The organism is Vibrio sp. 10N.239.311.G01, from assembly GCF_041465805.1.
GTDB lineage: Bacteria > Pseudomonadota > Gammaproteobacteria > Enterobacterales > Vibrionaceae > Vibrio > Vibrio crassostreae_C.
Window position 1 is genome coordinate 1 of the sequence record NZ_JBFSRM010000034.1, and the last position, 46,255, is coordinate 46,255.

Genomic DNA, 46,255 nt, shown 5'->3' on the forward strand with positions numbered 1-46,255 from the left:
CCCCCACATCAAGGCAATTTCCTAGGCATTACTCACCCGTCCGCCGCTCGACGCCCATTAACGCACCCGAAGGATTGTTAGTGTCGTTTCCGCTCGACTTGCATGTGTTAGGCCTGCCGCCAGCGTTCAATCTGAGCCATGATCAAACTCTTCAATTTAAGATTTTGTCGGCTCAATGAATACTGACTTCAAAACTACAAAAAGTAATTCTAAAGCTATTATCTTTCCAACAGAAAGATAATGAATTGACTGTGCCAAATACCTTCTTTCTACAAGAGAAAGTAGTTATTCGTATTGGTCACTCAGTTCATTGAAACCAAATTTGATTCCGAGGAATCTGTTTTACTTCTCTTTAAAAAAGGGAAGATAAAACGTTTTGATATTCATCAACGAGTGCCCACACAGATTGATAGGTTTAAATTGTTAAAGAGCTTCTCTTCGTTGTGACTTACATCACTTCGGAAGAGGCGGCCATTCTAGCGATTTAATTCTCAGTGTCAAACACTTATTTGGAATTAATTCCTACTTTCTAAAAGTAGAAGCGAATCATCGCTTAAAGCTAGTTGCCTTACTAACATTTCTCGCTGAAGCCTTGTGGCGTCTGCCGTGTCAGTGAGGCGGCATTATAGAGATGTTCATCACATTGGCAAGTGTTTATTAAAGAAAGATGCAAAAATAACGATTACATGGCGAATAAACACTCAAAGCCTTATTTGTGCAAGTTTAACTACAGAGTACTTACAAAATAACCACAGACTTATCCACAATTGATCTAATTTTCATCCTAGAAAACAAAAAAGCTGCCTCATGGCAGCTTTTTAAATGGCAACGAGTCTAAATCCCAGAACCATATTGCTCTCCATCATCTTCATGGAGACCACATTCGCGTTTCAACCCATTAAAACGAGTTTCCTCTTCAGTCATACCCGGTTCCCACTTCTTAGTTGTATGTGTATCTCCAACAGAAAGGTAACCCTGCTCTCGAAGCGGGTGATAACCGAGACCATGCTCTTCTAGGTAATAGTGAACATCTTTATTCGTCCAATCGATTACCGGCAAAAATTTAAACACACCATTTTGGATAGATAAGATTGGCAAATTTGCACGCGATTGAGATTGCTCTCTTCTTAAACCGGAAAACCATGTCCCAGCCTCGAGCTCATCCAACGCTCTTCTCATCGGTTCAACTTTATTAAGCTTGTTGTACTTCTCTATCCCTTCTATACCTTGATCCCAAAGTTTTCCATATTGCGCTTCTTGCCAATTAGGGCTCTGTTGGGCGCGAAAGACTTGAAGGTTTAGAGTCAACTTCTGACTTAACTCATCAATAAAGCGATAGGTCTCCGGAAATAGATACCCTGTGTCAGTCAAAATAACCGGAATATCTGGTTTTGCTTGGGTCACTAGGTGCAACATCAATGCTGCTTGGATTCCGAAACTAGAAGACACAACATGTGTCCCTTCTAAATTATCTAAAGCCCACTTAACTCTTTCTAATGCGGTTAGCTGCTCTAACTCTGCGTTGATTTGTCCAAGACGAAGTATTTGCTCCGTCTTAGTCAATGCGAGTAGCTCTGCTAACTTCAATTTTGAAGCGACAGAATTATGCATGCAGATCCCTCTTGGAAATGATCACCTCTTCGATGATGCCAGCTCGGATTGTAAAATCACCGAACCCTTCTTTGTCGTTGCGTTCTGTAGCCCAACGTCCCACCAGCGCATCAATCTCTTCTAAGATCTGAGCTGATGTGATGTTCTCTTTATACATCTTAGGGATACGAGTTCCGGCCTTGTTGCCACCTAGGTGCATGTTGTAACGCCCCGGAGCCTTACCCACTAAACCAAGTTCAGCCAACATTGCACGACCACAACCGTTTGGACAACCTGTGATTCGAAGGATGATGTTATCTTCTTCTGGTAATCCATGTTTTTTCAGAATGTCTTCAACATCCGTTACAAACTCAGGAAGAAAGCGCTCAGCTTCTGCCATTGCTAAAGGACATGTTGGGAAAGCCACACACGCCATTGAGTTTTTACGTTGCTCTGAAACAGCATCATCCATCAAGCCATATTGACGCGCCAGTTTTTCAATCTTGGCCTTTTGACTCGTCGACACACCCGCAACAATTAGGTTTTGGTTTGCAGTCATGCGGAAGTCACCTTTGTGGATCTTCGCTATTTCAGCAACACCTGTTTTCAGAGCTTTACCCGGAAAATCAAGTAAACGACCATTCTCGATGAATAACGCCAAGTGGTGCTTACCATCAATGCCTTCCGCCCAACCAATGCGATCACCACGGCCAGTAAACTCATAAGGACGGCTTTCAGAAAATTCTACGCCTGCACGCTTTTCTACTTCTGCTTTGAATACATCAATACCAACACGGTCTAGTGTGTATTTGGTTTTTGCATTCTTACGGTTTGAACGGTTACCCCAGTCACGCTGAGTCGTTACCACCGCCGCTGCTACATCTAACGTTTTATCTAATGGCACAAAACCAAAGTCGTCAGCTTTACGTGCATAAGTAGAGGTATCACCATGTGTCATAGCAAGACCGCCACCGACTAACACATTAAAGCCCACCAGCTTTCCGTCTTCAGCAATAGCAACAAAGTTAAGATCGTTAGCATGGACGTCCACATCATTTTGCGGAGGAATGACAACCGTCGTCTTGAACTTACGCGGTAGGTAGTTGCTACCAAGGATAGGTTCTTCATCCGTTGTTTCTAGTTTTTCACCATCTAACCAGATTTCTGCATAAGCACGAGTCTTCGGTAATAGATGTTCACTGATCTTTTTCGCCCACTCGTAAGCTTCTTGATGAAGTTCAGATTCAACCGGGTTTGTCGTACATAGAACATTTCGGTTTACATCACCCGCTGTCGCAATTGAATCAATGCCAATGCTATTTAGCGTTTGGTGCATCAACTTAATGTTCGGCTTCAAGACACCGTGGAACTGAAACGTTTGACGAGTTGTTAGACGAATTGAACCGTAAGAGGTACTTTCGTCTGCGAACTTATCAATCGCCAACCACTGCTTAGGGGTAATGATGCCACCAGGCATACGAGCACGAAGCATGACGTTATGTAACGGTTCGAGCTTTTGTTTGGTACGTTCGTTACGAATATCACGGTCGTCTTGTTGATACATACCGTGAAAGCGGATCAACTGAAAGTTATCAGCAGTAAAACCGCCCGTAATTCTATCTTGGAGATCTTGTTCAATCGTACCGCGAAGATTTTTACTTTCACGCTTAAGACGTTCATTGTCAGCCAAAGGTCCCAGTACTTGACCTAGCACTTCTTGCTCTATTACTTGCTTGCTCATTAGTACACATCCCTTTGGTAACGTTTCGCTTTACGTAAATCATTAATATATTGTTCAGCTTGCTCGCGGCTCTGATTGCCATGTTTTTCCGCAATTGTAACTAACGCTTCATGAACATCTTTCGCCATTCGAGTCGCATCGCCACATACATAGAGGTACGCGCCCTCTTGAAGCCATTGCCAAACCTGAGCTGCTTGTTCGATTAAGCGATCTTGAACATAAACCTTTTCTTTTTGGTCACGACTGAAGGCAACATCAAGCTTGGTTAGCGCACCAGACTTAAGGTACTTCTGCCATTCAACTTGATATAAGAAATCTTGAGTGAAAGTTCGGTCACCAAAGAACAGCCAGCTCTTACCTTGAGCGTCATTGTTTTCACGCTCTTGAACAAAACTGCGGAACGGTGCGATACCGGTACCTGGGCCGACCATGATGATTGGTGTATTGTCGTCTTGTGGTAATTTGAAGTTATTGTTGTTCTCAACAAACACCTTCACTTCACCACCCTCTTCAAGACGTTGAGCTAAGAAGCTAGAAGCTCCGCCTAAACGAGACTCTTCGCCTTTTTGGTATTCAACCAAACCAACCGTCAAGTGAACTTCTTCATCTACTTCTGCTTGGCTTGATGCAATAGAATAGAGACGCGGTGTCAGCTTACGTAACAGGCCAATTAACTCATCAGCCGATAGCTTAGTTTTCTTCTCAGCTAAAACATCGACAACTTGAGTATTACCCGCGTATTCACGAAGCTTGTCTTTATCTTCCACCAGCTTGATTAACTTCTTGCTGCCCGATAACTCAGCAAACTTAGTCACAAGTTGAGGGTTTGAAGTGGTAATCTCAAATTTACTCACTAGCGCACTATGGATAGATAGATTCTCACCATCGACATCGACACTTTCGATACCCGATAACCCAACCTTAGAAAGAATCTGATTTGCGAGTTCTGAACTGTTTTCATACCATACGCCTAGCGCATCGCCGGGTTGGTAGGTAATGCCCGACTCATCAAGATCAATCTCGATATGACGAACATCTTTACCCGAGTCACGACCCGTGATCTTTTGACTGGTTAATAGTGTCGCGGTGTATGGGTTTTGTTTGGTGTATTGCGAATGACCGGCGGCCGCTTGACCGACTGGTAATTGAACCACATCGGCTTCAGTGCCTGTCGATAGCGTCTCTTTTACTTGCTCTAATGCTTTAGCGCGCCATTCCGTTGCTGATTCTTCGTAATCAACATCACAATCAAGACGGTCGACAAACGATTTAGCACCAAGCTTAGCGAGGAAGCTATCGAAGTCTTTAGCCGTTTGGCAGAAGAACTCATAGCTTGAGTCACCTAAACCAATCACACCGTATTGTAGGTTTGATAATTTTGGCGCTTTCTTCGATTGAAGGAATTCATGCAACTCAATCGCGTTATCAGGGGCTTCGCCCTCACCATTGGTTGAAGCGACGAAAATGACGTGTGTCTCTTTGGCTAGGTTCTTACCTTTATAATCACTCGCATCGAAAAGCTCGACGGCGATACCTAAGGCTTTTGCTTCTGCCTCTAGCGATTCAGCGACGCCTTTAGCATTACCGGTTTGAGAAGCGAAGATAATGCTGAGCTTACCCGCTGGCTTAGCCGCTACTGCAGCGGCCGCTTGAGCGATTGGCGCAGCAGCACCGACAGGCTGAGCTTGGCTCACTCCCCAAAGGTAACCACTGACCCATGCCAGTTGCTGTGAAGACAGTTCAGAAACAGTTTGCTGAAGATGACCCAATTGTTGGTCATTAAGTGGTGCTGCTAGCCCAGGTAACTCATTAGCCCCAGACTGTGCATTATTATTTTGTGAAGACTCTTTCTTATTTAAAGACATGGTCACGACATCCCTAATCATTGCGTGACGATAGATTAACCACTCCTTTTAATAACAAGAAAGAATAGAAAAGTATGTTTTATAACTTTTTGGAAGTAAAAACCGATTGAAACGCAAATTGACTTACTGGTTTTCAATACGCACTTGCTGAAAGCCAACCGCCATTGCCGATTTAGATGCTAGGTCTAAATCCGCGTAATGGCACTCTTCACCATGAACATCAGTAAGCAGAACAAAGCCACCTCCCATATGGCGAAACTCCACAACCCAAGACCCTTCTTGAATTGAGGGCTCTATGATCGCTTCAACTAACAGATTTTCTCTATATAAATTTCGTAATTCATTGAGTGTCATATTCCATTCCTTGCTTTGACCTCACTACATAGACCTTATAAGAATAGACGCAAATTGGCTCTCTGTATTAAGGATGGTCGAAAGTGATGAATGTGCTAACTAATTCCAGAAAGATATAATCAATAGATATAAAAAAACGCCACTTAATAAAGTGGCGTTCTTAAAATTCGTTCTAAATTTGCTTTATATGGCCTAGAAGCGCACTTCAGCACCAGCAAACCAACCATCGACCATGACAAAGCTCTTGCCTAGTTCTGAGCTAAAGAACTCATCCGAATCTAAATCGATAACACGGTAACCACCACGCAGGGCAATTTCAGATTCTGATACTGGAATTCGGTACTGAACACCCGCCATCAAGTCAGTGCTCTTAATACCACTGCTATCACCGAACTCCATCGTACCAATGATATCGAAGTTAGTGTCCGGCACATTGATCTCTGCGTTACCGTAGAAGCTCCACGTGAACTCATCAAACGTCGATGTTTTCGCACCTGTTGCTTTTGGTTCAATGTAATTCGAGTTTGAGTATTGAGTAAACGTCACACCCGCATCGAAGTTCATCTGCTTGTGATCTAACAACGTGTAATAGAAGGTGTAGTCGTACTTATCGAAAGCCAATGAATCTGCATCAACAGAAGTATAGCGAAAGCTAGCGTTTGGTAGCATCGGGGCATTATGCTCAAATGCGAAATACAACGAAGGTGAGTTAGAATCGTCATCTTGTCTAACTTCGTTTAGCTTTGTACTTCCCCACCACATATCGGCACCGACTTTAGCCGTGTAAGAAAACTCTTCTTCAGCAGACACTGCTGAACTTAAAGATAGCATTCCCACTAAAGCAATTAATGGCATTTTATTCATTTGAGATAGCTCCAATTCCATATCGTAGTGCTAATTGTATGCACATTCATAGATTATTGGGGAAAATTCTACCACACATCTTAAATTCTAAAACGATAAACCGCTGACGAGTAAAGATTTGACGGCACGATGACCTTAGTAACGTCTCTGGTTAGAACTGTGTACAAAATTTTTGAAAAACCACACACCGATTGCAATCACGATCAACCAAGGCAGTAACTTAAACACGACGCCCATCATACCTAAGACCAACATGACTAATAACGCCACTCCGGTTGCAGCCAATACCGTCATAAACGTAATACCAGTGACAAGTAGAGTCGCAACGAAAATAAGAACAAATATTAATTCAAACATAATGGTCTCCCTAATGAGTTAATGACCTATCTTTCCTACTTTCTAACATTGCAGCTTCCATACCAAGTATGCCAACCCTATAAAATCCTTATTTATCAGATAAATAAAAAGCCACACATCTTCATGCGTGGCTTTTCGGAAACTTATAGTGGTAAATTTAACCTCTAGTGGCGAATTTAACCTTAAGTTTTTAACTTAGAGGGAGCTTAAACATTTAGCTCTTTAGGGATCTTAGCCAATGCTGTTTGCATCACTTCAATACCTGCACCTTTCTTATGTGCGTTTTCACTGATGTAGCGACGCCATTGTCTTGCACCAGGCATGCTTTGAAACAAACCAAGCATGTGACGAGATATGTGACCTAAGCTTGCGCCATTTGAAAGTTCACGCTCGATGTACGGGTACATCTCTTCGACAACCTGTGAGCGCTTCTTAATTGGTGTGTCTAAACCAAAGATCTGTTGATCAACTTCAGCCAAAATAAATGGGCTATGGTAAGCCTCACGACCAATCATCACACCATCAAGGTGTTGCAAGTGCTCCTTAGTTTGCTCAAGAGTAGTAATGCCACCATTCACGGCAATCACCAGATCAGAGAAATCTTTCTTGATTTGGTATGCACGATCATAATCTAGCGGTGGGATCTCACGGTTCTCTTTCGGGCTAAGGCCACTCAACCACGCTTTACGCGCGTGAATAGTAAATTGCTCACAGCCACCTTTTTCAGAAACCGTCGAAACAAACTTAGTTAGAAACTCATAAGAGTCTTGGTCATCGATACCGATACGCGTTTTCACGGTAATTGGAATATCAGTGACTTCTTTCATCGCTGAAACACAATCTGCCACCAACTCGGGCTCAGCCATCAAGCATGCACCAAATCGACCATTCTGAACTCGGTCTGAAGGGCAACCTACGTTAAGATTCACTTCATCGTAACCACGCTCACCAGCAAGCTTGGCACAAGCCGCAAGATCAACCGGGTTTGAACCACCGAGTTGAAGTGCAAGAGGATGTTCTTGCTCGTTATATTCTAGGAAGTCGCCCTTACCATGTAAGATCGCGCCCGTTGTTACCATTTCCGTGTACAGAAGAGTCTGCTGAGAAAGCAAACGGTGAAAGTAACGACAGTGGCGGTCAGTCCAATCGAGCATGGGTGCAACAGAAAGTCGGTTACTAGCGTATTTACTGGTTTTATTAGTGTTTGTCATGATTCAGTCTCAATTAATACTGTACAAACATACAGTGAATTACCTAGAATTAAACGGAATTACTTCCTGTAGTACCCCTCAAGTACCCCTTTAGGAGTTGGACAATGGCAAGTTATACCATCGAGACCAGAAAGCTAAAAAGCGGTGAACCAAGGTTCAAGGTAACAATCATCGTTAAAAAGAATTCGCGCATTATACACAGGGAAAGCAAAACTCTAAAAAAGAAAGCACTCGCTAAAGCTTTCGGTAAAAAAAGGGTAGCTGAACTAGAAGCTCAAGGGGTACTCAATCAGCCAAAAACAGTCCCCCTTTCGGTACTCCTCGATTTGTTCATGGCTGAGCGTGATCTCTGGGACAATACAGGCCGCACAAAACGCTACGTTATTAAAATGCTTAGGGATTGCGACATCGCCCAAGTTGAGAGTAATCAGCTACGAACTAGCGACTTAATCGAGCACTGTAAAAACAGAAGAGGCGCAGGAGCCAAACCAGCAACGATTTATCATGATATTGCTTACCTACGTTCTGTAATGAAAAAGTCTAAGCCTGTCTTCAACATCGACACCAATCACCAAGTATTTGATGAAGCCGTACCCGTTCTTATTGATATGGGGTTAGTCGGTAAGAGTCAGAAACGAACACGTCGCCCAACTTCTGAAGAACTGAAACTCTTAAAGCTTGGATTAGAACAACGTGAATCTTTCCGGCCAAACGGCACAACTCGAATCCCATTCACTGACATTCTTGAATTCAGCATTCTGACTTGTATGCGAATTGGTGAAGTCTGCAAGCTGCGCTGGGAAGACCTCAATCAAGAGCATAAAACGATACTGGTTAGGGATAGGAAAGACCCAAGGAAGAAAGCTGGTAATCACATGATTGTTCCGTTGCTTGGTGAGTCCTTTGAGATCGCATTAAAACAACCAAAAGGTGAGCTCATTTTCCCGTACAACTCACGAAGTGTTAGCGCAGGCTTTCAGCGAGTGAGAAACGAATTAGGTATTGAGGATTTACGCTATCACGACTTAAGGCGAGAGGGTGCAAGTCGGTTGTTTGAAAAGGGCTACTCAATTGAAGAGGTAGCTCAGGTCACTGGGCATAGGAACTTAAACATTTTATGGCAAGTATATACTCAGTTAAATCCTAGCCTACTTCATCATAAATCGGATAACAGTTCGTTGTGAATGCATTGATTACATTATAGTATTGGCCAAATTTATATGCATCTACAGATATACTACCTGAAGGACTACCAACTATGGCAAGGCCACGAGTTTTCGTCAGCTCAACATACTACGACTTAAAGTATGTTCGTGCCGATCTTCAACGCTTCATTGAAGACCAAGGATACGATCCAGTCTTAAATGAAAAAGGACATATCCCTTATGGCTCTGATGAAAAACTAGAGAGCTATTGTTACAAAGAAATAGAACTCTGCGATATTGTTATCGGTATTGTTGGTGGGCGATATGGTTCTGATTCATATGAGAGTCAAGGCTACTCAGTGTCTAATGCCGAGCTTCAAAGTGCAATAAAGAAAGGAAAACAGTTATATGTTTTCATAGATCATCAGGTGATGACTGAATATAGAACCTACCAAGCAAATAAAGACAATGACTCAATTAACTATGCCTCAGTCGACGACCCAAAAGTTTTCAAGTTTATTGATGACCTATTTAATCTACCAAACAACAATCAAATCCAATCGTTTAACTCTGTAATGGATATAACTAGCCACTTAAAAGAACAGTGGGCAGGTTTGTTTCAAAGGCTTCTCAGTGAAGAAATCAGAAAGCGTGAACTCAATATCATCGATGAGATCAACAGTACATCGTCAACTTTGAAATCATTAGTGACTTACCTTACAGAAGAAAAAGAAAAAGGTAATACAACTATAGAAAACATTCTTTTGAATAATCACCCCGCTTTTGAAGAATTACGTAGAAAAATATCTTTAGGTCACAGGGTTTTCTTCCAAAATAAAAAAGAGCTCAGAGAGTTGCTTGATACATATGGCTACGCTGATTGTGATTTTTTTGATGATGGCACAATAGACTATATAAAAAATGGTTTAAACCTTACCGTCTCAGAAGACATTTTTGACGAACAACAAAACCTAAAGATTTTCACACCCGAGAACTGGAAGGATGAATACATTTCTATCAAGGACTGTCCACCACCACCACCGCCGCAACCTGTACCCAAAAGACCAAGAAGACCATTCGTACCTCAACAAAGGCAAACAAGGCCACCAGAAACTACAGATGACGATATTCCATTCTAGGAACCAATGAGTCAAAAAAGCAGCTAAACCCTCATTTTTGAGGGTTTTTACTTTCAAGTCGCGTCAAACGTTCATCCATCTTTTCCATCATTAAGCGCAGCCACTTAACATCCGTTTTGAGTGTAATGCCTACACCTACCCCGCTAGATAGAGCACTGACAACGGCAACAATTATTGTTTGATACTCAGCCATTTACTTGAACTCGTTACGTAGGGTTTCCCATAGGCCAAATACTATTGGAGCACTTGCGCCAATAATGCCACCGAATTGAACACCGTCTGCCGATACGCTCGCGGTGATAAGTTCAGGGTGACCAACTACCAAAGCAGCTCCCGCGCCAAGTAACGCTAAACCCTTTTTAGTGGAAGGAGCAGATCATTTTCTTCTGTTCACTTTCTATGACGCGGACTTAAATAACCAACTTTTCAAGTTCGATTCGGTGAGAGGCTTTTCCTTTACTGTGCTTTACCCATAAACGCTTTGGTTGGTATCCATTGGCACGGACCTCAACATCATAATTACCCTCTGGCAATCGCATACCGGCTTGGTACCTAGGCTTAATATTCATTATTCGAACCTTAAAACCCGGTTGGTTCTGTGCATTTGAATTGATGTACATAGGAAACTCCGTTTGGGCTTCATTATTGTTTTTAGCTGAACTCACCGGTTCGCTCTCAGCACGCTGAGTTAAATAACGAGCAAAAACACCATCCAACTCCGCTACCGAATGCTCCAAAGAGGTAGAAAACCCATCAGTAATACGCATACTTTTGTCTATTTGAGCGCCAAGTGGATGAATCAACGGTTGAGTATGTATCACCCAACGAACGGCATAAGAAGCCGACGGAGATAGTGTGTCACTGACTTGCTCTAAGAAAAAGCCAATCGTTGAGTCCGTTTGAGTGTACTTGGATGAAAATACATTCACAGGCACAACAAGAATAACGAATATGACGATAAACGAGCTGCCTATATTCAGAGCCTTGCTCTTCAAGTTCGGTGCTGGCCGTGGTTTATGGTAATTCATCAACACGATAAATTTTCCTGGCAGCTTAAACACCGTTAGGACAACGAGAAATAGCGATAGTCCCATTGATATTGGCGGCACAATGATAGAACGCAATGCCGCTTTGCCTTGTTCAGCATAAGGGCCATCATCAGCAAACTGAGCGCGTGACGCCTCAATATAACCTAGCCAATAATCTCTCTCACGCCTCACATTTGGAACAATAACCTGTTGGTAAAATTGCTTATTATTCCACGTCGCCATCATGGGCTCGACGTAATAACGTTCGCCCATACGATTCTTTATTTGTTGCTGAACTTCGGCTACTTTTTGAAAATCATTCCAAGATAAGTTCGGTTCAATGTCGTAACCCCGCTGCTTTGCCTCGGCATGCCAACGAGCTTTGGTGTCCTTCATAACTTTGTTTCTGACTGCATTTTTAAACACGCTAATTTGGTTTATTTGCCAATTGGAGTCTAAATGGATCCCCTTTCGATGAACTTGAGTACGAACCTTACTTGCTGTTGTAGAGTGGGAGCGAAACTCCGACATAGAGTCGATTCCCATAGGATAACCGGTCTCTTTTAAGAACTGTTTTTGCCACACTGCCAGTATTCGTGGTGTGTAATGAGCGACACTATTGGTATACGTTTTATCTTGAATGGCTTCTCCAGCTTGCCCTGTCGCCTGCTCAATACCGGCTTGGATAACTGATAAGCCTAGAGAACCGAATGCTTCCCCCCAAGATGTTTCACCTTTCGTTCGTCGAAAGGTTTTCTCTAACCAATAATCCATCGGTTGGTGGGGAATCGAGTTATCTTTTAATAAGCGTTCATAGCGATCTTCAATGCGGCTGATACAATTGGCTCTTGAGCTTCCTTTGCGTTTATAACAGCGTTCTTTATCATCAAATAGGTCAAAAATAGGTTGTGCAACTCTTTGTGCTCTCGCCTCTGCTCTCGTTAAATAGGCCTTACTCGCCTGTTGATAATCACGATACCCCGTCGCGACGGTCGACTCGACCTCTTCCCACGCTTGATTGGCCTTTTGATGGCGAGACTCTACCGTCTGATTATACGCCCCAACATGTTTTTGATATTGATGCCACGATTGCTGAACTTCACTCCGTAATACTTTATAGTTCGCATAGTGCTCATCGAAATTGGCGTTTGCTCGATTTTGAATATAACGATCCAAAATTTGAACTTTCTTATCATCAATATGACTTAAGAATGCATCATTGCTGTAAACCAACCCACCGATCAAAGCGAGAAAAGTCATTTCTGACGACTCGGTACTCGCCTCTGAGTTATAAGGGATCCCTTCGATATTAATCGCATTCATCGCTAAACTAGATCGCAGTACAGAGGAAAAGAAAGCCTCCTGTCTCTGCTTTGCACTACTCGGTTCAATCAACCATTTATCTATTACCGCCTTTTGACCAAAAAAAACCGTTGGCCAAACCAAAGCTGTAATCACGACCAACGATGAAATAGCGCGAAACTTCGTCGTGGTCAGCCATCCTTTAAGTAGAAAATCCGCAACAATTAAAGTCACCCCGATCCCTGAGATGGTTCGGCCAAATAGCTCCGTTTTATGTAATTGAGCATCACTAACATCGATTCCACCCGCAATTTCAACCAACTTGGCGTTGAAAGCGACTTCAGGAAAAAGATAAAGAAGTGAACAAAAAAACAACAAAACAGCCAACCATTTCGGCTTCTTATTATTTGTGGTTATTACGTCCTGGCTAGGAACTGGTTTCATCTTAACGCTTCCATAATTTGTCTATCCCTGTTCTCATCAAACATCATTTTTCTGTCGGCATCGAAATGCTGATCGCATCGTTACTTAAATTTAAATCTTCATCTTGAATATCAAACAGCACTGCTGGCTTCGCGCTCTGCGTTGTTTGCGTTCTTTTTTTCACACCTTTCACGCTAGCAGGCTTGGAATATGACACACTCCTAATGAGACCTCGGTTAGTGATGTAATGGCCATCTTTGAGGTAATCTATTTGTTCATAGAGTCGGTGAAAATCAGCGTCATTGGGTAGGCCAGCAACGGTTTCGCCTGCTAACGTTGTGGGTTGGTAGCCATTTGATTGAACGACAAGCTGTGGAGCAAGCTGCTGACAAATAGAGAACTTACTGGTATCCATGATCGCCTCATCTGGCAGAGGTCGACCTGCCTTAGCTAACGAGACCAATTGATCTTGGTGGTAATCCGTTCCGTTAATCGTATAAGTCACCACCTTCATGCCTTGCGCTTTCGCACGGCTATAAATTGTGGCGTATTGTTGGTAACTTCTTATATCAACATGTAAGCCACTATTGGGACCAAGTATTCGTTTCACCGTTTTCGCTGAATGTTTTGGCTTGTGCTTACGATAACGACTTTCCATTGCAAAAGCGCGATCGATATTTTTTTGATTTTCCTGATAATAATCATCAGAACCCATGCCTCGTTTTGCATCCCGCTTAAACTGAGCAACCGACGCCGAATGAGGCTCCCATGCATACCCAAGATAAACACTTGAATTGATTTCCCGCATTTTTTTCAGAACGTCCATATCCATTGATGAATAAAAATAGTTTCTATAGGGGAGACTTTGTCTGGCCATTTCGTCGAGTTTAAACAAATCTTCCATGGAGCCATCTGATGTTTTTATTTCAATATTAAGGGGTTGTTCAATCGTTGCGTAATGGTACCAATCATTCACGGCTTCATTGAAATAAGCGGGACGATACCCATCTAATGTTCCGTCAGGGCTCCTTCCACTCAGAGAGTTCCACTCACTACTCTTCATACGACTCACGCGATATCGCTTACCATCACTACGAGCGGTTGCTCTTCCTGTTTCTATGTCGTGATGTACAACCCAATCTTTATCACGCGTCAGCATCACATCAATTTCTGCTCCATCAAAACCACTTACCGCCGCCATTTGAATCGCATTACGAGAGTTTTCAGCATAATTAGAGCTGCCACGGTGGGCGATAACATCAATAGGGCACTGTCCTTTGATGTAAGAGATATCCCCTCCCATGGTTTGATAAAGATTGCGCGATTTTAACGCCAACTGCATATCACGAAACATTTCTCGCCCCTCTGCTGAGTTATGATTCGAGATTAGTTTTGCATCTGCAGGTAATCCAAGCCCTCGCTCCAAGGTTGGTTGTGGTGGTGTTACTTTATCTGTAGATGAACATCCCTGAATAAGAGCAATAGTAGTGACAAGCAGCCCTCTTGAAAGCGTGGTTACACGTGAAGGTGGTGAAAACATGAGATCCTTATCCGTTGGTAGCTTATATGTGACATAACTGGGTTTCACACGCTGAGCACGACAAAGTCGGCCTCCAAGCACGGAGACCGCAAAGTGCTAATATATGATGACTCCAACCATTGATTTCGATTGTTGATATGTTGTTGGAGTGGACGTATTTAATGGTTCAATTTGATTGAAAGCAAAGGCTCAAAAACTCATAAATACAAATCATGATTACATTATTTCATCAAATAATAATTGAATAAGCCCTTGTTCATCTGGGATGTCATACCCCTTTCGACATGGATAAGCCAAACCATCTGTGAAGTTCAAAAACGAAAAGCTATTGTCTATGCTTTCGCTCCCCTCTTCATCCTGCCATGGTTCAATAGTACTGTTCTGTTTAGTCACGATATAACCACACGAATTGACAGGCATCTCGGTCTTACGATTTAAGACTATCTTATGATTGGAATTATTGTAGTGATTTACTCGAATCTTACCGGCTAACGCTAGATATATCGCCCCTGCGGCGCCCAAAAGCAAAGTATGGCCGATAACTTTACCTGTCGCACTCGCTACGGCGATTCCAACATTAGCAGTCGCACTCGCGATGCTTTGACCTCGGTTTCCATAACGGTCTGTAGAATACACGTAATCCACGCTATGTTTTCTTTCAACGCGAGCACGTTGTCTGACAGGAGTATGGTTTATGTACTCTTGACCACCAAAAGCATCAAAGTTGTGTATTAATACCGGAACACAATGATAAATTTCTCCATTCCAGTTCACTACACGAGCCTTCATTTGCCATGGATAATACTCTTCATCTAAATATTTCTTACATAAAGCTGGTAACAAATGGCTAAGTAACGCTGTGTTGTGATCGCTCTGCGCCATGTTGTACAGTTCTTGCGTTATTGATCGGGCCTGCTCTTGATCTCCTGATCTTGCGGCAACGATAAAGAGAATGACCTCGCCCCAAAAAGTATCGTTGATCAAGTAGTCAACCGGCAAATTATCGATTTCGATTAAAGCTCGTGGAACATCTTCATCGGACAAAGCCTCCAATACTGCAGACAAGTGATGCACGCGATCTTGAGGCTTTGCAATAGGTTCGTAATATGCGTCCCATCGTTCAACAAAGGTCTTCCAACGCATTATTTTTTTAAACTCCTCAGTTACTCCTTCCGTGGTGAGTAACTTAGGTTCAATATATTTTGCAATGTGCTTTTTATGACCGTCTCGCTTTTTCATCGCCTTTGTGTAAATTTTGCTATCAGACTTGAATAAGTGCAGTGCTAAACCATAGCTTTCATACCATTCACCAAGGTTAAGATGACTACTTTCTAATGAAGCTTTAGCCAAAGCGTCAAAATGCTTTTTCATTTTATTCCCTTCCAATTTGACGACTTAAATAAAGATAAAGGCGATGACTAAAATAATAGCTGCGGCTATAGCCAGTTTGATGTATAGCTCATTTTTTTTAACTCTTGGTTCTTCCACTTCTTCAAGCTTATCCCTCATGGCCTTAAAGTCATCCAAACGTTGTTGATAACGTTTTTCTCTTTGATTATAGATGGACAACAGTTTCAGAAATGATTCTTTGTTTACTTGCTCCACAGCTTAACTCCAAGCATTTGAAATTAAAGACTAAAACTCCAATACACCATGACAAGCTCATGTTGACAGGAGGGGTCAATAGTCTTCTTCTAGTCTATATTAGGCATCGATTTTAGCGAATAAGGAACAATATGCGATAAGAAATGTGATTTAAAACAGCACATTATTGTAAGAAAAATTAATTGAGCTAAATTGAACTCAAATGAAGATGTCATATCAACTTTACCTCATACTTTTTTATAAACCTATTCACCAGATCTCTAATTCAACCTCATTAATCAGTTATGCCTTGAGTCACACTGTCATTTTGAGTTACCTTGTCTTATTCAAAGTCGTGGGTCACAATACGCTCTGTACCTGACTTTAATAGAAATCATTGGCTCCCAAAACGTAGTAACCTAGAAATAAGGTTTGATTAGGGATGTCCGATTGAATGGTGAAAAATTTGGACCACACATTAATAGAGCAAGTTGAAGGGATATGCGCATCGCGAGGCGTTAGATTAACACCTCAAAGAAAGCGAGTGTTTGAGCTCATCCTCTCTAATAAAAAAGCCTCCAGTGCTTATGAATTATTAGAGCAGTTGAAAGTCAGTGAACCGCAAGCCAAGCCACCTACAGTATATCGCGCTTTGGATTTCTTGTTGGAGCAAGGTTTCATTCACAGAGTTGAGTCAACCAATAGCTTCATATGCTGCTGCTCTTGCAATGCCAACAAACATTTCTCCCAACTACTGATCTGCGATAAATGTGGCACTGTGATAGAACTGCAGGACGATGCGCTTGTCACCCTACTCGCCAGTAACGCTGAGAAGCATGGCTTTCAATTGACGAATCATGTCATTGAATCGCATGGCATTTGCCAATCTTGCTCCTCCGAGATGAAAGAATAAGATTATAGAAGAACATTATGCGCGCTGAATTTGTAAACCCGTTTTTAGCTTCTTTGATGAACGTATTAAAAACGATGGCTTCTCTAGAATTGAAGCCACAAAAACCGAGAGTTAAGAAAGATGAAATCGCTCGTGGTGATGTATCCGGCCTAATTGGTATGGTGGGTACACAATCTCGTGGCTCTATGTCGATCACCTTTGATGAAGGTCTCGCTCTCGAAATCATGGAAAACATGCTTGGTGAACGACCAAACGGCCTCAACGAAGAAGTGACCGATATGGTGGGTGAAATCACTAACATGGTGACTGGCGGTGCGAAACGTATTCTTGCGGAAAGCGGTTTTGACTTCGATATGGCAACACCAATCGTGGTTTCCGGTAAAGGTCATACGATTCGTCACAAGTGTGATGGGGCAATCATCATCATGCCTTTCTCATCTCAATGGGGTAATGCTTTCATCGAGATCTGTTTCGAATAGAGACAATCGAGTAAATATAAAACGAAAGGCTGACGTACATACGTCAGCCTTTTTTATTGCCGTAAAATCAACGGACATAAAAAACGCCAACCGAAAGGTTGGCGTTTACAGTTATTACTTGGTGTTACTTAAACAGTCTTAAGCTTTAAGCGCTTTAAATGCATTGATTAGACCGTTTGTTGAGCTGTCGTGAGAGGTTACTTGAGCATCGTCAGCAAGCTCTGGAAGAATTTGGTTTGCTAGTTGCTTACCAAGCTCTACACCCCATTGGTCGAAGCTGAAGATGTTCCAGATTACGCCTTGAACGAAAATCTTGTGCTCGTACATCGCGATTAGGTTACCTAAAGAGCGAGGAGTGATTTGCTTAACAAGAATTGAGTTCGTTGGACGGTTACCTTCAAACACTTTGAAAGGCGCAAGTTCAGCTGCTTCTTCTGCTGTTTTGCCTGCCGCTAGGAATTCAGCTTCTACTGTCTCTTTTGTCTTACCGAAAGCAAGCGCTTCAGTTTGAGCAAAGAAGTTAGACATCAACTTCTGGTGGTGATCAGATGCTGGGTTGTGGCTGATAGCAGGAGCAATAAAGTCTGATGGGATCAGCTTAGTGCCTTGGTGAATCAGTTGGTAGAAAGCGTGCTGACCGTTTGTACCTGGTTCACCCCAGATGATAGGACCAGTTTGGTATTCTACTGGATTGCCGTCACGGTCAACAAATTTACCATTCGATTCCATGTTGCCTTGTTGGAAGTAAGCCGCAAAACGGTGCATATATTGATCGTAAGGTAGAATCGCTTCTGACTCAGCGCCGTGGAAGTTATTGTACCAAACGCCGATAAGCGCAAGGATAACAGGAATGTTGCTTTCAAATTCAGTTGAAGCAAAGTGGTTATCCATCTCATGAGCACCATCTAATAGCTCAACGAAGTTATCGAAGCCGATAGAAAGAGAGATAGACAGACCAATCGCAGACCATAGTGAGTAACGACCACCAACCCAGTCCCAGAATTCGAACATGTTGTCAGTATCAATACCAAACTCAGCGACCGCAGTTGCGTTAGTTGATAGTGCAGCGAAGTGTTTAGCAACGTGTGCGTTGTCACCCGCTTCAGCCAAGAACCAATCACGTGCAGAGTGCGCGTTCGTCATTGTTTCTTGAGTGGTAAATGTTTTAGATGCCACTAAGAATAGCGTTGTTTCTGGATTCAGAGGCTTAAGTGTCTCAACAATGTGAGTACCATCTACGTTCGAAACAAAGTGCATGTTTAGACGCGTTTTGTATGGCGTTAGTGCTTCAGTCACCATGTATGGACCAAGGTCTGAACCGCCGATACCGATGTTGACAACATCAGTGATCTCTTTACCGGTGTAACCTTTCCACTCACCAGAAACGATACGGTGTGTGAACAGTTCCATTTTTGCTAGTACTGCATTAACTGCTGGCATTACGTCTTTGCCATCAACCATTACTGGCTTATCGCTACGATTACGTAGAGCAGTGTGAAGTACTGAACGACCCTCAGTCTTGTTGATTGCATCACCGCTAAACATAGCTTCAATTGCAGACTTAACTTCAGTCTCATTTGCAAGAGCAAATAGGTGCTGCATCGTTTCAGCGTCGATAAGGTTCTTAGAGTAATCCACTAAGATGTCCGAACCGAAACGAGTAGAAAAGCTCTCGAAACGCTTTGCATCTTGAGCAAATAGTTCTTTCATATCCATATCTTGAGCAGACTCAAAATGTGCAGTTAGAGCTTTCCACGCTTGTGTTTGCGTTGGGTTGATATTTTTCAACATGGTATCTATCCCGATATTACTGTAGGTTTTATTCTAGACGTCACCTAAGTGATGAATAGAACCCCCGATTAGGCGAAAGTTTATATTTTTCTATGATGACCAGACCGCATCACCACTGAAAGATTCTTTGTAATTTTTTTTCACGACGTATTATGCCGTATATGAAGAGCGCCACCTTGAGATAAATCAGGATTCGATTTCCTGATAGAGAGATCGATGCTGACTCAGGCTCTAACATAATTAAATGTGAGCGATAGCTGATAAATTCAAGTTCAAAAGATAGCGTTAAACCACTTTTTTTCCAAACACATTATAAAGGATGGCGTATGTGGATTCAGAAGACTATACACCTAAATGCACGAAAGCGTGGATTTCATCTCATTACTGATGAAATTGAACAACAGATAAACGATATCAATTCTCTATCTGTTGGTTTATTACATCTTTTTCTTCAACATACTTCTGCCAGCCTCACACTCAATGAGAACGCCGATCCGACGGTTCGCCGCGACATGGAATCACACTTCAATAAGTTCGTACCCGAGCGAGCCGCTTATTACAGACACACCTATGAAGGTGATGATGACATGCCTGCCCACATTAAAGCATCGACACTTGGCACCAGTGTGACAATACCAATTAGCAATGGTCGTTTAGCTTTAGGAACATGGCAGGGTATTTACTTAGGAGAGCACCGAGATTGTGGTGGAAGCCGAACTGTGATTGCTACGATGCAAGGTGAGTAGACTGCTTGAAAACAAGATCTCCTTAATAAAAACAATATCTTGTTAATAAAAAAGAGTGGTGTGTTTCCACGACCACTCTTATAAAAATAGTATTTGGCCTACTGTAGGCCGAAAGGTTTAGAAGGGCTGGTTTATCATAACCCTAAAGGCCCCTTCGTCACCACCTCGCGCCAACTCAGCACGTACAACAATACCTTCCACTTGGAAACGCACCGCGCCACCTAAGCTCCATTTCATGTCCGAGTGCAGTGTTTTGATGTCGTACTCATCGGCAACGCGCCCTAATTCAGCAAACGCTACCCATTGCCACCAAGGCAAATCGTAGTAATTAATCAGCGGGATATCACCCAAAGGTTGCCAGTCAGGAATCACTCGGTACTCAGCAGAATAATGAACCGCAGAACGTCCGTGGTAACGACCTCCGGTATAACCTCGTAAGCGATATAAACCACCAAGTCGAGCTTGTTCAGTTTCCGGTGGACGAGCACAATCTTGCCCAGAGCAGTTATCCCAGGTTGGTGTATCAGCCGTATAGAAATCGAATGCTAAAACTTGTTGATCGAATAAGTCCCCTAAAGGACCTAAAGCAAAGTACTGGCTATTTTGGAAGGTCCACTTAAGCCACAAGTCATCGTTAGACCAACTCTCTGCGCCAGTGGTGAACTCAAGGTTAGTGTGAGAACCTCTGGTCGGGTTACGTGTGCTATCACGGTTATCCCAATCCAATGCCAGACTAAAGCCTGTCGCCTCTTCAGTGTTGTTTAAACCTTCTAGCTCACGAGCCGTATAAAAAGGCGTGAAGATAATCGAGCTGACACCCGATTCGACTGGCGAAGCAAAACTCACATCTTTGATTGGCTGAAAAGCCCCTAACAAGCCATGTTCTGCAACATTGCCCCAAGGTAGCAAATACTTAAATTCAAACTGATAGTTTTGCTCTAAGCCATCGGCAATGGTTTTATCATCAATAGATGAATCATTATCGCCTTGAGAACCAATGTAATACGGGTTGTCGTTGAAGCGCGCTTGATACATCTGAGTACTAAACAAGATATTCTCAGACAAGGCATAATTAAAGGCCGATAGAAAACCGACATAGCTGTCTTTGTCTGAATACAAAGCCATACCAAACAGAGCCGCTTGAGGTTGCCAAACGCCCTTTGCGACACCAGCAACCCCAAAGGTATTGCCCATGGTTTCAGTACTGAAATAGAAAGGAACAAAAGCGGAGTCTTTTTCTTCACTTAGAACAGAAGAAGAAAAGCTGACACCAGTTACTGCCATTGCAGACATTAACCAGTATCGAGAAGTTCGCTTGAACATATCTATTTTACGTATTCCATTGCCACGCGAGACGTCAGTTTAGTCACGAGCTCGTAAGCGATAGTGCCGATATGTTCAGCCACTTCTTCTGAGGGTAAGTCTTTACCCCAAAGCGTCGCCTCGTCACTCACTTTATCCGTAGCATCAGGACCAAGGTCAACTGTTAGCATGTCCATGGACACACGCCCTGCGATTGGTACTTTTCGTCCATTAACGAATACTGGGGTGCCGTTAGGTGCAGTGCGAGGATAACCATCACCGTAACCAATCGCGATAACACCAACCTTGGTATCACGTTCACTGGTCCAGTTTCCGCCATAACCCACACTTTCACCGGCTTTCACATCGCGAACGGCAATTAGGTGTGAGGTCAGGGTCATCACAGGCAAAAATCCAAGCTCTTGCGCTGATTTATCAACAAACGGAGAGACACCGTAAGATATGATTCCCGGACGAACCCAATCAAGGTGGCTGTCTGGCCAAGCGAGTAAACCCGCAGAGGCAGCAAGTGAACGCTCCCCTTCACAACCTTCAGTAAGCGACAAGAAAAGCTCTGTCTGTTCAACGGTGGTTGCTCTATCCAGTTCATCAGCACAACCGAAGTGGCTCATGTAACGTAGAGGTTTGGCAACATTCGCACATTGATGCAAACGCTCAACAAAGTTTTGGTATTGCTCAGGGCGAACACCTAATCGGTGCATACCACTGTCGACTTTTAGCCATACCACAACGGGTGTTTCCAAATCCGCATTCTCTAGCGCGCTTAATTGCTCTTCACAATGCACCACCGTTTGAATGTTATTGGTCACCAAGATTGGCAAATCGCCCGAAGAGTAAAATCCTTCCAGCAACAAAATAGGTTTAACAATGCCACCAGCACGAAGTTGTAACGCTTCTTCAATACGCGCCACACCAAAAGCATCAGAGCTTTTTGAATGCTTGGCTATATGCAGTAAGCCGTGTCCGTAGCCATTGGCTTTCACAACAGACATGACCTTGCACTGAGGAGCCTTCGACTTTATCTGGTTCAGGTTATGTTCGAGCGCGTTTAAGTCAATGCTCGCCGTCGCCGCTTTCATGTAAGTCATTAGCGATTACTCATCATCAAATGCAGGGCCTGCATAGTTATCAAATCGGGAGTGTTGGCCTTGGAACGTAAGACGAACCGAACCGATCGGACCGTTACGTTGCTTACCAAGGATGATCTCAGCAATGCCTTTCAAGGAACTATCTGGGTTATAAACCTCATCACGATAGATGAACATGATCAAATCGGCATCTTGCTCAATCGAACCTGATTCACGCAAATCCGAGTTTACTGGGCGCTTATCAGCACGTTGCTCTAGGGAACGGTTAAGCTGAGAAAGTGCCACAACCGGAACGTTGAGCTCTTTTGCTAACGCTTTCAATGAGCGAGAAATCTCGGCGATTTCAAGAGTACGGTTATCAGATAACGAAGGTACACGCATTAATTGAAGGTAATCTATCATGATCATAGAGATACCATCGTGTTCACGAGCGATACGTCGAGCACGAGAACGCACTTCTGTTGGCGTTAGACCCGAGCTGTCATCGATATACATATTCTTCTTATCCATCAGAATACCCATACTCGACGAGATACGAGCCCAATCTTCATCATCTAGCTGACCAGTACGAATCTTGGTTTGGTCTACGCGAGAAAGTGACGCAAGCATACGCATCATCAGCTGTTCGGCTGGCATCTCTAGCGAGAAGATTAAAACCGGTTTGTCTTGCTTCATCGCCGCGTTTTCACACAAGTTCATCGCAAATGTGGTTTTACCCATCGATGGACGAGCAGCAACAATAATTAAGTCAGAGCCTTGTAGACCTGCTGTTTTCTTGTTGAGGTCGTTGAAGCCAGTATCGACACCTGTCACACCATCTTGCGGCGTTTTGTATAGGATCTCGATACGTTCTAGCGTCTTCTCTAGAATGCTATCAACGTTTTGTGGACCTTCGTTTTCACTTGCACGGCCTTCGGCAATCGCGAAGACTTTACTTTCAGCAAGATCAACCAGCTCTTCCGAAGTACGACCTTGAGGGTCATAACCAGAATCAGCAATCTCATTCGCGACACCAATCAGGCTACGAACAAGTGCACGTTGCGCTACGATATCCGCATACGCATTGATGTTTGCGGCACTTGGTGTGTTTTTCGCTAAGTCAGCAAGGTAAGCAAAGCCACCCACTTCTTCAAGTTGCTCACGCAGCTCTAAATGTTCAGAGAGTGTAATAAGATCCAGAGGAGAACTTTCTTCAAGGATATCCTTTACCGCTTCAAAGATCAGACGGTGAGGACGGCTATAAAAGTCTTTGGCCACAACCTTTTCGGCAACTGTATCCCAGCGTTCGTTATCTAATAACAAACCGCCAATAACAGATTGCTCAGCTTCTAATGAATGTGGCGGGACCTTGATGGCGTCCACCTGATCGTTGGCTGATTTCTGACTTTTGGTATCCACTATGACTACACTCAATAACTAATAATGATCGTTCATTATACCCAAGAACATCCGTTTGTAATCCGATCCTATGAGTTTGTTTTATTCTTCAGGAAGAATTTACCTATTGCTGACGGAATTAACCAAGGGTAGCATTACGATCCTGCCATTCACTCACTGTATAACTAGAGGTATGCGTGTCCAAATTATTGGCTCTGAGCACTGGTCTTCTAAGCACTGGTCTCCTGAGCGCTCCGATGGCCTTAGCTGATGATGCTAAAGACTCTGTTGATGCAATCCTCGACTCTATAGTAGTTTCAGAACCTACTTCTGAGCCGATCGTCGTTGCACCGACACCTGAAGAAAAAGATATGGATATCGCACCGAGTGATACAAGTGATACAGAACTACCGAGCCCGCTAAAAACGGAAGTCGAATTTGGATATCAGTCGCATACTGGTAATTCGGATTCACGATCGCTTAACGCACGCCTGAACGGTGAGTATACAGCTGGTCGTCATAGAACCAGTGGCGAATGGAAATACTACAATCTCTATAAAGATGGTGAGGAAGATAAAAGGCAATCGACTTACTCGGCTCAGAGTGACTACAAGTTAAGTCCTAAAACCTACCTTTACGGCAGTTTCAAAGGAGTCGACTCGAGATACAGTGCTTACTTTAAGGACTACACAATTTCGAGTGGTCTGGGTTACCAGTTTTCGAATACCGAAGAGTTTGTGTTGGAAGTCGAAGTGGGACCAGGTTTTCGTTACCAAGAGCCAAACCTCGATGAGATCGACGATGATGACATCATCTTCCCAGAGATTGTTGAAGAGGCAATTTTCCGTGGCAACGTGAATACGTCATGGCAGGTGTTGAAGAATTTGCAGCTCAAGGCAGACGTGACGCTTGTCTCTGGTCACAGTAACCTAAAGTTTGATACTGAGTTAGAAGCCATCAACGATATTACTGACAATATCGCGCTGAAGATCGCTCACTCTCGCCAGTACCACGATAAAGTGCCTGAAGGCTTAAGCAAACAAGACTCTGTTCTATCGATCAACTTGCTCTTCCAGTTCTAATCTTAGGCCACCTCTAACCTTGAGAACAACTTGTTCAGCAATAACAGCTTATGGATCACCGTAAGCTTTTTACCTACTGTAGCCCTTCCTTGTACTTTCCTATATTCCAGACATAAAAAAACACCAGCCGAAGCTGGTGTTTAAAACTTTCAAAAGAAAGAATTCGTCTTGGTACTGAAATTACTCAGCTGCAACGATAGCGATTTTCGCAGTAGCAAAAACTTCAGAGTGAAGTTGGATGCTTACTTCGAATTCGCCGATGTTACGTAGAGCGCCTTCAGGTAGGCGTACTTCGCTCTTAGCTACTGCAACACCTGCCGCTGTAATAGCGTCAGCGATGTCACGAGTACCGATAGAACCGAATAGTTTACCTTCGTCACCAGCTTTAGAAGCGATTGTAACGCCTTCTAGAGTGTTAACGCTCTCTGCACGAGCTTCAGCAGCAGCTAGTTGCTCAGCAACTTTAGCTTCTAGTTCAGCACGACGAGTTTCGAACATAGCAACGTTGTCTTTAGTTGCCATAACTGCTTTACCCTGTGGGATAAGGAAGTTACGAGCGTAACCAGATTTAACGTTTACTTGGTCGCCAAGGCCACCTAGGTTACCGATCTTATCAAGTAGAATAACTTGCATTATCTTAGTCCTCTTAAACTATTATTAACTATTACCGATTACTGATGCTTGTCAGTGTACGGTAGTAGAGCTAGGTAACGAGAACGCTTGATAGCGCGAGCTAGTTGACGCTGGTACTTAGCGCTTGTACCAGTGATACGGCTAGGTACGATTTTACCAGCTTCAGTGATGTAGTTTTTAAGAGTTGCTACGTCTTTGTAGTCAATCTCTTGTACGCCTTCTGCAGTGAAACGGCAGAATTTACGACGACGGAAGAAACGAGCCATGGGCTATCTCCTGATCTTAAATTTAGTAAAGCGGTCTTTCACAATTATCGAAATAACTATCAATGACCTAAAACAAGTTGAGAATTTTTTAAGGCGTTAAGCCAAAAAAGAATTACTCAGCAGCTGCTTCTGGTTTAGCTTCTGTACGCTCTTCGCGACGAGGAGCACGCTCTGCACGCTCTTCTTTTTGCTTAAGCATAATAGATTGCTCAGTCACAGCGCCTTTAGTGCGCATGATCATGTTACGTAGAACTGCATCGTTGAAACGGAAAGCAGTTTCTAGCTCGTCAATCACTTCTTGACCAGCTTCAACGTTCATAAGAACGTAGTGAGCTTTGTGAAGCTTGTTGATTGGGTAAGCCATTTGACGACGACCCCAGTCTTCTAGACGGTGGATAGTACCGCCAGCTTCAGTGATAGAACCAGTGTAACGCTCGATCATGCCAGCAACTTGCTCGCTTTGATCAGGGTGAACCATGAATACGATTTCGTAATGACGCATTTGGTTGCTCCTTACGGATTATTAGCTTCCACGAGTGGCCCGGTCGTCCAGAGGAAGCAAGGAACTAAAGATAAATGACCGAGTTTTAAGGACGGCAAATGTTATAGAAAGAACCCGGTATTGGCAAGCGCTATTTGGTGAATAATGAAACAGTTTTTCTGTCGCCATCTAGCCATCCGACAAACCGATGGATTTTGCTATAACAGCCTAAAAAGAAACGCCCACCAGCAAGTGGTGAGCGCTAATAAATTCATAGACTTAAAGCAGCGTTAACGCATTACTGAGCTAAACGCTGTCTTACCGCTTCGAACAGGCAAATACCCGACGCCACAGAAACATTTAAGCTCGATACGCTACCTGCCATTGGAATCTTAATCAGATCATCGCAAGTTTCACGAGTTAAACGACGCATACCGTCACCTTCTGCACCCATAACTACCGCAAGAGGACCCGTTAGCTTCGCTTGATAGATATCATGCGTTGCTTCACCTGCCGTACCCACAAACCATACGCCCTGCTCTTGCAGTGCACGCATTGTGCGAGCTAGGTTGGTTACGCGCACGAGAGGAACCGTTTCAGCTGCGCCACACGCAACCTTGCTTACCGTTGCTGTTAACGGCGAAGAGCGATCTTTAGGTACGATAACAGCAGCGACACCTGCGGCATCCGCGTTACGTAGACAAGCGCCTAGGTTATGAGGGTCTGTTACGCCGTCTAGAACTAACAGCAAAGGCTGTTCGTGCTGCGCTAGGATATCGTCTAGGTGAGTTTCATTAAGCTGCTTAGCAGGCTTCACCTTAGCAATAAGACCTTGGTGATTCGCACCTTGTGCTTTTTCATCCAACGGCTTACGACCCATCTGTTGAATCGACACACCAAACTGTTGCAGTTGGTTCAGTAATGGAAGAAGACGCTCGTCTTGGCGACCTTTCAATACATACGCTTCGATAAAACGTGCAGGATCTTTTTCTAGTACGGCTTTCACCGCGTGAATACCGTAAATAAATTCGTTACTCATTGTCTCAAGTTACTCTTATTGCTCAGAGAAGAATGACATCAATGCCGATGCATCCCTCTCTGTGTTGTTCATTTCGAGAGTAGCGTCTTACGCCTGATACTCTCGCATTAAATTAAATCAGTTAGGCGCTAAACCTGATTAGCAGAGCGCCTTATTTAGCCTTAAGATCTATCAGTCTTAAGAGTTATCAGCCTTTGGCTTACGGCTTGCAGCACGCTTTTTCTTAGCGCGAGCTTTAGCAGCACCGGTTTTATTCGCTGGCTTTTTCTTCTTAGCAGGGCCTTCGCTGCTTCCGTCAGGTCGCTTAGTTGGCTCAACCATAGGCTTCGCTGATACACCTGGCTTATTACTCTTCACTGCTGAGCGCTTCTTGCTTTTCGCCTTTTTCATCGCTTCGGCTGCACGCTTCTTGGCTGTTTTGCCTTTGCCACGCGGCTGACGATCAGTGTCTTCTAAGTCAAAGTCGATTTGGCGAGTTTCTAAATTAACCGCAGAAACCTTCACTTTAACCGAATCACCCAAGCGGTAGATATTACCTGAGCTTTCACCCACTAGACGCTGACCAACAGCATCAAATTGGTAGTAATCATTCGCTAGCGCTGAGATGTGTACCAAGCCATCAATGTGCAGTTCAGTTAGACGAACAAAGAAGCCAAAACCAGTCACGTTGGCAATCACACCATCCATCACCTCACCGACATGGTCTTGCATGTATTCACACTTCAACCAGTCGTTTACTTCACGCGTTGCGTCATCAGCACGACGTTCAGTCATTGAACACTGCTCGCCGTAGAAGTCCATATCATCGAAAGTGTAGTGGTAACCACCAGTTGGCGTCCAACGTTCGCTGTTACGACCTTCTTCTTTCGCAATAAGGTACTTAATCGCACGGTGCAATAGCAAATCTGGGTAACGACGAATTGGCGAGGTAAAGTGAGCATAGCGTTTAAGAGCTAAACCAAAGTGACCCGCGTTATCCGCGTTGTATACCGCTTGCTTCATTGAGCGTAGCAGCATGGTTTGGATTAATTCACGATCTTCACGTTCATTAATCTGTTGCATCAGTTGTGCATAGTCTACTGGTGATGGCGACAGACCACCTTCCAGTGTTAAACCTAATTCACTTAAAAAGCTCTTGAAGCCCATTAAGCGCTCTTCGCCCGGAGTTTCGTGAACACGGTACAGCGCAGGCTCTTTCGCTTTTTCTACGTAAGATGCCGATGCGATATTCGCAAGAATCATACATTCTTCGATGATCTTGTGTGCATCGTTACGAATTACTGGCTCAATACGGTCAATCTTACGATCCGCATTGAAGATAAACTTAGTTTCTACCGTTTCAAATTCAATCGCACCACGTTCGTCACGCGTTTTCTTAAGCACCTTATACATCTTATGAAGCTCTTCAAGATGTGGTACTTCAGGTTCGTAACGCTCACGTAATTCTTCATTGCCATCTAAGATCGCGCCTACTTTGTTATAAGTAAGACGAGCATGAGAATTCATTACCGCTTCGTAGTGCTTGTAGCCTGACAGTTTACCTTTGTCTGAGATAGTCATCTCACACACCATACATAAACGGTCTACCTGAGGGTTCAATGAACACAAACCATTTGAAAGCACTTCTGGCAGCATTGGCACGACTTGTGACGGGAAGTATACCGAGTTACCACGGTTAATCGCTTCTTTGTCTAGCGCTGTATCTGGGCGAACGTAGTAACTTACGTCAGCAATCGCTACCCATAGACGCCAGCCGCCGCCTTTCTTCGCTTCACAGTAAACCGCATCATCGAAGTCACGCGCATCTTCACCATCAATGGTAACCAATGGCAGTTTACGCAGGTCTACACGTCCTTCTTTTGCTTCTTCAGGAACATGCTCACCTAGGTTTTCGATTTGCTTATCTACCGCTTCAGGCCACTCTTGTGGGATCTGGTGAGTACGGATCGCAATCTGCGTTTCCATACCCGGCGCCATGTTTTCACCAAGAACTTCGGTTACTTTCCCCATCATGTTACGAGAACGACCACCGCGATCCGTAATTTCAATCACAACCACATTACCCATTCGAGCACCGCCTTTATGCTCAGTAGGGATCTGGATGTCGTGACTAATACGCGAATCATCAGCAACAACGTAAGAATGGCCGTACTCTAGGAAGAAGCGACCAACAAGTGGCGTTTTACGCTCTTCAAGCACACGAACCAAGCGACCTTCACGACGGCCACGCTTACTGTTGTCAGTAGGCTGAACCAATACGTAATCACCGTGCATGATGGTTTTCATCTGATGATGCGGCAGCACGATATCATTGTCTTTACCCACACTGCCGTCTGGGCGAACCCAACCATGACCGTCTTTATGACCAATCACATAGCCTTTGATCAGTTCCATCTTCTCAGGCAATGCGTAGCACTGACGACGAGTAAAGATAAGCTGTCCATCACGCTCCATTGCACGCAAACGACGACGCAGCCCTTCATATTGTTCCTCTCCAGCAAGACCCAAAGCTTCGAATAGATCGTTGCGGTTCATCGGAATATTCGCGTCTGTTAGAAACGAAATAATGAACTCTCGGCTTGGTACTGGGTTATCGTAATTTTTCGACTCTCGGTCGGCAAAAGGATCAACAGTGGTTGTCGCTGTCGTATTTTCTGACGTTGGTGTGTTTTTTGACATAGGCGGGCCTGCTTAAGCAAGGAAGGTATATACCCCTAGTATATCTGATGCTAGGGGTAAGCTACAGATATGCTTTAGAAAACACTCAAATAACCTCAGATTGATACATATCTTCACTTTGTGAAACATCGCTTCATAGACGTGGATTATCATCAAAATTTCAAGCAAACGATAAAACAAACGTTTGCGCCATGAATGAAATACACTATTATCCACGCACTTTACCAACTCCTGTTCTGGGTATGATATGAAACTAAAACGCACTTTATTGGCTTCAGCTATGGCGAGCCTAGCGCTGTTCCCATTCGCAAGTTCGGCAATGGAAAAGGCTGACCTGATGATTACCGATGCGATGGTTCTAACCATGAACCAAGACAAAACGGTTTATGAAAGCGGTACTGTTGTGGTCAAAGACAACAAAATCATTGCGGTTGGTGATGCTTCACTAGAGAAGCAGTACCAAGCTAAGCAAGTGTTAGACGTTGATGGCGATATCGTTATGCCAGGTCTCATCAATACCCATACTCATGTATCAATGACAGTTTTCCGTTCGTTAGCCGATGATGTGCCAGATCGCCTGCACCGTTACATCTTTCCGCTAGAGAAGAAGCTAGTATCGCGAGACATGGTACGCATTGGTGCCAACCTAGGTAACGTTGAAATGGTGAAAGGCGGTGTGACCACTTACGCCGACATGTACTACTTCGAAGATGAAGTCGCAAAAACCGTCGATAAGATCGGTATGCGTGCCATCCTAGGTGAAACGGTGATTAAGTTCCCTGTAGCCGATGCGGCCAACGCCGAAGAAGGCATTAAGTACGCGTTGAACTTCATTGAAGAATACAAAGATCACCCGCGAATCACACCAGCGTTTGCACCGCATGCGCCTTACACCAACACCACAGAGATCCTGCAGAAAATATCTAAGCTCTCCCTAGAGTTAGATGTTCCAGTAATGATTCACCTTGCAGAATCACACCGTGAAGAAGAGAAAATCGCAGAGCGTTCTGATGGATTGTCCCCGGTTCAATACATGGACAGCATTGGCGCACTCAACAAGAACTTGGTGGGTGCACACATGATCCTTGTTGACGATCATGATATCGAACTGGTGAAGAAATCGGATATGGGTGTAGCTCATAACATGAGTGCTAACATCAAGTCAGCAAAAGGTGTATCACCTGCCCTTAAGATGTATGACGAGAACGTGCGTATCGGTTTAGGTACTGATGGCCCAATGTCTGGTAACACACTGAGCACCATTGATGAGTTCAACCAAGTCGCTAAGGTTCACAAGTTAGTTAACAAAGATCGTGCTGCGATGCCGCCGATCAAAGTGATCGACATGGCGACCATGGGCGCAGCAAAAGCGCTGCACATGGAAGATAAGATCGGCTCTCTTGAAGCAGGCAAACTGGCTGACATCATAGTGATCGATACTAAGGCGCCAAATATGGTTCCGGTCTACAACCCATACTCAGCACTGGTGTACTCAGCTAACTCAGGCAATGTTCGTCATTCCATCGTTGATGGCAAGATCATCATGCAAGATCGCGACATGCTAACGGTAGACGAAGATAAGATCCGCCAAGAAGCACTCGATTTCACTAAGGTTGTTCGTGAAACGGTAATTGAGTCTGGTGAGGTTGTTCAATAAACTCGCAATCGAATAGCATGACCTCCTAAACGTAAAAAGCCCCGCACTAACTAAATTAGGCGGGGCTTTTTAAGTCTTGTTTCCTGTAACAATGAGTGCAGGGATCATTACAGGCTTCTTGCTCGGTATTACCAGAACACGTCTCGACGCTTTGCTCGAGCAATAATATTGTCTGGCATTCTCTGTTCCAGGCCGCTACGAAGCACAGTGATACGTCTGTGTTGTCTTTGGTCTGCGGTTACCGAATTATACAACCAACGGTAAGCATCTTCATAATCCAATGGGCTACCGTAGTCACGTAACAAGAGTTCCGCTAAGTGAATGCTCGCACTTAAGTTGCCCATAGAGGCCGCTTCACGTAGATACGGAATCGCACGCTCTTGATCTTGTTGTACCAAAGTACCACGAGAGTAATAACGACCTAACTGCTCTAATGCAGCAGGTAAACCTTGATGTGCCGCGTTTTCCATATAGTAAAGGCCAAGCTCTACATCTTGTGGAACACACACACCCCAAGCCAACATATCACCGTATAAAAACTCATAAGAAGGCAAGCTAATACGCGTTGCACGAGCAACGATATCTTCAACTAACTGGCACTTATCAGCTTTCACTCGCTCTAGATGTTGATTATTTTCGATTAAATTAATCAGTTCAGCTTCTGTATATATTGGAACGGGCTCTCCCACATCAGCCAAATTAGCATGACTCAAGGGTGAGCTCAGCGCCATTATTAATGAAGCTGCCACAATTCGTAGCTTCATACCTGCACTCTATTATCTGTCGCTAAAGTTATCTATTGAGGAATGCAGAGGATTTCTACACGCACAAAACAGGGTGAACTTCACTTTCCATGATATCTGTATCGGCAATAACCCCGACGGCTTTAGACAAAACTTGCCGCTAATGGGCAATATTTTGCCTGATGACGCTTAAAAGATCGCCATCAAAGAGTGAACGGCTAAATTGCAGGTATTAAAAAGCCGACTTAATAAAGTCGGCTTTTAGAAAACTATTTTATTATCAAAGCACTGTTCGTGCCTGGTAATCACTCAGCAGGCATTATGCGCCGTATGGGTGAACCTTGATGATAGTTTCGTTACGATCTGGGCCAGTTGATACGATATCAATTGGAACGCCAGTTAGGTCTTCGATACGCTTGATGTAATCTAGAGCAGCTTGTGGAAGCGCGTCGATAGATTTAGCACCAAATGTGTTTTCAGACCAACCAGGCATTGTTTCGTAGATTGGCGTCGCTTCTTCGAATGACTCAGCAGCCATTGGAGAAACTTCTAGGATAGAACCATCTTTCATCTTGTAACCAGTACAGATTTTTAGTTCTTCTAGGCCATCTAGAACGTCTAGTTTAGTTAGACACATACCAGATAGAGAGTTGATTTGGATTGCACGACGCATAGCAACAGCATCGAACCAACCAGTACGACGTAGACGACCAGTTGTTGCGCCAAACTCGTGACCAACATCGCCTAGGTGTTTACCAACTGGGTCTTGCTTCTCAAGGCCATCGTATAGCTCAGTAGGGAATGGACCTGAACCAACACGAGTACAGTAAGCCTTAGTAATACCAAGGATGTAACCGATGTGACGAGGACCGAAACCAGAACCTGCAGCAACACCACCAGCAGTCGTGTTAGAAGACGTTACGTATGGGTAAGTACCGTGGTCGATATCTAGTAGCGTACCTTGAGCACCTTCGAACATGATCTTGTCGCCGCGCTTACGTGCTGCGTCTAGTTCGTCAGTTACGTCGATAACCATCGCAGTTAACATATCTGCGTAGCTCATCGCTTGCTCAAGAACTTCTTCGTAGCTTACTGTTTCAGCTTTGTAGAAGTGCTCTAGTTGGAAGTTGTGGAATTCCATCACTTCTTTTAGCTTCTCAGCAAATGCTTCTTTATCGAAAAGGTCACCAACGCGTAGACCGCGACGAGCAACTTTATCTTCATAAGCAGGACCGATACCACGACCCGTTGTACCGATAGCTTTAGCGCCACGAGCGATTTCACGCGCGTTGTCGATTGCAATGTGGTACGGAAGAATTAGAGGACAAGCTTCAGAGATGAAAAGACGTTCACGTACTGGAATACCGCGATCTTCAAGAGGCTTCATTTCTTTTAGAAGTGCGTCAGGCGATAATACTACACCGTTACCAATAACACATTTAACGTTATTACGTAGGATGCCTGATGGAATTAAGTGAAGAACGGTTTTTTCACCGTCAATTACAAGTGTGTGACCTGCATTGTGACCGCCTTGGTAGCGAACCACGTATTTTGCATCTTCAGTTAAAAGGTCAACGATTTTACCTTTACCTTCATCACCCCATTGGGTGCCTAGAACGACTACGTTATTTCCCATCTTTCCAATTTCTGTTGCTAATTAAAAATGGATTCTAGCACTGAATCACACTTCTTGCAGTCACTTTTTGTTCATAAACGTTAACGCTGTACAAAAATAAACCAGCCATAACTGGGGACAGATGTGTAAAGATACTGATATCATTGCTTTTTTACAGACAAAAGGCAGAACCATGTCTCAATCAATTTGGCTCGCTATTGGGCTCGTACTTATTGTGGAAGGGCTCGGCCCCTTGATTGCACCCAATGGCTGGAGAAACATGGTCGCGCAACTGAGCGAGCAACCAGACACGCAACTGCGCCGCATTGGAGGCTGTCTTGTGGTCGCTGGCGCCGTTATCGCTTTCATGACCTACCGTTAGGTTCCTATAAGTACTAATCTGTTTATAAGTACCACTCTGTTAAGCGCCTTCCCTCGCGCCCCAATAGTGAATCCACAAACATGTCTCCTCCTGAAAGAAGTCATAGAAAACAAAAAGGCCCCCACAATGGGAGCCTTTTAAGTTTTAACGTATTTTGCTTATTAAGCTAAGCATTCGCTAACGCATCAGCTTATTTTGCTGGAGCGCCGCTTGCTTGATTCATGTATTGGAAGAAGTCTGTCTTCGGATCCAATACTAGAATATCGCTCTTATCGCTAAATGATGTCTCATAAGCTTGCAATGAACGCATGAAGCCGTAGAACTCAGGATCTTTGCTGAACGCATCAGAGTAGATCTTCGCTGCTTCTGCATCCGCATCACCACGAGTGATTCGAGCTGTACGGTCAGCTTCAGCAAGAACTGTTGCCACTTCTAGCTCAGCTTGAGCACGGATAACTTCCGCTTTCTCACGACCTTGAGAACGGTGTCTACGAGCAACCGATTCACGTTCTGCACGCATACGGCGGTAGATAGATTCACTGATTTCGTCAGGAAGGTTAATCTTCTTCATACGAAAATCAACAACTTCAACACCTAAATCAGCCATCGCACTTTCTGCCGTTCCAGACAAAACGTTTTCCATGATCTTATCGCGTTCGCCATCAACTTCTAGTGCTTCTGCAGCCGCTACCGTTGTGACGACTTCGCTATCAGCAGAGTCTGGCAGGATGTCCTTGTTGCGAGGGCCTGACACGATCTGCTTAATTTCACGAGAACCAATTTCAGAACGAAGAACATCTGTCACTTTACGCTCAAGAAGTGCTTCTGCCGTCATGATATTACCGCCACCGGTACTCAGATAGAAACGTCCAAAATCAGCAATACGCCATTTTGCGTAAGTATCAATTAGAACGTCTTTTTTCTCTGATGTTACGAAACGGTCAGAACGGCCATCCATCGTTTGAATACGAGCATCAAGTACTTTTACGCGATCAAACATCGGTAGTTTAAAGTGCAGACCTGGTTCATAGATTCGTGATACGCCGTTGTCATCGAGAACTCGACCAAAACGAATTACCATGCCACGCTCACCTTCTTGAATCACAAACACTGACATCAATAGAAGGGCAATCGTCACAACTAATACAGGGATCATTAATTTACGCATTATTAGTATCTCCCTTGGCGTGAACTGTCTGAACGAGTTTGAGTGCTAGGCTTTGGATCCGCTTGAGTTTCTAACTCAATTTGATCGTAAGTTGATGATGCTTTTGTAGGGCGAGAGCCCGACTGAGAACCACCTTGTGCGCCTAGCTTATCAATTGGTAGGTATAGCAAGTTACCGCTTGATTCAGAATCAATCAGGACTTTCGATGTGCTTGAGTACACTTTTTCCATTGTATCTAGGTACATACGGTTACGTGTTACTTCAGGAGCAGCTTGGTATTCAGGTAGCAGTTTCTCGAATTGAGCAACTTGACCTAGAGCACCATTAACTGTGCGCTCTGAGTAACCCACCGCTTCTTTCTTCAAACGCTCAGCACGACCTGTTGCTTTTGGAAGAATGTCATTTCGGTAAGCTTCAGCTTCACGCTCGAAACGCTCTTCATCCTCACGAGCCGCGATAGCATCATCAAATGCATCTTTCACTTGCTCAGGTGGACGTGCTGACTGGAAGTTCACATCAACAATCAGAATACCCATATCGTAGCTATCAATAATACGGTTCAACGTTTCTTGAGTGCTTTGACGAATCTGCTGACGACCACTTGTCAGGATACTATCCATTAGTGAGTCACCAATTACCGCACGAAGCGCGGAATCGGTTGCTTGACGTAAACTGTCGTCTGCATTCGTTACACGATACAAGTACTTGTATGGGTCAGAAACACGGTATTGAACACCCATTTCAACGGTCACAACGTTTTCATCTTTCGTTAGCATCGTGCCAGCAGCACGTAGAGAACGAATCGCTTGAACGTTTACTAGTTGCTCATCACTGATTTCATCGATGAAGCGTGGGTGCCAGTTAAGACCAGGTTCTTCGATACGGTCGAACTGACCCAGTCGAAGTACTACTGCTCTTTCTGCTTCGCCAACGGTGTAGAAACCAGCGAAGAACCAGATAGCAATAGCAATAACGGCAATGACACCAAAGCCAATTGCACCGCCACCACCAATAGATGGCCCGTTACCGTTGCCACCCTTTTTACCAAACTTGCCACCTAACTTTTGACTTAGTTTATTAAACACTTCGTCTAGATCTGGCGGTCCTTGATCTCGGCCGCCGCGATTATTTTTATTACCCCAAGGGTCATTATCGCGGCCGTTATTATCGCCGTTGTTGTTATTTCCAGGCTCATTCCACGCCATTAGAAAGCTCCATCATTTGATATGACGTTATACTGTAGCAGTCTCTTTGGTAACGATAAAGTCACCTAAGAGCGCCCCTTCTCTTTTTTCAAGTTTAGACCAATCTATTTGTTGCATTCGGATATCTATCAACAAGTTACCATTTTCATCATACTCTTCCTGTTGAATACATTTCATCTCGAAGAATAAGCTGCGAATACGGCCCTGATGTTGATGTGGAATACACAACCGGAATTGAACCATCTGGCTAGCTAAACGCTCAGTTAAAGCTTCAAACAGCAGTTCAATACCTTCTCCTTCCATTGCAGAAACCCAAACAGCGCGAGGTGCGCCCTCTTCGTCTCTTTCAATTCGAGGTTTTTGGTCTTCCATGCAGTCAATTTTGTTCATGACTACAAGGGTTGGCACTTCATGAGCATCGATTTCTTCTAATACTTCATGAACAGCCTTAATGTTCTCACGAAAACGGTCATCACTGGCATCAACAACATGTAACAAAATGTCAGCTTCCTGCGTCTCTTGTAATGTTGCCTTGAACGCAGCGACCAAGTCGTGTGGTAGATGACGGATAAAACCTACGGTATCTGCGAGAATTGCAGGCCCGACATCTGCCAAATCAATCTTACGTAGTGTTGGGTCTAGGGTTGCAAACAGTTGGTCTGCCGCATAAACACCAGCACTTGTGATGCGATTGAAAAGTGTTGATTTCCCTGCGTTGGTATAACCAACCAAAGAAATTGTTGGGATTTCAGCTCGATTACGAGCACGTCGTCCTTGTTCACGCTGCTTAGCGACTTTCGCTAAACGACGTAGTATTGCCTTTATACGGTCACGCAACAAACGTCGATCGGTTTCCAGTTGAGTTTCACCTGGACCACGAAGACCAATACCACCTTTCTGCCTTTCAAGGTGAGTCCAACCACGAATCAGTCGAGTAGAGATATGACGAAGCTGAGCGAGCTCAACTTGTAGCTTACCTTCATGAGTTCGCGCACGTTGTGCAAAAATATCTAAGATCAAACCCGTGCGATCAATCACACGACATTTACACAATTGCTCGAGGTTGCGCTCTTGGGCAGGAGAGAGGGAGTGGTTAAAAATCACAATTTCAGCACCGGTCAGCTGAACAGCTTGTGCGATTTCTAGGGCTTTACCTTCTCCAACGTAGTATTTAGGGAGTGGGGATTGTCGGCTACCAGTAATCACTTGTAGCGTTTCTACCCCCGCTGAGGAGACCAGCATTTCACATTCGCTTAGATCTTCCCATTCTCCCTCTTGCGTGAAGTTGATATGAACAAGTACGGCTCGCTCGCCGGATTCATAACGGTCAAACAAGCAACCAACTCCTTATTACAGCGCAAGCTGTACAAATTGAACGATTAATCTTCAGTCTTCTCTGGACGATCAGATGGCGTGCGTTGCTCGCCGCTGTGGTGACTAACTGCGCGAGCAGGTACCACAGTAGAAATCGCATGCTTGTAAACCATTTGGTTTACTGTGTTCTTCAATAAGATCACGAATTGATCGAAAGACTCGATCTGACCTTGCAGCTTAATGCCGTTAACAAGATAGATAGAGACTGGAATGCGCTCACGACGGAGTGCATTTAGGAATGGGTCTTGTAGCGATTGCCCCTTAGCCATTTTATTTTCCTTATTTGTATTTTGTTGTAATTATTTAGCTAGTGGTGCACAAAAAGGTGCGGCCTTTGCATCTGAGCTAAATGAATAAAAAAACTCCGTTGTTATTGAAAGGCTGTGATTTTTAAAAGCCTCAATAACGGATCCTTTCCAGAGTATATTCACGCAAAAGCGATCACATTATACACAGCAATACTAATCAGATGCTATTGCATCTGAAAGAGTTTCTAACGCTTGATCAATGTTTTCGCTATCTAACCAAGTTAAATCATCCCAACTGCGCAACCAGGTGATTTGTCGCTTGGCCAACTGACGGGTTGCACAGACACCACGGAAAACCGCTTCGTCTAAATCACAATTACCGTCTAAATAATCCCACATCTGCCTATAACCAACGCATCGGATCGATGGCAGTTCAGGGTGAAGATCTTCTCTGGCGTACAACGCCTTCATTTCATCTTCAAACCCAGCTTCTATCATCTTCTCGAAACGCAGCTCAATGCGGCGATGGAGTTCAGTCCTTTCCTTGGGAGCTATTGCAAATTGTTTTACACGAAATGGCAGGCTATCGCCTTTCGTTTGAGTTAGCTCTGTTAATGTTTTACCCGAAATTCGGTAAACTTCCAATGCCCTTGAAAGCCTTTGTGGATCATTTGGGTGTATTCTTTCAGCGGATACGGGATCTATCTCTCTTAATTGATCGTGCAATGCCTGCCAACCCTGTTCAATAGATTCCGCTTCAATCTTCTTACGAATCTCTTGATCCGCTGCTGGTAATGGCGATAAACCTTCCAACAATGCTTTGTAGTACAGCATTGTGCCACCAACAAGTAGCGGGATTTTGCCTTCCGCTACAATCTTATTCATTTCATTGATCGCATCACGACGAAAATCTGCCGCAGAATACGCTTCGCTTGGATCCAAAATATCAATCAAGCGATGAGGCGCGAGCTCAAGCTCTTCCGCATCCGGTTTAGCGGTACCAATATCCATGTCTTTGTAGATCAATGCCGAATCGACGCTGATGATCTCTACAGGGTATTTCTGACGTAAGCGGATAGCTAAATCTGTTTTTCCTGACGCCGTTGGGCCCATTAAAAACAACGCTAAAGGTAATTTTTCAGTCATGATATTTTGTATTTGCTTCTCTGTTTTAGCGCTTTTTAGCAAAGGGCTTTGTGTCGCGACGTATTCAGCTAAAAAGACAAAGGTCGTCGCGAAAAAATTAAACCGTAAACGCGGCTATAGTCGCTGAAAAGTCGATAGGATTAACAAACTCTGGATCATCTAATGGAAGTAGACCATGCCAAAGTTGTTCTAGTTCCCCAACTAGTTGAACCGCTTCAGATAAAGTGTAGTCGCTTTTTACTTGTGCGGTTTGAATCCCGATCCAGTTGACCAATGATGGCAATAGGTCGTTAGAAACATTAGCCGAGTGTTTATCAACAATCTGAGCGTTTAATGAAGCCGCGTAAGATAACAGATCTGGGATCAAAATTTGTAAGTTTTGCTGCCTTAAAGGAGAAGGCACGCCCATCACCATTACCGCCTCGCTGTTTCGCGCCTTAAGCTCAATCCCCAGTAATGCCAGAGTTTGACTCAGCGCCTTAGCAACTTCGACAAGTTCACTACCCAGCTTAATCGATAAAGGCACCAATAGTGGTTGGCTTTTTAACGCACCACCTCGAGTATCAAGCTGACCAACAACACGCAATAACTCAGCCTTAGCCAAGGAAACCAGCACACTGCCGTTCTTATTGCCCATTACCAGATACTGACGTTCCACAATCGAGACCGCTTTCCCCAAATCCGTCACTGCTGCTCTTGGCTTTAAATGAACAGGGTTCTGTTGAGCAGGCTTAGCTTCTTTATTTTCTTTATTTTCTAAGTTGTCTCTGGTTTCTACTGGTGCCACATACTCTTGAGAAGATGAAGGCTGTACAACTTGATCATCAAAATCAGGCGTTTTCAGAAGCTCTTTATAGGCTTTCACTTCTCGCTTAGATGGCGCGGGTTCACCATGATGTTGGTGTGGCTCTTTCTCTTTTTTAGGTTCAGGTCGAGACTCTATCCACTCTTGGCGAGAGGAAGCGGTAAAACTGCTGTCACTAGTAGCCGAGCTTCGGCCAGCTAATGAACTTGGACTGGTTGATGAGCTTGGGCTAATTGATGAAACATAATGTCGCCCACCATCATTAACGCTGTGTTGAGGCTTATCAAAAGCGTGCTCTGATTCTGCTTTTCTCGGGTAGGCAGGCGTTTGCTCAATAGCGTGTCGCACCCTATCCGAAACTTGGGTTTGATCCGAACTGCTAGGCATTACGCTTTCTGGCTCAGCGAAACTTGCAACACCATCAACTGCAGAGCTCGTACTATCTTGCTGATGATGAATCACTTCTGACTGATGAAAAGCCGACTGATTGATTGGTGCAGCATCGATCTGCTTGCTCTGCGCTAAACCATCGCTCAATGCTTGGTAAATAAAGTCATGCACAAGGCGCGCTTGATGAAAACGCACTTCATGTTTTGCAGGGTGGACATTCACGTCCACCTGATGTGGATCGAGTTCAATGAACAACACATACGTCGCGAATTGGTCTGGACGCAGGCTGGTTTCGTAGCTTTGACGAATCGCATGGTTGATCAGCTTGTCACGCATCATACGACCATTCACATAGCAGTATTGCAGGTCGCTTTGCTGTCTGGCCCCTTCAGGTGTGGTGATCCAGCCATGAAGTTTTAAGCCTTGGTGCTCAAGTTCGATCTCAAGCATATGGCGAACAAAAGGATTGCCACATACCGCAGCGATGCGCTTTTCTGCTTGAACTTCTGTCTTGGCAGCGCGGTACTGACGAATCATCTTGCCGTTATGACGAAGGTTGATCGTCACATCAAAGCGACTTAATGCAATACGCTTGAGCAACTCATCAATATGGGTGAATTCAGTCTTCTCGGTGCGTAAGAATTTGCGGCGCGCTGGTGTATTGAAGAACAGATCCAACACCTCAACCGAAGTACCAATTGGGTGTGCTGCTGGCTGCAGTTTTACCTGCATATCACGACCTTCACTGTGTGCTGCCCAAGCTTGATCTTGAGTGGCAGGGCGTGAAGTCATGGTCAAGCGCGCAACCGAGCTAATACTCGCCAGCGCTTCACCACGGAAACCGAGGCTGACGATCGCCTCTAGGTCATCAAGAGTGTGGATTTTGGAGGTAGCATGACGACTCAGTGCCAAGGCAAGCTCATCTTTTACGATGCCTTTACCATTGTCACGAACGCGGATCATCTTGGCGCCACCTTTCTCGATATCAATATCGATACGTGTCGCACCAGAATCCAAACTGTTCTCAACCAACTCTTTTACAACAGAAGCGGGTCTTTCTACCACCTCACCCGCTGCGATTTGGTTAGCTAACCGAGCTGGCAGTATTTTGATCGTCATATTTATAGCTACCTTACTGCCATTGATGGAAACGCTGCTACGTTTGCACTAGTTCTTATTTTTTATCATTGATATACCTGAAGCTGTTTAGCATTCCCAAGACTACTTGTGAGGAATAATCAACACTTGGCCGATAGCTAGACTGTCAGATCTTAGCTTATTCGCTTGGCGAATGCTGTTGACGCTCACGCCGTATTTCGAAGCTATCTTGCCAAGGTAATCACCTCTTGCAACTTTGTGTTTGCGCAGAGGAACATCTTTAACTTCAACCGTAATACGTAACTTTTGGCCTACTCTCACCGTCTCTGATTTCAAACGGTTCTCACGTTTAATATCAGCCACCGACACTTTATAGCGGCTGGCGATCTTACCTAGGTACTCTCCAGACTTAACCGTGTGAGTGATGGTCTTCGTTTGAACCGCACTGCTTGATGATGAAGTTGAAGCACTGCCTGGAATCTTAAGTACTTGGCCAATTGCTAGGCTGCTCGATTTCAGATTGTTGAACTTCATCAACGTCTGTGTCGACGTACCATACTTGCTCGCAATCACAGACAAAGACTCACCACGAGAGACTTTATGTTGGCTCACGCTGCCCGTTGATGACGTTGCGTTAGACAAGATAATCCCTTCAGGCGGGTTAGCCTTCAAATACTTAACCACCGCTTTAGTCACTGCTCGTGCCAATTTATCTTGGTGCGAACGTTGGAAAAGAAGCTTCTCTTCCGTCGGATTCGAAATAAAACCTGTCTCTACCAGTACTGATGGGATCTGTGGTGAACGTAATACTGCTAAGCTGGTGTTAATCGGCTTGCTATTGTGCAGTTTCGCAACCTTACCCATTTCAGACAGAATTGCCGTTGCCAGTTTGTAGCCCTCTTTTTGAGAGTGGCTAAACTGCAAATCAAGCAGGGTTTGGTTTACGTTCTTATCATCAATATTGCTTGTGAACGCTGCACCGCTACCACCAAGCAATTCAGACTGTTTCTCTTTATTCTCAATCCAACGAGAGATCTCTGTATTTGCGCGTCGAGTGTTCAATACAAACACTGAACCACCTCTTGGTTGAGGCGTCGTAAAGGCGTCGGCGTGAATAGAGATCAACAGGTGAGCTTCATTCTCTCGAGCAATCGCAACACGTCGATTCAGGTTCACAAAGTAATCAGCATTACGAGTCATACGAGTTTTGATCCCCGGGACCGCATTCAGTTGAGCTGCTAACTTCTTAGAAATACTCAGAGTCGCGTTTTTTTCGTATTTACGCGTAGGACCAATCGAACCTGGGTCTTCACCACCGTGGCCAGGATCAATCACAATTAGAATATCTTTCTGGCGCTTAACCTGATTAATGGTCTTACTTACCGTTGGCTTACTCGGTGTCGATGTCGCTTTACTTGCCGCACCATGAGGTAAGTCGATCACCAAACGGTGTCCATACTGACCACCTGGGGTCGGGCTCAGTTTGAATAATTCTGCTTTAGACGACTTCTTTAACTCAAAAACCAAGCGATAGGTGTTTTTGTCTGGCGGTGAGCTCTTACGAATCTTAGATAGAACAGGGCTGTCTTTCACCTCGACCGGTAACTTAGTCGCAAGACTGGTATTTTTTAAATCAACCACTAAGCGACTCGGGCTACTCAGGGTGAAATAGCTAAAGTCCGCTTCTGATTTTAAGTCGATAACCACACGAGTTTCTTCTGGAGAAGGCCAAACCCTTAAACTTTTCAGTGAGTTTGCAGAAACAAGTGAAGAAAACAGTATAGAAAAAACAGCAGCCATCATGGCCACTGTTGAAATAAGGCGTTTAGAAATCAACATAACTCCAACTGACTAAGTAAGCGCTGTCCGTATTCACTATTAGCGGTTAAAGAAACAACACGGTGATCGTCTTGGTAACGAATATCAATATCCAAATCGGCTTCTGGTAGCATCCCATAACCTTTCTCAGGCCATTCAACCAAACAGATAGCATCCGGAGTAAAGTAGTCACGAATTCCCATAAACTCTAACTCTTCAGGATCGGCTAGGCGATAAAGGTCAAAGTGGTACACCTGCCAATCTGCAAGTTGATAAGGTTCAACTAGAGTATACGTTGGGCTCTTTACATTTCCTTGATGGCCAAGTGCTTTTACAAAGCCACGACTGAAAGTCGTTTTACCTGCGCCAAGATCACCATGCAGATAAATAGTCGTCTGCTGTGAGCAAAGATTCGAAAGCTCCGTTCCTAATTGAATCGTTGCTTGTTCATCTTTCAAAGTAAATTGTTTCGTGCTCATGAATACGTTCTCTAAAAATCGATCGTTGACTATATAAAAATCAAAAGAACAAGAATAGTAAACCGTGATGCTTTTGGGAGACAAGCACTCAAGTGTAAGTTCTATGAAAAATACTGCTCAAAACGCGTCTGTTCTGGTCAACACCACTAAGATCCGTTAAGATCCGCCCCCATTTTTGCCGAACCTAATTTTAATTAGCCTTATCTCTAATTGTAAAACAGAGAAAATAAGAAATAAGCCATGAATCTAGACCATCTTGCTGAAAAAATTAAAATCTGGGGAAAAGAGCTGGGCTTTCAAAAAGTTGGCATCTGCGATGTTGATTTAAGTGAACACGAAGCCCCTCTTCAAGCATGGCTAGATGCTGGCAACCACGGCGAAATGGATTGGATGGCTCGACATGGGATGATGCGTGCACGTCCTGATGAACTTCACCCAGGCACAATTCGAGTGATCAGCGCTCGAATGAACTACCTACCACCAGAAGCTCAGTTCGCCTCTAACCTAAGCGATACCACTCAAGGCTACATCAGCCGCTATTCTTTAGGCCGCGACTATCACAAATTGTTCCGTAACCAGTTGAAAAAGCTAGGACAAAGAATTGAAAAAGAGGTCGAGGGTTTAGACTCACGCCCTTTCGTCGATTCAGCGCCCATTTTGGAAAGACCACTCGCTCAAAAAGCAGGGTTGGGCTGGACAGGTAAACACTCATTAATTCTTGATAAAGACGCTGGCTCTTGGTTCTTTCTAGGGGAGCTGTTAGTTAACATCCCTCTTCCCACGGATGAACCCAGTGTTGATGAGTGCGGCAAATGCACCGCATGTATCACTTCTTGCCCAACGGGTGCCATTATTGCTGATGGCGTGGTTGATGCGCGCAAATGTATTTCGTACTTAACCATTGAATATGATGGTGTGATCCCTGAAGAGTATAGAGATGCCATTGGTAACCGTATCTACGGTTGCGATGATTGTCAGTTAGTTTGCCCGTGGAATCGTCATGCCGAACTCACAGAGCAAACCGACTTTCACCGCAGAGAAGATTTCCAAGAAGCCGATCTGGTTTCACTTTCAAGTTGGGACGAAGCAACCTTCCTAAAGAAAATGGAAGGCTCAGCAATCAGACGTATCGGCCACACCCAGTGGTTACGCAATATCTTTGTTGCGATGGGCAATGCACCATTTCAACAACGCATTATTGAAACCCTGGAGTCTCATCAAGGCAAAAACGAAATGCTTGATGTGCATATTGAGTGGGCTTTGAATAAACAACTACAGCAGTTACCCAACGCTAGCAGTGTGCAAGAAGATAGCTCTACGCAGAAAAATAGCTGTGTGCAAAAAAGTAACAGCAAAATCTCCACCAAAAAGCACCGGCTGATACGTATAGTAGAGAAAGGACTACCAAGAGACGCCTAGCCCTTTTGGTATCAACGATTGACAGCGACACCCACATCGATAGTCCAATATTTAAGACAACTCGTTGCACATAATTTTAGAACAATGTTTGACCTTGTTCTCAATTCTAACAATGTGGAAAAAATTCAGAACTCTCGTAAACTTCCGACACCCGAGCAAAGTTAAACACAGTACCGATAAATGATTAAGATCAAAAAACAACAAGTTAACGATCTTTTATTAAATCCAAGATAGGCATCCAACTTGATAAAAAACAACAAGTTACGAACGCTGCAATTCATCTAATATATTGAAAACAAGAAAGATCTTTTAGGGATAGGTAAAGAATTAAGCCTGAAACAACTTTATCAACCAAGTTATCCACACCTAACATTTTGTGGATAAGTCTGTTTATAGATGTGAAAAACCTCAAGTGTCTGCTTCAGAGACCTGATATTTACTAGCATTCCAGTTGCTAAGAAAAATTTAAGACAAAAAAATATCCACCATGATGGAGGATTATTTGCTTTTTTGGGGGGATTATGCTTCGCAGCATTAAAGAAAGAGCGTGACCTTTGTGGTCGCCTTTAAACACAGAGGTTTAAAGTACTTATTAGCTTTTTTAGAAGAAAGCTGGAGCGATACATCGGGTTCGAACCGATGACCTCAACCTTGGCAAGGTTGCGCTC

Annotated in this window: 41 protein-coding genes and 1 rRNA gene; 9 read left to right on the forward strand and 33 right to left on the reverse strand. The window is 44.1% G+C overall.

Annotated elements, in window-relative coordinates:
- From AB6D06_RS20185 to dusA, 8 genes are all read right to left on the reverse strand, one after another.
- Positions 1 to 158, reverse strand: a 16S ribosomal RNA gene (locus tag AB6D06_RS20185); the annotation flags it as partial.
- Between the two features lie 676 nt (positions 159 to 834).
- A complete protein-coding gene (locus tag AB6D06_RS20190) occupies positions 835 to 1,611 on the reverse strand; it encodes a phosphoadenylyl-sulfate reductase (RefSeq protein ID WP_017059954.1) in 777 nt (258 codons plus the stop codon).
- Positions 1,604 to 3,331, reverse strand: coding sequence for an assimilatory sulfite reductase (NADPH) hemoprotein subunit (gene cysI, locus AB6D06_RS20195; RefSeq protein WP_372101198.1), 1,728 nt, complete (start codon positions 3,329 to 3,331; stop codon positions 1,604 to 1,606). Before cysI ends, AB6D06_RS20190 begins: the two co-directional genes overlap by 8 nt.
- The gene (locus tag AB6D06_RS20200; protein WP_372101200.1) at positions 3,331 to 5,196 is read right to left on the reverse strand and encodes an assimilatory sulfite reductase (NADPH) flavoprotein subunit; all 1,866 of its coding nucleotides are present in this window, start codon (positions 5,194 to 5,196) and stop codon (positions 3,331 to 3,333) included. The genes cysI and AB6D06_RS20200 overlap by 1 nt, the downstream gene beginning before the upstream one ends.
- Positions 5,197 to 5,319: 123 nt before the next feature.
- Complete coding sequence (locus AB6D06_RS20205) at positions 5,320 to 5,550, reverse strand: hypothetical protein (protein ID WP_004735813.1); 231 nt, start codon at positions 5,548 to 5,550, stop codon at positions 5,320 to 5,322.
- A 192-nt stretch (positions 5,551 to 5,742) separates the two neighbouring features.
- Positions 5,743 to 6,414 carry a TIGR04219 family outer membrane beta-barrel protein gene (locus tag AB6D06_RS20210; RefSeq protein ID WP_102333451.1) on the reverse strand — a complete coding sequence of 224 codons (672 nt, stop codon included), beginning with the start codon at positions 6,412 to 6,414 and terminating at the stop codon, positions 5,743 to 5,745.
- A 135-nt stretch (positions 6,415 to 6,549) separates the two neighbouring features.
- The gene (gene pspG, locus AB6D06_RS20215; protein ID WP_017059950.1) at positions 6,550 to 6,771 is read right to left on the reverse strand and encodes an envelope stress response protein PspG; all 222 of its coding nucleotides are present in this window, start codon (positions 6,769 to 6,771) and stop codon (positions 6,550 to 6,552) included.
- Between the two features lie 206 nt (positions 6,772 to 6,977).
- Complete coding sequence (dusA, locus tag AB6D06_RS20220; protein ID WP_019822275.1) at positions 6,978 to 7,982, reverse strand: tRNA dihydrouridine(20/20a) synthase DusA; 1,005 nt, start codon at positions 7,980 to 7,982, stop codon at positions 6,978 to 6,980.
- 104 nt (positions 7,983 to 8,086) lie between these two features.
- On the opposite strand from dusA, the gene AB6D06_RS20225 reads away from it, so the two are divergent.
- Complete coding sequence (locus AB6D06_RS20225; protein WP_108188306.1) at positions 8,087 to 9,166, forward strand: site-specific integrase; 1,080 nt, start codon at positions 8,087 to 8,089, stop codon at positions 9,164 to 9,166.
- A 74-nt stretch (positions 9,167 to 9,240) separates the two neighbouring features.
- Positions 9,241 to 10,266, forward strand: coding sequence for a DUF4062 domain-containing protein (locus AB6D06_RS20230; RefSeq protein WP_108188305.1), 1,026 nt, complete (start codon positions 9,241 to 9,243; stop codon positions 10,264 to 10,266).
- Between the two features lie 31 nt (positions 10,267 to 10,297).
- On the opposite strand, the gene AB6D06_RS20235 is transcribed toward AB6D06_RS20230, so the two are convergent.
- The 6 genes from AB6D06_RS20235 to AB6D06_RS20260 form a co-directional block, all read right to left on the reverse strand.
- The gene (locus AB6D06_RS20235; protein ID WP_181360214.1) at positions 10,298 to 10,459 is read right to left on the reverse strand and encodes a hypothetical protein; all 162 of its coding nucleotides are present in this window, start codon (positions 10,457 to 10,459) and stop codon (positions 10,298 to 10,300) included.
- A complete protein-coding gene (locus AB6D06_RS20240; RefSeq protein ID WP_277871672.1) occupies positions 10,460 to 10,591 on the reverse strand; it encodes a hypothetical protein in 132 nt (43 codons plus the stop codon).
- Positions 10,592 to 10,676: 85 nt separating this feature from the next.
- A complete protein-coding gene (locus AB6D06_RS20245) occupies positions 10,677 to 13,040 on the reverse strand; it encodes a hypothetical protein (RefSeq protein ID WP_017059945.1) in 2,364 nt (787 codons plus the stop codon).
- Between the two features lie 43 nt (positions 13,041 to 13,083).
- On the reverse strand, positions 13,084 to 14,559 hold the full coding sequence (locus AB6D06_RS20250; RefSeq protein ID WP_372101203.1) for a glycerophosphodiester phosphodiesterase: 1,476 nt from the start codon (positions 14,557 to 14,559) through the stop codon (positions 13,084 to 13,086).
- A 216-nt stretch (positions 14,560 to 14,775) separates the two neighbouring features.
- Positions 14,776 to 15,930 (reverse strand): hypothetical protein, encoded by a 1,155-nt coding sequence (locus tag AB6D06_RS20255; RefSeq protein WP_372111616.1) that lies wholly within the window; start codon positions 15,928 to 15,930, stop codon positions 14,776 to 14,778.
- A gap of 24 nt (positions 15,931 to 15,954) precedes the next feature.
- Positions 15,955 to 16,164 carry a hypothetical protein gene (locus AB6D06_RS20260; RefSeq protein WP_017059942.1) on the reverse strand — a complete coding sequence of 70 codons (210 nt, stop codon included), beginning with the start codon at positions 16,162 to 16,164 and terminating at the stop codon, positions 15,955 to 15,957.
- Positions 16,165 to 16,597: 433 nt separating this feature from the next.
- Between AB6D06_RS20260 and zur the strand changes: the two genes are divergently transcribed.
- Positions 16,598 to 17,056 carry a zinc uptake transcriptional repressor Zur gene (gene zur, locus AB6D06_RS20265; protein WP_017059941.1) on the forward strand — a complete coding sequence of 153 codons (459 nt, stop codon included), beginning with the start codon at positions 16,598 to 16,600 and terminating at the stop codon, positions 17,054 to 17,056.
- A 17-nt stretch (positions 17,057 to 17,073) separates the two neighbouring features.
- Positions 17,074 to 17,535 carry a chemotaxis protein CheX gene (locus tag AB6D06_RS20270; RefSeq protein ID WP_017059940.1) on the forward strand — a complete coding sequence of 154 codons (462 nt, stop codon included), beginning with the start codon at positions 17,074 to 17,076 and terminating at the stop codon, positions 17,533 to 17,535.
- A 138-nt stretch (positions 17,536 to 17,673) separates the two neighbouring features.
- Here AB6D06_RS20270 and pgi read toward each other — a convergent pair whose 3' ends face one another.
- Positions 17,674 to 19,326 carry a glucose-6-phosphate isomerase gene (gene pgi / locus AB6D06_RS20275; RefSeq protein ID WP_016787894.1) on the reverse strand — a complete coding sequence of 551 codons (1,653 nt, stop codon included), beginning with the start codon at positions 19,324 to 19,326 and terminating at the stop codon, positions 17,674 to 17,676.
- 326 nt (positions 19,327 to 19,652) lie between these two features.
- Between pgi and AB6D06_RS20280 the strand changes: the two genes are divergently transcribed.
- Positions 19,653 to 20,072 carry a secondary thiamine-phosphate synthase enzyme YjbQ gene (locus AB6D06_RS20280; RefSeq protein WP_065584774.1) on the forward strand — a complete coding sequence of 140 codons (420 nt, stop codon included), beginning with the start codon at positions 19,653 to 19,655 and terminating at the stop codon, positions 20,070 to 20,072.
- Positions 20,073 to 20,189: 117 nt separating this feature from the next.
- Here the strand turns inward: AB6D06_RS20280 and AB6D06_RS20285 are convergent, their stop codons facing one another.
- The 3 genes from AB6D06_RS20285 to AB6D06_RS20295 are packed head-to-tail and all read right to left on the reverse strand — an operon-like array spanning position 20,190 to position 23,881.
- Positions 20,190 to 21,395 (reverse strand): BamA/TamA family outer membrane protein, encoded by a 1,206-nt coding sequence (locus tag AB6D06_RS20285; protein WP_372111620.1) that lies wholly within the window; start codon positions 21,393 to 21,395, stop codon positions 20,190 to 20,192.
- A gap of 2 nt (positions 21,396 to 21,397) precedes the next feature.
- On the reverse strand, positions 21,398 to 22,483 hold the full coding sequence (gene alr / locus AB6D06_RS20290) for an alanine racemase (RefSeq protein ID WP_017059936.1): 1,086 nt from the start codon (positions 22,481 to 22,483) through the stop codon (positions 21,398 to 21,400).
- A gap of 6 nt (positions 22,484 to 22,489) precedes the next feature.
- Positions 22,490 to 23,881: a replicative DNA helicase gene (locus tag AB6D06_RS20295; RefSeq protein WP_016767560.1), complete on the reverse strand. Its 1,392-nt coding sequence runs from the start codon at positions 23,879 to 23,881 to the stop codon at positions 22,490 to 22,492.
- Between the two features lie 176 nt (positions 23,882 to 24,057).
- Between AB6D06_RS20295 and AB6D06_RS20300 the strand changes: the two genes are divergently transcribed.
- Positions 24,058 to 24,942: a DUF481 domain-containing protein gene (locus AB6D06_RS20300; RefSeq protein ID WP_372111623.1), complete on the forward strand. Its 885-nt coding sequence runs from the start codon at positions 24,058 to 24,060 to the stop codon at positions 24,940 to 24,942.
- A gap of 180 nt (positions 24,943 to 25,122) precedes the next feature.
- On the opposite strand, the gene rplI is transcribed toward AB6D06_RS20300, so the two are convergent.
- From rplI to rnr, 5 genes are all read right to left on the reverse strand, one after another.
- Entirely contained in the window at positions 25,123 to 25,575 is a 453-nt protein-coding gene (rplI, locus tag AB6D06_RS20305; protein WP_010434182.1) for a 50S ribosomal protein L9, read from the reverse strand.
- A 38-nt stretch (positions 25,576 to 25,613) separates the two neighbouring features.
- Complete coding sequence (gene rpsR / locus AB6D06_RS20310) at positions 25,614 to 25,841, reverse strand: 30S ribosomal protein S18 (protein ID WP_000090472.1); 228 nt, start codon at positions 25,839 to 25,841, stop codon at positions 25,614 to 25,616.
- Between the two features lie 112 nt (positions 25,842 to 25,953).
- Positions 25,954 to 26,343, reverse strand: a complete 390-nt coding sequence (rpsF, locus tag AB6D06_RS20315; protein WP_004741278.1) for a 30S ribosomal protein S6 — start codon at positions 26,341 to 26,343, stop codon at positions 25,954 to 25,956.
- 277 nt (positions 26,344 to 26,620) lie between these two features.
- Positions 26,621 to 27,361, reverse strand: a complete 741-nt coding sequence (gene rlmB, locus AB6D06_RS20320) for a 23S rRNA (guanosine(2251)-2'-O)-methyltransferase RlmB (protein WP_017063180.1) — start codon at positions 27,359 to 27,361, stop codon at positions 26,621 to 26,623.
- A 177-nt stretch (positions 27,362 to 27,538) separates the two neighbouring features.
- Complete coding sequence (gene rnr, locus AB6D06_RS20325; protein WP_017063179.1) at positions 27,539 to 30,040, reverse strand: ribonuclease R; 2,502 nt, start codon at positions 30,038 to 30,040, stop codon at positions 27,539 to 27,541.
- A 247-nt stretch (positions 30,041 to 30,287) separates the two neighbouring features.
- On the opposite strand from rnr, the gene AB6D06_RS20330 reads away from it, so the two are divergent.
- Complete coding sequence (locus AB6D06_RS20330) at positions 30,288 to 31,697, forward strand: amidohydrolase (RefSeq protein ID WP_017063178.1); 1,410 nt, start codon at positions 30,288 to 30,290, stop codon at positions 31,695 to 31,697.
- 128 nt (positions 31,698 to 31,825) lie between these two features.
- On the opposite strand, the gene motX is transcribed toward AB6D06_RS20330, so the two are convergent.
- Both motX and AB6D06_RS20340 read right to left on the reverse strand, forming a co-directional pair.
- Positions 31,826 to 32,461, reverse strand: coding sequence for a flagellar protein MotX (gene motX, locus AB6D06_RS20335; RefSeq protein ID WP_017063177.1), 636 nt, complete (start codon positions 32,459 to 32,461; stop codon positions 31,826 to 31,828).
- A gap of 298 nt (positions 32,462 to 32,759) precedes the next feature.
- The gene (locus AB6D06_RS20340; RefSeq protein ID WP_010434108.1) at positions 32,760 to 34,076 is read right to left on the reverse strand and encodes an adenylosuccinate synthase; all 1,317 of its coding nucleotides are present in this window, start codon (positions 34,074 to 34,076) and stop codon (positions 32,760 to 32,762) included.
- Between the two features lie 172 nt (positions 34,077 to 34,248).
- Here AB6D06_RS20340 and AB6D06_RS20345 point away from each other — a divergent pair, with 172 nt between their 5' ends.
- Positions 34,249 to 34,437 (forward strand): DUF2065 domain-containing protein, encoded by a 189-nt coding sequence (locus AB6D06_RS20345; protein ID WP_010434105.1) that lies wholly within the window; start codon positions 34,249 to 34,251, stop codon positions 34,435 to 34,437.
- 190 nt (positions 34,438 to 34,627) lie between these two features.
- Here the strand turns inward: AB6D06_RS20345 and hflC are convergent, their stop codons facing one another.
- The 8 genes from hflC to tsaE form a co-directional block, all read right to left on the reverse strand.
- On the reverse strand, positions 34,628 to 35,605 hold the full coding sequence (gene hflC / locus AB6D06_RS20350) for a protease modulator HflC (protein ID WP_017059930.1): 978 nt from the start codon (positions 35,603 to 35,605) through the stop codon (positions 34,628 to 34,630).
- 2 nt (positions 35,606 to 35,607) lie between these two features.
- On the reverse strand, positions 35,608 to 36,810 hold the full coding sequence (hflK, locus tag AB6D06_RS20355; protein ID WP_372111627.1) for an FtsH protease activity modulator HflK: 1,203 nt from the start codon (positions 36,808 to 36,810) through the stop codon (positions 35,608 to 35,610).
- Between the two features lie 27 nt (positions 36,811 to 36,837).
- Positions 36,838 to 38,145 carry a ribosome rescue GTPase HflX gene (gene hflX, locus AB6D06_RS20360; protein ID WP_372101213.1) on the reverse strand — a complete coding sequence of 436 codons (1,308 nt, stop codon included), beginning with the start codon at positions 38,143 to 38,145 and terminating at the stop codon, positions 36,838 to 36,840.
- A 44-nt stretch (positions 38,146 to 38,189) separates the two neighbouring features.
- A complete protein-coding gene (gene hfq / locus AB6D06_RS20365) occupies positions 38,190 to 38,453 on the reverse strand; it encodes an RNA chaperone Hfq (RefSeq protein WP_017059927.1) in 264 nt (87 codons plus the stop codon).
- A 192-nt stretch (positions 38,454 to 38,645) separates the two neighbouring features.
- Positions 38,646 to 39,578 carry a tRNA (adenosine(37)-N6)-dimethylallyltransferase MiaA gene (gene miaA, locus AB6D06_RS20370; protein ID WP_372089619.1) on the reverse strand — a complete coding sequence of 311 codons (933 nt, stop codon included), beginning with the start codon at positions 39,576 to 39,578 and terminating at the stop codon, positions 38,646 to 38,648.
- Between the two features lie 97 nt (positions 39,579 to 39,675).
- Positions 39,676 to 41,892 carry a DNA mismatch repair endonuclease MutL gene (gene mutL / locus AB6D06_RS20375; RefSeq protein WP_372101215.1) on the reverse strand — a complete coding sequence of 739 codons (2,217 nt, stop codon included), beginning with the start codon at positions 41,890 to 41,892 and terminating at the stop codon, positions 39,676 to 39,678.
- Positions 41,893 to 41,994: 102 nt separating this feature from the next.
- On the reverse strand, positions 41,995 to 43,710 hold the full coding sequence (locus AB6D06_RS20380; RefSeq protein WP_372101217.1) for an N-acetylmuramoyl-L-alanine amidase: 1,716 nt from the start codon (positions 43,708 to 43,710) through the stop codon (positions 41,995 to 41,997).
- The gene (gene tsaE, locus AB6D06_RS20385) at positions 43,704 to 44,168 is read right to left on the reverse strand and encodes a tRNA (adenosine(37)-N6)-threonylcarbamoyltransferase complex ATPase subunit type 1 TsaE (RefSeq protein ID WP_017059923.1); all 465 of its coding nucleotides are present in this window, start codon (positions 44,166 to 44,168) and stop codon (positions 43,704 to 43,706) included. The genes AB6D06_RS20380 and tsaE overlap by 7 nt, the downstream gene beginning before the upstream one ends.
- Positions 44,169 to 44,408: 240 nt before the next feature.
- Between tsaE and queG the strand changes: the two genes are divergently transcribed.
- Complete coding sequence (gene queG / locus AB6D06_RS20390; RefSeq protein WP_017059922.1) at positions 44,409 to 45,587, forward strand: tRNA epoxyqueuosine(34) reductase QueG; 1,179 nt, start codon at positions 44,409 to 44,411, stop codon at positions 45,585 to 45,587.
- The last annotated feature ends 668 nt before the right edge of the window (positions 45,588 to 46,255 follow it).

What these genes read in the sequence shown, in the direction of transcription:
- rlmB (WP_017063180.1), bottom strand. Translation starts at nt 27,361, where the DNA reads ATGAGTAACGAATTTATTTACGGTATTCACGCGGTGAAAGCCGTACTA.
- AB6D06_RS20340 (WP_010434108.1), bottom strand. Translation starts at nt 34,076, where the DNA reads ATGGGAAATAACGTAGTCGTTCTAGGCACCCAATGGGGTGATGAAGGT.
- AB6D06_RS20345 (WP_010434105.1), top strand. Translation starts at nt 34,249, where the DNA reads ATGTCTCAATCAATTTGGCTCGCTATTGGGCTCGTACTTATTGTGGAA.
- pspG (WP_017059950.1), bottom strand. Translation starts at nt 6,771, where the DNA reads ATGTTTGAATTAATATTTGTTCTTATTTTCGTTGCGACTCTACTTGTC.
- AB6D06_RS20285 (WP_372111620.1), bottom strand. Translation starts at nt 21,395, where the DNA reads ATGTTCAAGCGAACTTCTCGATACTGGTTAATGTCTGCAATGGCAGTA.
- rpsR (WP_000090472.1), bottom strand. Translation starts at nt 25,841, where the DNA reads ATGGCTCGTTTCTTCCGTCGTCGTAAATTCTGCCGTTTCACTGCAGAA.
- AB6D06_RS20250 (WP_372101203.1), bottom strand. Translation starts at nt 14,559, where the DNA reads ATGTTTTCACCACCTTCACGTGTAACCACGCTTTCAAGAGGGCTGCTT.
- AB6D06_RS20230 (WP_108188305.1), top strand. Translation starts at nt 9,241, where the DNA reads ATGGCAAGGCCACGAGTTTTCGTCAGCTCAACATACTACGACTTAAAG.
- hflC (WP_017059930.1), bottom strand. Translation starts at nt 35,605, where the DNA reads ATGCGTAAATTAATGATCCCTGTATTAGTTGTGACGATTGCCCTTCTA.
- AB6D06_RS20280 (WP_065584774.1), top strand. Translation starts at nt 19,653, where the DNA reads ATGTGGATTCAGAAGACTATACACCTAAATGCACGAAAGCGTGGATTT.
- AB6D06_RS20205 (WP_004735813.1), bottom strand. Translation starts at nt 5,550, where the DNA reads ATGACACTCAATGAATTACGAAATTTATATAGAGAAAATCTGTTAGTT.
- AB6D06_RS20380 (WP_372101217.1), bottom strand. Translation starts at nt 43,710, where the DNA reads ATGTTGATTTCTAAACGCCTTATTTCAACAGTGGCCATGATGGCTGCT.
- dusA (WP_019822275.1), bottom strand. Translation starts at nt 7,982, where the DNA reads ATGACAAACACTAATAAAACCAGTAAATACGCTAGTAACCGACTTTCT.
- AB6D06_RS20200 (WP_372101200.1), bottom strand. Translation starts at nt 5,196, where the DNA reads ATGTCTTTAAATAAGAAAGAGTCTTCACAAAATAATAATGCACAGTCT.
- pgi (WP_016787894.1), bottom strand. Translation starts at nt 19,326, where the DNA reads ATGTTGAAAAATATCAACCCAACGCAAACACAAGCGTGGAAAGCTCTA.
- mutL (WP_372101215.1), bottom strand. Translation starts at nt 41,892, where the DNA reads ATGACGATCAAAATACTGCCAGCTCGGTTAGCTAACCAAATCGCAGCG.
- AB6D06_RS20225 (WP_108188306.1), top strand. Translation starts at nt 8,087, where the DNA reads ATGGCAAGTTATACCATCGAGACCAGAAAGCTAAAAAGCGGTGAACCA.
- AB6D06_RS20210 (WP_102333451.1), bottom strand. Translation starts at nt 6,414, where the DNA reads ATGAATAAAATGCCATTAATTGCTTTAGTGGGAATGCTATCTTTAAGT.
- cysI (WP_372101198.1), bottom strand. Translation starts at nt 3,331, where the DNA reads ATGAGCAAGCAAGTAATAGAGCAAGAAGTGCTAGGTCAAGTACTGGGA.
- hfq (WP_017059927.1), bottom strand. Translation starts at nt 38,453, where the DNA reads ATGGCTAAGGGGCAATCGCTACAAGACCCATTCCTAAATGCACTCCGT.
- rnr (WP_017063179.1), bottom strand. Translation starts at nt 30,040, where the DNA reads ATGTCAAAAAACACACCAACGTCAGAAAATACGACAGCGACAACCACT.
- rplI (WP_010434182.1), bottom strand. Translation starts at nt 25,575, where the DNA reads ATGCAAGTTATTCTACTTGATAAGATCGGTAACCTAGGTGGCCTTGGC.
- alr (WP_017059936.1), bottom strand. Translation starts at nt 22,483, where the DNA reads ATGACTTACATGAAAGCGGCGACGGCGAGCATTGACTTAAACGCGCTC.
- tsaE (WP_017059923.1), bottom strand. Translation starts at nt 44,168, where the DNA reads ATGAGCACGAAACAATTTACTTTGAAAGATGAACAAGCAACGATTCAA.
- AB6D06_RS20235 (WP_181360214.1), bottom strand. Translation starts at nt 10,459, where the DNA reads ATGGCTGAGTATCAAACAATAATTGTTGCCGTTGTCAGTGCTCTATCT.
- rpsF (WP_004741278.1), bottom strand. Translation starts at nt 26,343, where the DNA reads ATGCGTCATTACGAAATCGTATTCATGGTTCACCCTGATCAAAGCGAG.
- hflK (WP_372111627.1), bottom strand. Translation starts at nt 36,810, where the DNA reads ATGGCGTGGAATGAGCCTGGAAATAACAACAACGGCGATAATAACGGC.
- AB6D06_RS20270 (WP_017059940.1), top strand. Translation starts at nt 17,074, where the DNA reads ATGCGCGCTGAATTTGTAAACCCGTTTTTAGCTTCTTTGATGAACGTA.
- AB6D06_RS20245 (WP_017059945.1), bottom strand. Translation starts at nt 13,040, where the DNA reads ATGAAACCAGTTCCTAGCCAGGACGTAATAACCACAAATAATAAGAAG.
- queG (WP_017059922.1), top strand. Translation starts at nt 44,409, where the DNA reads ATGAATCTAGACCATCTTGCTGAAAAAATTAAAATCTGGGGAAAAGAG.
- AB6D06_RS20255 (WP_372111616.1), bottom strand. Translation starts at nt 15,930, where the DNA reads ATGAAAAAGCATTTTGACGCTTTGGCTAAAGCTTCATTAGAAAGTAGT.
- AB6D06_RS20190 (WP_017059954.1), bottom strand. Translation starts at nt 1,611, where the DNA reads ATGCATAATTCTGTCGCTTCAAAATTGAAGTTAGCAGAGCTACTCGCA.
- motX (WP_017063177.1), bottom strand. Translation starts at nt 32,461, where the DNA reads ATGAAGCTACGAATTGTGGCAGCTTCATTAATAATGGCGCTGAGCTCA.
- zur (WP_017059941.1), top strand. Translation starts at nt 16,598, where the DNA reads ATGGTGAAAAATTTGGACCACACATTAATAGAGCAAGTTGAAGGGATA.
- AB6D06_RS20330 (WP_017063178.1), top strand. Translation starts at nt 30,288, where the DNA reads ATGAAACTAAAACGCACTTTATTGGCTTCAGCTATGGCGAGCCTAGCG.
- miaA (WP_372089619.1), bottom strand. Translation starts at nt 39,578, where the DNA reads ATGACTGAAAAATTACCTTTAGCGTTGTTTTTAATGGGCCCAACGGCG.